This is a genomic window from Aeromonas sp. R10-1, assembly GCF_040908465.1.
GTDB lineage: Bacteria > Pseudomonadota > Gammaproteobacteria > Enterobacterales > Aeromonadaceae > Aeromonas > Aeromonas caviae.
Genome location: NZ_JBFODT010000028.1, coordinates 57,672 through 113,793, shown reverse-complemented (window position 1 = coordinate 113,793; position 56,122 = coordinate 57,672). Strand labels below are relative to the sequence as shown.

The 56,122-nt window shown below is 61.2% G+C and carries 50 protein-coding genes and 3 tRNA genes (1 of these 53 running past the window's edge); 27 read left to right on the top strand and 26 right to left on the bottom strand.

Features of this window, described 5'->3' with window-relative positions; all coding sequences use genetic code 11:
* The 5 genes from phoU to AB5Y93_RS14985 all read left to right on the top strand — a co-directional run.
* Positions 1–651 carry the 3' portion of a phosphate signaling complex protein PhoU gene (gene phoU, locus AB5Y93_RS15005; RefSeq protein ID WP_029314752.1) on the top strand. 60 nt of this gene lie to the left of the window's left edge, so the window shows 651 of its 711 coding nt (coding positions 61–711); its start codon lies beyond the left edge, outside the window; the stop codon is at positions 649–651.
* Positions 652–892: 241 nt separating this feature from the next.
* A complete protein-coding gene (locus AB5Y93_RS15000; RefSeq protein ID WP_041213150.1) occupies positions 893–2,212 on the top strand; it encodes a hemolysin family protein in 1,320 nt (439 codons plus the stop codon).
* 18 nt (positions 2,213–2,230) lie between these two features.
* Positions 2,231–2,773: a hypothetical protein gene (locus AB5Y93_RS14995; RefSeq protein WP_368229729.1), complete on the top strand. Its 543-nt coding sequence runs from the start codon at positions 2,231–2,233 to the stop codon at positions 2,771–2,773.
* Between the two features lie 293 nt (positions 2,774–3,066).
* Positions 3,067–3,969 (top strand): homocysteine S-methyltransferase family protein, encoded by a 903-nt coding sequence (locus tag AB5Y93_RS14990; RefSeq protein WP_128318264.1) that lies wholly within the window; start codon positions 3,067–3,069, stop codon positions 3,967–3,969.
* Between the two features lie 9 nt (positions 3,970–3,978).
* On the top strand, positions 3,979–5,388 hold the full coding sequence (locus tag AB5Y93_RS14985; protein WP_368229728.1) for a basic amino acid/polyamine antiporter: 1,410 nt from the start codon (positions 3,979–3,981) through the stop codon (positions 5,386–5,388).
* A 64-nt stretch (positions 5,389–5,452) separates the two neighbouring features.
* On the opposite strand, the gene AB5Y93_RS14980 is transcribed toward AB5Y93_RS14985, so the two are convergent.
* Complete coding sequence (locus AB5Y93_RS14980) at positions 5,453–6,292, bottom strand: sterol desaturase family protein (protein ID WP_039040283.1); 840 nt, start codon at positions 6,290–6,292, stop codon at positions 5,453–5,455.
* 178 nt (positions 6,293–6,470) lie between these two features.
* On the opposite strand from AB5Y93_RS14980, the gene AB5Y93_RS14975 reads away from it, so the two are divergent.
* Positions 6,471–6,842 (top strand): hypothetical protein, encoded by a 372-nt coding sequence (locus AB5Y93_RS14975; RefSeq protein WP_039040259.1) that lies wholly within the window; start codon positions 6,471–6,473, stop codon positions 6,840–6,842.
* Positions 6,843–6,966: 124 nt separating this feature from the next.
* Here the strand turns inward: AB5Y93_RS14975 and AB5Y93_RS14970 are convergent, their stop codons facing one another.
* From AB5Y93_RS14970 to AB5Y93_RS14955, 4 genes are all read right to left on the bottom strand, one after another.
* Positions 6,967–7,710, bottom strand: a complete 744-nt coding sequence (locus AB5Y93_RS14970; protein ID WP_010675257.1) for an amino acid ABC transporter ATP-binding protein — start codon at positions 7,708–7,710, stop codon at positions 6,967–6,969.
* Positions 7,694–7,816 (bottom strand): hypothetical protein, encoded by a 123-nt coding sequence (locus tag AB5Y93_RS14965; protein ID WP_258555843.1) that lies wholly within the window; start codon positions 7,814–7,816, stop codon positions 7,694–7,696. Before AB5Y93_RS14965 ends, AB5Y93_RS14970 begins: the two co-directional genes overlap by 17 nt.
* Positions 7,800–8,744: an amino acid ABC transporter permease gene (locus tag AB5Y93_RS14960; protein ID WP_041201654.1), complete on the bottom strand. Its 945-nt coding sequence runs from the start codon at positions 8,742–8,744 to the stop codon at positions 7,800–7,802. The genes AB5Y93_RS14965 and AB5Y93_RS14960 overlap by 17 nt, the downstream gene beginning before the upstream one ends.
* Before the next feature lie 99 nt (positions 8,745–8,843).
* Positions 8,844–9,632 (bottom strand): transporter substrate-binding domain-containing protein, encoded by a 789-nt coding sequence (locus tag AB5Y93_RS14955; RefSeq protein ID WP_010675255.1) that lies wholly within the window; start codon positions 9,630–9,632, stop codon positions 8,844–8,846.
* A gap of 461 nt (positions 9,633–10,093) precedes the next feature.
* Between AB5Y93_RS14955 and AB5Y93_RS14950 the strand changes: the two genes are divergently transcribed.
* Positions 10,094–11,221 (top strand): GGDEF domain-containing protein, encoded by a 1,128-nt coding sequence (locus AB5Y93_RS14950; RefSeq protein ID WP_069652540.1) that lies wholly within the window; start codon positions 10,094–10,096, stop codon positions 11,219–11,221.
* Between the two features lie 108 nt (positions 11,222–11,329).
* Here AB5Y93_RS14950 and rnk read toward each other — a convergent pair whose 3' ends face one another.
* The 5 genes from rnk to AB5Y93_RS14925 all read right to left on the bottom strand — a co-directional run bounded on the left by rnk (position 11,330) and on the right by AB5Y93_RS14925 (position 16,292).
* Positions 11,330–11,725, bottom strand: a complete 396-nt coding sequence (gene rnk, locus AB5Y93_RS14945) for a nucleoside diphosphate kinase regulator (RefSeq protein ID WP_010675253.1) — start codon at positions 11,723–11,725, stop codon at positions 11,330–11,332.
* Between the two features lie 233 nt (positions 11,726–11,958).
* Positions 11,959–12,693 carry an ABC transporter substrate-binding protein gene (locus AB5Y93_RS14940; RefSeq protein WP_010675251.1) on the bottom strand — a complete coding sequence of 245 codons (735 nt, stop codon included), beginning with the start codon at positions 12,691–12,693 and terminating at the stop codon, positions 11,959–11,961.
* Positions 12,694–12,774: 81 nt separating this feature from the next.
* Positions 12,775–13,458, bottom strand: coding sequence for a hypothetical protein (locus AB5Y93_RS14935; protein ID WP_368229727.1), 684 nt, complete (start codon positions 13,456–13,458; stop codon positions 12,775–12,777).
* 50 nt (positions 13,459–13,508) lie between these two features.
* On the bottom strand, positions 13,509–14,876 hold the full coding sequence (locus tag AB5Y93_RS14930) for an alkaline phosphatase (RefSeq protein ID WP_368229726.1): 1,368 nt from the start codon (positions 14,874–14,876) through the stop codon (positions 13,509–13,511).
* 24 nt (positions 14,877–14,900) lie between these two features.
* Positions 14,901–16,292, bottom strand: coding sequence for an alkaline phosphatase (locus AB5Y93_RS14925; protein WP_368229725.1), 1,392 nt, complete (start codon positions 16,290–16,292; stop codon positions 14,901–14,903).
* 341 nt (positions 16,293–16,633) lie between these two features.
* Between AB5Y93_RS14925 and ylqF the strand changes: the two genes are divergently transcribed.
* Both ylqF and AB5Y93_RS14915 read left to right on the top strand, forming a co-directional pair.
* Complete coding sequence (ylqF, locus tag AB5Y93_RS14920; protein ID WP_368229724.1) at positions 16,634–17,584, top strand: ribosome biogenesis GTPase YlqF; 951 nt, start codon at positions 16,634–16,636, stop codon at positions 17,582–17,584.
* 301 nt (positions 17,585–17,885) lie between these two features.
* The gene (locus tag AB5Y93_RS14915) at positions 17,886–19,034 is read left to right on the top strand and encodes an MFS transporter (RefSeq protein ID WP_048207961.1); all 1,149 of its coding nucleotides are present in this window, start codon (positions 17,886–17,888) and stop codon (positions 19,032–19,034) included.
* 89 nt (positions 19,035–19,123) lie between these two features.
* Here the strand turns inward: AB5Y93_RS14915 and AB5Y93_RS14910 are convergent, their stop codons facing one another.
* The 3 genes from AB5Y93_RS14910 to dinG all read right to left on the bottom strand — a co-directional run bounded on the left by AB5Y93_RS14910 (position 19,124) and on the right by dinG (position 23,036).
* Positions 19,124–20,020, bottom strand: a complete 897-nt coding sequence (locus AB5Y93_RS14910) for a histone deacetylase (protein WP_368229723.1) — start codon at positions 20,018–20,020, stop codon at positions 19,124–19,126.
* Positions 20,021–20,090: 70 nt separating this feature from the next.
* Entirely contained in the window at positions 20,091–20,750 is a 660-nt protein-coding gene (locus AB5Y93_RS14905; protein WP_039040268.1) for a DUF2057 domain-containing protein, read from the bottom strand.
* A 213-nt stretch (positions 20,751–20,963) separates the two neighbouring features.
* Positions 20,964–23,036 carry an ATP-dependent DNA helicase DinG gene (dinG, locus tag AB5Y93_RS14900; RefSeq protein WP_319855222.1) on the bottom strand — a complete coding sequence of 691 codons (2,073 nt, stop codon included), beginning with the start codon at positions 23,034–23,036 and terminating at the stop codon, positions 20,964–20,966.
* A 382-nt stretch (positions 23,037–23,418) separates the two neighbouring features.
* Here dinG and AB5Y93_RS14895 point away from each other — a divergent pair, with 382 nt between their 5' ends.
* The 3 genes from AB5Y93_RS14895 (at position 23,419) to AB5Y93_RS14885 (ending at position 26,919) form a co-directional block, all read left to right on the top strand.
* The gene (locus tag AB5Y93_RS14895) at positions 23,419–24,456 is read left to right on the top strand and encodes a porin (RefSeq protein ID WP_041214891.1); all 1,038 of its coding nucleotides are present in this window, start codon (positions 23,419–23,421) and stop codon (positions 24,454–24,456) included.
* Between the two features lie 195 nt (positions 24,457–24,651).
* On the top strand, positions 24,652–25,593 hold the full coding sequence (locus tag AB5Y93_RS14890) for a hypothetical protein (protein WP_201925877.1): 942 nt from the start codon (positions 24,652–24,654) through the stop codon (positions 25,591–25,593).
* Between the two features lie 135 nt (positions 25,594–25,728).
* Positions 25,729–26,919: an amino acid aminotransferase gene (locus tag AB5Y93_RS14885; RefSeq protein WP_010675240.1), complete on the top strand. Its 1,191-nt coding sequence runs from the start codon at positions 25,729–25,731 to the stop codon at positions 26,917–26,919.
* A 79-nt stretch (positions 26,920–26,998) separates the two neighbouring features.
* Here AB5Y93_RS14885 and AB5Y93_RS14880 read toward each other — a convergent pair whose 3' ends face one another.
* The 3 genes from AB5Y93_RS14880 to AB5Y93_RS14870 form a co-directional block, all read right to left on the bottom strand.
* Positions 26,999–28,504, bottom strand: coding sequence for a helicase HerA-like domain-containing protein (locus tag AB5Y93_RS14880; protein ID WP_323956427.1), 1,506 nt, complete (start codon positions 28,502–28,504; stop codon positions 26,999–27,001).
* A 115-nt stretch (positions 28,505–28,619) separates the two neighbouring features.
* Positions 28,620–29,114 carry a DUF2062 domain-containing protein gene (locus AB5Y93_RS14875; RefSeq protein ID WP_201969334.1) on the bottom strand — a complete coding sequence of 165 codons (495 nt, stop codon included), beginning with the start codon at positions 29,112–29,114 and terminating at the stop codon, positions 28,620–28,622.
* Complete coding sequence (locus tag AB5Y93_RS14870) at positions 29,108–29,626, bottom strand: DUF2062 domain-containing protein (RefSeq protein WP_010675237.1); 519 nt, start codon at positions 29,624–29,626, stop codon at positions 29,108–29,110. Before AB5Y93_RS14870 ends, AB5Y93_RS14875 begins: the two co-directional genes overlap by 7 nt.
* 115 nt (positions 29,627–29,741) lie before the next feature.
* On the opposite strand from AB5Y93_RS14870, the gene AB5Y93_RS14865 reads away from it, so the two are divergent.
* From AB5Y93_RS14865 to AB5Y93_RS14815, 11 genes are all read left to right on the top strand, one after another.
* On the top strand, positions 29,742–31,883 hold the full coding sequence (locus tag AB5Y93_RS14865) for a DNA internalization-related competence protein ComEC/Rec2 (protein WP_368229722.1): 2,142 nt from the start codon (positions 29,742–29,744) through the stop codon (positions 31,881–31,883).
* Between the two features lie 134 nt (positions 31,884–32,017).
* On the top strand, positions 32,018–33,787 hold the full coding sequence (msbA, locus tag AB5Y93_RS14860) for a lipid A ABC transporter ATP-binding protein/permease MsbA (protein WP_010675235.1): 1,770 nt from the start codon (positions 32,018–32,020) through the stop codon (positions 33,785–33,787).
* The gene (gene lpxK / locus AB5Y93_RS14855; protein ID WP_368229721.1) at positions 33,787–34,785 is read left to right on the top strand and encodes a tetraacyldisaccharide 4'-kinase; all 999 of its coding nucleotides are present in this window, start codon (positions 33,787–33,789) and stop codon (positions 34,783–34,785) included. The genes msbA and lpxK overlap by 1 nt, the downstream gene beginning before the upstream one ends.
* 111 nt (positions 34,786–34,896) lie before the next feature.
* Positions 34,897–35,094, top strand: coding sequence for a Trm112 family protein (locus AB5Y93_RS14850; RefSeq protein ID WP_010675233.1), 198 nt, complete (start codon positions 34,897–34,899; stop codon positions 35,092–35,094).
* Positions 35,091–35,870: a 3-deoxy-manno-octulosonate cytidylyltransferase gene (kdsB, locus tag AB5Y93_RS14845; protein WP_049636856.1), complete on the top strand. Its 780-nt coding sequence runs from the start codon at positions 35,091–35,093 to the stop codon at positions 35,868–35,870. Before AB5Y93_RS14850 ends, kdsB begins: the two co-directional genes overlap by 4 nt.
* A 210-nt stretch (positions 35,871–36,080) precedes the next feature.
* The gene (uvrY, locus tag AB5Y93_RS14840) at positions 36,081–36,725 is read left to right on the top strand and encodes a UvrY/SirA/GacA family response regulator transcription factor (RefSeq protein ID WP_010675231.1); all 645 of its coding nucleotides are present in this window, start codon (positions 36,081–36,083) and stop codon (positions 36,723–36,725) included.
* Positions 36,726–36,835: 110 nt separating this feature from the next.
* The gene (gene uvrC, locus AB5Y93_RS14835; protein ID WP_161653772.1) at positions 36,836–38,689 is read left to right on the top strand and encodes an excinuclease ABC subunit UvrC; all 1,854 of its coding nucleotides are present in this window, start codon (positions 36,836–36,838) and stop codon (positions 38,687–38,689) included.
* A gap of 213 nt (positions 38,690–38,902) precedes the next feature.
* Positions 38,903–39,457, top strand: a complete 555-nt coding sequence (gene pgsA / locus AB5Y93_RS14830; protein ID WP_010675229.1) for a CDP-diacylglycerol--glycerol-3-phosphate 3-phosphatidyltransferase — start codon at positions 38,903–38,905, stop codon at positions 39,455–39,457.
* Positions 39,458–39,636: 179 nt separating this feature from the next.
* Positions 39,637–39,712 (top strand) — tRNA-Gly (locus tag AB5Y93_RS14825).
* Positions 39,713–39,746: 34 nt separating this feature from the next.
* A tRNA-Cys gene (locus AB5Y93_RS14820) sits at positions 39,747–39,820 on the top strand.
* A 40-nt stretch (positions 39,821–39,860) separates the two neighbouring features.
* Positions 39,861–39,947: transfer RNA gene (locus AB5Y93_RS14815), tRNA-Leu, on the top strand.
* A gap of 190 nt (positions 39,948–40,137) precedes the next feature.
* Here AB5Y93_RS14815 and AB5Y93_RS14810 read toward each other — a convergent pair.
* The 7 genes from AB5Y93_RS14810 to AB5Y93_RS14780 form a co-directional block, all read right to left on the bottom strand.
* Positions 40,138–41,427 (bottom strand): methyl-accepting chemotaxis protein, encoded by a 1,290-nt coding sequence (locus AB5Y93_RS14810; protein WP_368229720.1) that lies wholly within the window; start codon positions 41,425–41,427, stop codon positions 40,138–40,140.
* 555 nt (positions 41,428–41,982) lie between these two features.
* A complete protein-coding gene (locus AB5Y93_RS14805; protein WP_368229719.1) occupies positions 41,983–42,966 on the bottom strand; it encodes an MDR family oxidoreductase in 984 nt (327 codons plus the stop codon).
* Between the two features lie 52 nt (positions 42,967–43,018).
* Positions 43,019–43,654, bottom strand: coding sequence for a TetR/AcrR family transcriptional regulator (locus AB5Y93_RS14800; RefSeq protein WP_368229718.1), 636 nt, complete (start codon positions 43,652–43,654; stop codon positions 43,019–43,021).
* Positions 43,655–43,809: 155 nt separating this feature from the next.
* Positions 43,810–44,058: a GlsB/YeaQ/YmgE family stress response membrane protein gene (locus AB5Y93_RS14795; protein ID WP_010675223.1), complete on the bottom strand. Its 249-nt coding sequence runs from the start codon at positions 44,056–44,058 to the stop codon at positions 43,810–43,812.
* Between the two features lie 128 nt (positions 44,059–44,186).
* The gene (gene lpxH, locus AB5Y93_RS14790) at positions 44,187–44,912 is read right to left on the bottom strand and encodes a UDP-2,3-diacylglucosamine diphosphatase (protein ID WP_041213119.1); all 726 of its coding nucleotides are present in this window, start codon (positions 44,910–44,912) and stop codon (positions 44,187–44,189) included.
* A 13-nt stretch (positions 44,913–44,925) separates the two neighbouring features.
* Positions 44,926–45,612, bottom strand: a complete 687-nt coding sequence (locus AB5Y93_RS14785) for a DUF4269 domain-containing protein (protein WP_368229717.1) — start codon at positions 45,610–45,612, stop codon at positions 44,926–44,928.
* Complete coding sequence (locus tag AB5Y93_RS14780) at positions 45,602–46,099, bottom strand: peptidylprolyl isomerase (RefSeq protein WP_010675220.1); 498 nt, start codon at positions 46,097–46,099, stop codon at positions 45,602–45,604. The genes AB5Y93_RS14785 and AB5Y93_RS14780 overlap by 11 nt, the downstream gene beginning before the upstream one ends.
* Positions 46,100–46,290: 191 nt before the next feature.
* On the opposite strand from AB5Y93_RS14780, the gene cysS reads away from it, so the two are divergent.
* A complete protein-coding gene (gene cysS / locus AB5Y93_RS14775; protein WP_041214950.1) occupies positions 46,291–47,667 on the top strand; it encodes a cysteine--tRNA ligase in 1,377 nt (458 codons plus the stop codon).
* 230 nt (positions 47,668–47,897) lie between these two features.
* On the opposite strand, the gene AB5Y93_RS14770 is transcribed toward cysS, so the two are convergent.
* Entirely contained in the window at positions 47,898–48,257 is a 360-nt protein-coding gene (locus tag AB5Y93_RS14770) for a lysozyme inhibitor LprI family protein (RefSeq protein ID WP_010675218.1), read from the bottom strand.
* A 95-nt stretch (positions 48,258–48,352) separates the two neighbouring features.
* Here AB5Y93_RS14770 and AB5Y93_RS14765 point away from each other — a divergent pair, with 95 nt between their 5' ends.
* Positions 48,353–48,967 (top strand): hypothetical protein, encoded by a 615-nt coding sequence (locus tag AB5Y93_RS14765; protein WP_368229716.1) that lies wholly within the window; start codon positions 48,353–48,355, stop codon positions 48,965–48,967.
* Between the two features lie 765 nt (positions 48,968–49,732).
* On the opposite strand, the gene AB5Y93_RS14760 is transcribed toward AB5Y93_RS14765, so the two are convergent.
* Complete coding sequence (locus AB5Y93_RS14760) at positions 49,733–52,399, bottom strand: TrlF family AAA-like ATPase (RefSeq protein WP_368229715.1); 2,667 nt, start codon at positions 52,397–52,399, stop codon at positions 49,733–49,735.
* Positions 52,400–54,106: 1,707 nt separating this feature from the next.
* Here AB5Y93_RS14760 and AB5Y93_RS14755 point away from each other — a divergent pair.
* Positions 54,107–55,165: a GGDEF domain-containing protein gene (locus tag AB5Y93_RS14755; RefSeq protein ID WP_368229714.1), complete on the top strand. Its 1,059-nt coding sequence runs from the start codon at positions 54,107–54,109 to the stop codon at positions 55,163–55,165.
* An 86-nt stretch (positions 55,166–55,251) separates the two neighbouring features.
* The gene (locus tag AB5Y93_RS14750) at positions 55,252–55,539 is read left to right on the top strand and encodes a hypothetical protein (protein ID WP_039041204.1); all 288 of its coding nucleotides are present in this window, start codon (positions 55,252–55,254) and stop codon (positions 55,537–55,539) included.
* Between the two features lie 101 nt (positions 55,540–55,640).
* Here AB5Y93_RS14750 and AB5Y93_RS14745 read toward each other — a convergent pair whose 3' ends face one another.
* Positions 55,641–55,919: a hypothetical protein gene (locus AB5Y93_RS14745; RefSeq protein WP_029314742.1), complete on the bottom strand. Its 279-nt coding sequence runs from the start codon at positions 55,917–55,919 to the stop codon at positions 55,641–55,643.
* Between the last annotated feature and the right edge of the window lie 203 nt (positions 55,920–56,122).

Sequence of the window (56,122 nt, the reverse complement as noted above, 5' to 3'; positions counted from 1 at the left end):
GTGCGCAACCAGGTACTAGTGATGGGGGGGCTGGTGGAGAAGCAACTCACCGACGCCATCGCCGCCATCCATGGCCAGGATCTGGATGCGGCGCGCAAGATCGTGGCCAACGACCACAAGGTCAACGCCATGGAAGTGGCGATCGACGAGGAGTGCACCCGCATCATCGCCAAGCGTCAGCCCACCGCGTCCGACCTGCGGCTGGTGATGGCCATCATCAAGACCATCACGGATCTGGAGCGGATTGGCGACGTGGCGGACAAGATTGCCCGCATGCTGACCGACAACGCCAACAAGCCCCAGCCACCGCTGGTGTCGCTGGAGAACATGGGGCGTCGCACCATCAAGATGCTCCACGACGTGCTGGACGCCTTCGCCCGCATGGATCTGGATGCCGCCCTGGCGGTCTACAAGGAAGATGACAAGGTGGATCGGGAGTACGAGTCCATCATCCGCGAGCTGATGACCTACATGATGGAAGATCCGCGCACTATACCGCAGGTGCTGAACGTCTTGTGGGCGGCACGGGCCATCGAGCGGGTCGGTGATCGCTGCCAGCACATCTGCGAGTACATCGTCTACTACGTCAAGGGCAAGGATGTGCGTCACACCAAGGCCGATGACCTGAGCGATCTGCTGGGCAAGGGCTGATAGGGCGCTTTGGGTGGAGCTCCCGTCGCGGCTGCACGACGGGAATCCAGCCCTGATTGAATAAAAAGGCGCTTTGAGCGCCTTTTTCATTGCATGGCACGGCAGTTCAAGATAACGCCACCCAGCGGGCGCTTTTCTGCTAGAATATGGCCCCTGTGTGAGTCCCGGATGGAGTCACGGTCCGGTTTCCCGGGCCCAGTTTGCCGTCTTGTGCTAAGGCGGCTGTCGCAATAGGTTAATCATGAGTTTTGCCGATAGTTTGTTCTTTCTGATGCTGCTGGTCGCCGGCAGCGTGTTCTTCTCACTCTCCGAGATCTCCCTTGCCGCCTCCCGCAAGATCAAGTTGCAGGTGATGGCCGACGAGGGCAACCGCCACGCCGAGAAGGTGCTGGCATTGCAGGCCCAGCCGGGCAACTTCTTTACCGTGGTGCAGATAGGCCTCAATACCGTCGCCATCCTCGGCGGTATCCTGGGGGAGTCAGCCCTCAATCCCGCCATCAGGGAGCTGATAGCCGGCTTTTACCAGGGGCCCTGGCTCGGCCAGATTAGCTCCGCGGCCTCGTTCGTCTTCGTCACCGGCATGTTCATCCTGATAGCGGACCTGATGCCCAAGCGCCTTGCCATGACCATGCCCGAGCGGATCGCCGTGGTGGTGGTGCGTCCCATGATGCTGTGCGTCACCTTGCTGATGCCGCTGGTGTGGCTGTTCAACGGCATGGCCAACGGCCTGTTCCGGCTGATGCGCATCTCCATGGTGCGCAACGACGAGATCACCTCCGACGATATTTATGCGGTGATGGATGCAGGTGCCGAAGCCGGTGTCATCCAGCGCGAGGAGCACCAGCTCATCGAGAACGTGTTCGAGCTCCAGTCTCTGGGTGTCACTTCCGCCATGACGGCGCGGGAGAGCCTCATCTACTTCACCCTGCAAGAGGGGGAGGAGAGCATCAAGGCGAAGATCGCCGAGCACCCCCACAACAAGTTCCTGGTGTGCGACCACAACCTCGACAGCATCAAGGGGTTCGTGGATGCCAAGGAGCTGCTGATCCGCGTCATCAGCGGCCAGAGCATCGATCTCAACAGCGGCTCCCTGGTGCAGAACGTCATCATCATTCCCGACACCCTCAACCTCTACGAGGCAATGGAGTACTTCAAGAACCATCGCGGGGACTTTGCGGTGGTGATGAACGAATACGCCCTGGTGGTGGGCATCGTCACCATGAACGACCTGATGAGTACCGTCATGGGGGAGTGGGCCACCCACGTGGTGGAAGAGCAGATCGTCCAGCGGGACGAGAACTCCTGGCTGGTGGACGGGGTGACCCCCATCTCCGACGTGATGCGCGCCTTCGACATCGAGGAGTTCCCGGAAAACCAGAACTACGAGACCATCGCCGGTTTCATCATGTACATGCTGCGCAAGATCCCCAAGCGCACCGACTCGGTCAAATATGCCGGTTACAAGTTCGAAGTGGTGGACATCGACAGTTACAAGATTGACCAGTTGCTGGTCACCCGGGTAGAACCTGCGAGCAATGAGAAGCCCGCTCAGGAATCCTAAAGGAGTTCGTTAGCAATCATGAAGATGAAGACTCATTCCCGTGCGCTGGCCTGTGTGGCGCTCGCCCTGGCACTGGGTGCCTGCAGCCAGAGCGCACCGCGCAAGCCGGTGACGCCTGCCAAACCCGTTACCCCCGAGCCTGCCGTGGTGGTCCCGCAGCAGGATCCCGATGCGGTGGTGCAAAGCGCCGTGGCAGAGCCCAGCCCGGTGTTCGACGAGGAGTATCACGGCCCGGATCAAGGGTCGCTTGAATCGGTCACCGCCCTGTTTGCCCGGGGTTACATCGAATCGGCTATGCGCGAGACCATGCTGGCGGCGGTGCACAGCGACTATCCGCTGCTCGGCATGCGGGACGTGCGTCTCACGGACCCTGTTGTCAAGTTCCTCACCTCGGCCCAGGCACGCACCACGGCCCACGACTACCTCTATGCCGGGGTGCAGCGTCGGCTGGGCCGCCCCCTCAGCCCCGCCCAGTGGGAGCAGATCTGGCAGGGCTATCCCCAGCAGGGCCGGGTCTCCGACTGGGTCAAGCAGACCAAGCGGGTGCTGGCCGGGCGCTGAGCCCCTGGTTATCGGCGGCTGTGCCCGCCTTGATCCCCTGTTTCACAAGAGGCCACCCCCCGGGGTGGCCTCTTGTCGTTTCAGTGCCTGGCCAGGTGATGCCTGTGCCGGGGAGACCTCCCTTTGCCGCCATCATCCTGAGCTTGCCCGGATTTGTTCGTAGCCCCCGATTGCCTCTTGTTCTACTTTGGGTCATGATATTTGGGATTTCTAGCCGTCTAGATGTTTTGATGGCTTAATGTGGTTTCACACAATAAACACCCGTCATGGCGGGGAGACGCAGAGAGACAGAGATGGACAAGCAGGATTTGTGGGTACTCGATGGTGGTATGGGTCGTGAACTGGCGCGGCGTGGTGCGCCGTTCCGTCAACCGGAGTGGTCGGCGCTGGCGTTGATGGAAGCGCCCGAGACGGTGCGCGAGGTACACCAGGCTTATGCGACGAGCGGTGCCCGGGTGATCACCACCAACAGCTATGCCCTGGTGCCCTTCCATATCGGCGAGGCGCGCTTTGCCGCCCAAGGGGAGGCACTTGCAGCCCTGGCCGGGCAACTGGCTCGAGACGTGGCCGACGAACAGGGAGGATCCGTCAAGGTGGCCGGTTCCTTGCCGCCGCTCTTTGGCTCCTATCGTGCGGACCTCTATCAGGCCGAACGGGTGAGCGAGCTGGCGACACCGCTTATCCGTGCCCTGTCACCCCATGTGGATCTTTGGTTGGCGGAGACCATGAGCCTCATCGCCGAGCCCCTGGCCCTCAAGGCCCTGCTGCCCGAGGACGGCAAGCCGTTCTGGGTCTCCTTTACTCTGGAAGACGAGGCGCCGGGCAGTGAGCCCACCCTGCGCTCCGGCGAGCGGGTGGCGGATGCCGTGACCGCGTTGGCGTCGGCCGGGGTGGATGCCATCCTGTTCAACTGCTGCCAGCCCGAGGTGATTGAAGGGGCGCTCAAGGTGGCCGTCGCCGCGTTGCAGGTTCAGGGGCGCACCGACGTTCGCCTCGGCGCCTATGCCAACGCCTTCCCGCCCCAGCCCAAGGAGGCGACTGCCAATGACGGTCTGGACGAGATCCGTGGCGATCTGGGGCCGCTGGATTACCTCGGCTGGGCCGAGCGCTGGCGCAGAGCCGGGGCAAACCTCATCGGCGGCTGCTGCGGCATCGGCCCGGAACACATCGAGGCGCTGGCCAGCCGGCTGCGTTAAGGAGCGCCCATGAAAGAGAGCAAGATCGGGCTCTGGTCCCTCACTGCGCTAGTGTTCAGCTCCATGGTGGGGGCCGGCATCTTCAGCCTGCCCCAGAACATGGCCGATGTGGCGGGCGCTCGCGCCGTGCTGATCGGCTGGGCCGTCACCGGGGTCGGCATACTGGCGCTGGCCATGAGCTTCCTCTACCTGTCGCGGCTCAAACCCGAGCTCGACGGCGGCATCTACAGCTATGCCCGGGCCGGCTTTGGCGAGCTGGTGGGGTTCTTCTCCGCCTGGGGATACTGGCTCTGTGCCACCATCGGCGTGGTGGGTTATCTGGTGATCGCCTTCGCGGCGCTGGGCAGCTTCGTCGATACGCCGGAGCGGGTCTGGTTTGGCGAGGGCAACACCCTGGCGGCCTTCATCGGCGAGTCCTGCATCCTCTGGGCGGTGCACCTGCTGGTGGCCCGAGGCGTACAGCAGGCGGCCCTGTTCAATCTGGTGGCGACCCTGGCCAAGAGCCTGCCGCTGCTGCTGTTCATCCTGTTCGCCTGCTACTGGTTCGATCCGGTCACCTTTGCGGCGGATCAGGAGGGCAGCACCCTGGCGGTACCGGTCTCCGAGCAGGTGCGTAACACCATGCTCATCACCCTCTGGGTCTTCACCGGCATCGAAGGGGCAGCGGTGCTCTCGGCCCGGGCGAGAAACAAGCGGGATGTGGGCACCGCCACCGTGCTCGGTGTGGTGCTGGCGCTGCTGCTCTATGTGCTCATCTCGGTGCTGGCGCTCGGAATATTGAGCCGCCCGGAGCTTGCGGCCCTGCCCAACCCCTCCATGGCGGGACTGATGGCCCAGATGACCGGTTCCTGGGGCAAGCTGCTCATCAGCGCCGGCCTCATCGTGTCGGTGCTCGCCTCCTACGTGAGCTGGACCCTCTTCTCGGCCGAGGTGCCGTTCAGCGCGGCGCGTCACGGGGCCTTCCCGGCCATCTTCCGGCGCGAGAACCGCAACTGCACCCCCATCGCCTCGCTCTGGCTCACCAGCCTGACCGTGCAGGGCTGCTTGCTGCTGGTGTGGCTGCTTGGCAAGGGGTACACCAACCTGCTGCTCATCTCCACCTCCATGATCCTGGTGCCCTACCTGCTCATCGGCCTCTTCCTGCTCAAGCTGGTCTTCAGTGGCAAGGGGGGGCAGGGCCGCGGCCTGATGCAGGTGGTGGCGCTGGTGTCGAGCGGTTATGGTTTCTGGCTGCTCTACGCCGCCGGGGTGGAGTACCTGCTGCTGTCGCTTCTGCTCTACGGGCCGGGTCTGCTGCTGTTTCTCTACAGCCGTCGCCAGCTCGGCGCCGAACAGCGGCTCAGCGGTCGCGAACGGCTGCTGGCCGGGGTGACGCTGCTGAGCCTGATCCCCGCCGTCTGGTCCTTCGTTCACGTCTGACCTGGGGTTGTCCCTGTCATGAAAAAGAGCGCCCCTGGGCGCTCTATTTATCCTGGTCGGTGGGTCAACCGCTGGTGGGGCCCGCTGGCTTGCCAAACAGCACGGCGAGCTTTTGCCGCCAGGGGAGGCCCCGGGCCTCTTGCAGCATGTCGCGCCACTCGTGGAAGGTGAGGGTGAGGGGGTTGAAGCTGTGGATTGGCTTGGTGATGCCGAAACGGCACGGCTCGCCCAAGTCTTCTTCCACGAAGGTGCCAAACAGCCGGTCCCAGATGATGAGCACGCCGGCGAAGTTGCGATCGATGTATCTGGCATTGCTGGCGTGGTGCACCCTGTGGTGGGAGGGGGTGTTGAAGATCCATTCAAGTTTGCCCAGCTTGCCCACCACCTGGGTGTGGACGAAGAACTGAAAACCCAGGCTCAAGAGCACGGTGGCCACCACCGCCTCGGGGGGGAAGCCGATGAGGATCATGGGGATCCAGAACAGCCACATGCCGGAGACCGGATACATCAGGCTCTGGCGAAAGGCGGTGGAGAGGTTGAGCCGCTCCGAGCTGTGGTGCACCACGTGGGAGGCCCACAGCCAGCGCACATGGTGGCTCGCGAAGTGGAACAGCCAGTAGCAGAGATCCTGCAACAGAAAGAGCAGCAAGAGGCTCCAGAGGTTCAGCTCGATATCGAATAGTCGCCAACCCCAGAGGGTGTCATAGAGATAGGCGATGGCAATGGCGGCCAGGGCATCGCCCCCCTGATGCATCAGTGCCAGGGTGGCATTGGCGAAGAGATCCTTCCACTGGTAGCCCGCCGTGGGATAGGCGGCGCCGTGTTTTCGCAGGTAGAGCATCTCCCAGCCGATGAAAACCAGAAAGAGGGGCGAGAGGTAGAGCAGGAGCAGTTGCACATCCATGTGAGCCATCCGGTTGGACCAGTTGGATGTCAGCATACCGGATGATGTTAAAAACTCATTAACATTTGATGGTGATCCTCCTGTCTGACGCGGCCCGGCCTTGCCCTCCCTGTTTACACTGAAGAAGGAGCGCGCGCGGCATCTACCGCAAGCGGCAGTACCTTGGGAGGGAGAGAAAATGAACGGGACGCCTGTTTTTCTCATGCTCGGCCTGCTCAGTGCGAGTGCGATGGCCAATGACAGTTTCAACAGCGAGTTGAGCCATGTTGTCGGTGGTGCAGCCATGGGGGCGGGCTTTACGGCCATCGCGGATCACTATGGCTATCGGGAGCACAGGGGCTGGATTGGTTTTGGCATCTCGACCGGCATCGGCATCGCCGCAGAGCTGATCGAGCGGGCCAGTGGTCAGGGGCCCTTCTCCGCCCTGGATGCGGGGGCCAATGCGCTGGGGGCCGCCGCCGGTGCCTACGGGACGGATCGCTGGCTGCTGGCACCCGTGGTGCTGCCCGAGCAGCACTTCGCCGGACTGACGGGCATGTATCGATTCTAGGGGCGAGCCACCTGGAACAAAAAAGGGAGCCTGGGCTCCCTCTTCTTGATTTGCATGACACCGCTGCGCGGTTGATCGAGCCCGGGTTTGCCCCTTTACCGGATTGCCAATATCGGTGCGCTCGTCAGAGTACCTGGCTCAGGAACTGGCGCAGGCGCGGGGAGGGTGGATTGTCGAAGAAGTCGGCGGGTTTCTCGTCCACCAGCAACTCGCCGCTCTCCATGAAGAGCACCCTGTCCGCCACTTCCCGGGCAAAGCCCATCTCGTGGGTCACCACCACCATGGTCATCCCTTCACGGGCCAACCCCTTCATGACGTCCAGCACCTCTCCCACCATTTCGGGGTCGAGGGCGCTGGTGGGCTCGTCAAACAGCATGATGCGCGGCTGCATGGCGAGCGCCCGGGCGATGGCCACCCGCTGCTGCTGGCCGCCGGAGAGCTGGGAGGGGTAGCTCTGGGCCTTGTTGGAGAGACCGACCTTGAGCAGCAGGGCCTTGGCCCGCTCCTCTGCCTCCTGGCGAGAGAGCCCTCTCACCTTCTGGGGGGCCAGGGTGATGTTGTCCAGCACCGTCAGGTGAGGGAAGAGGTTGAAGGACTGGAACACCATGCCCACCTCTTCCCGCAGTTTGTTGACATCCCCGGGTTCGGTGAGGCTGATGCCGTCGACCACGATATTGCCATCGTTGATGGTCTCCAGCTGGTTGAGGGTGCGCAGGAAGGTGGACTTGCCCGAGCCGCTCGGCCCCACGATCACCACCACTTCCCCTTCGGCCACCTGGGTGCTGACGTTTTTCAGGGCGTGCACCTCAGTGCCGTAGAACTTCTCTACACCGGTCGCCTTGATGATGGGATCAGTTGCAGCGCGCATAGTTCACCTCCAGACGACGCACCGGGAAGGGGCAGGGAGTGCCGGTGATGGCAGAACATTTCGACACCGATGGCGCCTTGATAACGGGATCAGTTGCTGCGCGCATATTTCACCTCCAGACGACGCACCAGGAAGGAGAGAGTGCCGGTCAGCACCAGATAGAGCAGGGCCACGGTGAACCACACCTCGAACGGGCTGAAGGTGGAGCTGACCACTTCGCGCCCTGCCTTGGTGAGATCCGTGATGGAGATGACGGAGACCAGAGAGGAGTCCTTGATGAGGTTGATGAACTGGCCCGCGAGCGGTGGCAGCACCCGTTTGAAGGCCTGGGGCAGGATGACGTAGCGCATGGTCTGGGCCGAGGTCATGCCAAGGCTTCTGCCCGCTTCCATCTGCCCCTTGTGAATGGAGCTGATGCCGGCGCGCACGATTTCCGCCACGTAGGCGCCGGTGAAGACCGCGAGCGCCGCCACACCAGCGGTGAATCGGTCGAGGTTCAGCACGGTGCCGATAAAGAAATAGACGATGAAGATCTGCACCAGCAACGGGGTGCCACGGATGAGCTCCACATAGGTCACGGCCAGGTTGCGCAGGGCCGGATTGGGGGAGAGGCGGGCGAGCCCGGCCAGGGTGCCAAGCAGGATGGCGAAGATGCCCGCCACCAGGGAGAGCTTGACCGTGACCCAGACGCCCCAGGCAATGGGGCCGGCGGTCCAGCTCAGTTGCACATCCAGGGTATCGCCGAGGAAGACGGTATCCCCTTCAGCCAGCTGGGAGCCCTTGGGAGCGATGGCCTGACGGCGGCTGGGGTCGAGATCGTCTTGCAGGAAGAGCTGTCCCTTGTCCGCCACCACGGTGCCGTCAAACTCGGCATAGTGTTTCTGTTCTGCCTGATAGGCGATGTACTGGGGAATGCGTTCCCAGCGCCAGGTGTAATCCACTGCCTGCACGGCCTTGTAGATGCCGAAAATGGCGGCCAGCACCAGCAGCAGGAAGATCCCGTGCCAGAGCAGCTGATTGGGCTGTTTTTCCATCTGTCTTGTGAGTTTGGGGTTGATCACTGTCACAACCTCTTTTGTCGTTATCGTGTGGGGAGTCTGCGTGAAGGGGCGGCATGCCGCCCCTTTGAGAGGTTATTTGAGCTGGTTCAGCCAGGCGGTGGATTCAAACCACTTCTTGTAGAGACGGTCGTAGCTGCCGTCACCCTTGATCTGGCGCAGGTAGTTGTTGAACCAGTTGAGGGTGTCCTGATCCCCCTTGCGGATGGCCCAGGCCAGCGGCTCGAAGGTGAACGGCTTGTCGAGGTGCACCACGGCGCCCTGGTTCTGGGACGCGAAGATGGCGTTGTAGGGCAGGTCGTAGACGAAGGCATCCACCTTGCCGTTGATCACTTCCAGCTTGGCGTCATCCTGGGTTTCAAACTGCAGCAGGGTGGCTTTGGGGATCATGCGCTTGACCGCTTGCTCACCCGTGGTGCCGAGTTTGACCGCGATCTTGTATTTGGGATCGTTGAGGTCCTGGAAGGATTTGATTTCGCCCGCCTTGTCCTTGCGAAGCACGATGGTCTGGCCGACGACGATGTAGGGATCGGCAAAGTTCACGCGCAGGTTGCGCTGGGGAGTGACGGTCATGCCGCCCATGATGACGTCGAACTTGTCGGTCAAGAGCGCGGGGATGATGCCGTCCCAGGCGGTGTTGACGAACTCCACCTTCACGCCCATCTCCTTGGCGACCATCTTGGCGAGATCCACGTCAAAGCCAATGTACTGGCCCTGCTTGTTGGTCATCTCGAAGGGTTGATAGCCGGCATCGAAGCCGACCCGCAGCACACCGCGCTCCAGCACGGCATCCAGGGTGGAAGTGGGCGCGGCGTTGGCCAGCCCGCACAGCAGCAGGGTAGAGAGAATGAGTTTTTTGATCATAAATGACGTCTCTGTCGTAAATGTGGTCGGCCTTGAACCTGCTCCCGTGCGACTCCATGGCACAAGAGACTGCTGCATCCGGCAGCAGGCAAGACAGGATTATTGTCTTGGTCGGGGCAAAAGCCCCATATGAGATTCTATGAATGGTTCGTTGGATGAAAAATGTACCAAAACCTGTTTGTGCCAGAAGACTCAATAAGTTATGGAGACTTTTATCCCTCGTGGTGACTCATAAAACCACATGAAAACAACATATCTATCTAATGGCGCCGGTTCAAGTGCAAAATATCCGGCGGCTGTCTCGGTGGAAAATCCGGGCACAGACAGGGCGTTGTCCGGCACGCTTCACGGGGAATGGGGCGTGCGAGTCGGGCAAATATTTTTGCCCGGCCCATAGGCTCCCTCTGTGTCTTGTCATGGGCTTCCCATATACTCAGCCATCCCCATTGGAAGGTTCGGGAATGGACGCCTCAATTCTGCTCAATCTGGACGTATTTACCCTGATGTTGATGGCCCTCGGGGGCTACAGCCTGGGATTCATCACCCTCTCCATCATCTGGTCGACCCATAGGGAAATACCCGGTCTCGGGCTCTGGTGGTGGTCCAGCCTCTGTGCCCTGGCGGCGCAATCGCTCTTCTTCATGCAGGCATTTTCCCCCCATATCGCGGGGATCTGGCTGGCCAACCTGCTCATCACCTTCTGCCTCGCCCTGATGCCACTCGCCATCCAGCGCTTCTTCGGGGAGCCGCCAAACTGGCGGGCATTCACCCTCTTCATGCTGGTCTACCTACTTATCCTCTGCTGGAGCGTCATCTTCAACGACAAGATGGCCCCCCGGGTGCTGCTGGCCTGCCTGAGCTACATGATGGTGGGGGCGGTGATTGTCTGGCTCATCTGGCGCCATGGCTACCCTGACTATCTGCCTGCGGTGCTGGTGTTCACCGTGGTCAACATCCTGCTCTACGGTTTCAATCTGGTGCGCATGGGGGCCCTGCTCGGCGGCGAGGTGCGGGTCCTGATGGATCAGCATGCGGTCAATGTGCTCCCCTTCCTCTCCATGCTGATGGGCAACTATCTGTCGACCTTCGGGGTGCTGCTGCTCTGTACCCAGTACCGGGCCCTGGCCCTGCGTCGACAGGCCAGCCAGGATCCCCTGACCGGCCTCCTGAACCGGCGCGGCTTCATGGATCACTGCGTGACGATGGCAAGGCAGGGGGCGCTGGTGGTGCTGGATCTCGACGACTTCAAGCAGATCAACGATCGCCACGGTCACGAGACCGGGGACAGGGTGCTGGAGGCGGTGGGTCGCTATCTTGCCGGCCAGCGGGATCTGGTGGCCAGCCGCTTCGGCGGGGAAGAGTTTGTGCTGCTGTTGCCCGAGCGGGACCCCCTGGCCCAGCAGGCGCGCTGCGAGCAGATCCGCCAGGGGATAGAAACGCTGGGGCTGAAGGGGGTCCGGGTGACGGCCAGCCTGGGGTGGGCGCCCAGCGCCCGCGAATGGCACTTTGACACCCTGTTCAGCCAGGCAGATCGCGCTCTCTATCAGGCCAAGCGGGAGGGCAAGAACCGGATCTGTCAGGGGGCCTGATCCCCCGTCAGGTCATGCCCGGCCGGTGGCCGTCGGCTCCGACCGGACAACGGCATACCGAGTCAGCCACCTGGTCGCATCAGACCAGAATGGCAGCCTGTCAGCTTGTCAGCGGTGCAGCTCCCCCGCGCGTTCCGGCTGATAGACCACTTCCAGGATCTCCACCTGGATGGTGCGACCGGCCGGCCCCGGCCAGGCGATGCTGTCACCCACCTTGAGCCCCAGCAGGGCGCTGCCCACTGGCGCCAGCACGGAGATCTTCGATTCGTCCCCCTGCACATCCTTCGGATAGACCAGCGTCAGGCAGAAGTCGTTGCCGCTGTTTTGCATCTTGAAGCGCACCGTGCTGTTCATGGTCACCACGTCCGGCGGCATGTCGGCGGGTTCGCGGATCTCGGCGCGATCCAGCTCCTCTTGCAGGGCAAGGTGCTGGGGGTGGTTGCCAAGCAGCTGTTCGATGCGATCCAGATCCAGGCTGGAGATGACGAGATGAGGCTGTTTCATAGGGTATTTCCTTATCAATGACTGAAGGGACCAGGATGACGGGCAGACTGGTCGACAAAAAACGGTGCAAGGGTAAAAAGCAGACAGCAAAAGCGATGCCCCCGAGCGACTCGCGCAGCGGGGCGAGGGCGGGGGCTCAGCGGGGTGTGAGCGTACTGGAAAAAATCATGATTGCTTTCATGGAGATACCATAACCATTCTGGGGTGGTTTGGCAATTGGACTGACTGTCTCATCAGGGAGCCTGGTAATCGTACTGGTGCAGGATGCGCGCGAGACTGCCATCCTCCCTCATTTCCTGAATGACCCGGCGCCAGCGCAGCGCCTCGCTACGGGAGAAGCGGGGACTGGCGGCCAGGTAGAGGGTGCTCTGCTGCAAGGTCTCGCCCCGCACCAGATCCGGGAGCGGCAGACCCGCCCGCTGCTGGTTGTAACGGGCGGTGTTCCAGGCCACCGCCCAGGCCTGGATGCGGCCGCGCGCCAGCTTGCTGGCGTTGCTGACCTCCTCGGTGACCAGCTCCCGGGTAACCCCTGTCAGCGGCTGGATCAGGCTCTGGCTATGGGAGCCACGCATCACGCCAACGGTGAGGCCTGGCAGTGTCTTCATGGAGAGCGGCGCTGGATGGTGACGGCGATGGCTGACCAGCACGAAGGCCTCCTCCAGCAGGGGGGCAATCCAGAGAAACAGTGGTTCGCGCTGGGGATTTCGGGCCGGGGGCAACAACAGGACATCCGGGCGGTGGCTGGCCTGGCTGAGGGCGCGAGCCAGCGGCATCAACTCGATCTCGAGCGGTTCCCCGAGGCGGCGGGCAGCCTCCTCCAGCACCTCGATGGCCATGCCGCTCGGCGCACCCTGCTGGGCGCGGATCACATAGGGGGGAATGTCCGCGGCCACGACGACCACGGCACGGGCCGAAAAGGCGCAGACGATCAGAGGGGAGAGCAGCAGAAGCAGAGTAACAAGGCGCATGGATGTTCGGATCCGGGATGAGTACAGAGAGTGTAACATCCCGTTACGCCATGTCAGCCAGGCGATTGCCGCCTGGGGGGATCAGTCGAAGAAATCCCGCAGATCCAAGGTCTGGTACCGTGCCAGTTGCTGCCAGGGGAGGGTCTTTGGCAGCGGCTTGAGCGTCACCTCCATCCGGTAGCTGCGATAACCGTCGAGGCTTGCCGACTCCACCACCAGGGGCAACTGCCAGCGGCTCGACCAGAGGATGCGGGTACGCTGGCGACCTTCGCGGGTCTCATACCAGTTCGCCTGGTCGGGGGCGGCCTCATCCAGCGGTGTCATTCCCTCTAACAGGGCAGGGTTGATGAGGTGGCGGATCCGCGCCCACTCCGGCTTGAAGGCCACCTGGCCGTACTCCTCCAGCGGCACCTCCACCAGCTGGTTGTGCCAGGCATCGGCGTAGCGCAACTGGAGTGTGTCTCCCTCGCTGCGGGTGACCCAGCGCGCCGCCATCTGGTGGGTGAAGTGCTTGTGGCCGGGGCGGGCATCGTGGGTGGCGTGATAGGCACGGGCCAGGGGAACGGGAATGAGCCGCTGGCTCCACACCTGGTCACCGACCCGCAGCCACTTCTCCTGCCACTGGCTCTCCCGGGTGATGCCGTCGCTGCCGGTAGCCCTGTCCACGTAGCGGATGCGGGCGGCCAGATCGGGCACCTCGTCGGCCAGGAGGGGGAAGGAGAGGGCGCTGCCCAGCAGCCATAAAGAAAGCAGATATTTCATCATCGTCTCTCGCTCGACGGAAAACGGGCCCGGCGCGGTGCCGGGCCCCTTTATCACAGGCCGAGGGCCTCCCTGAGCTTGCCGAACACCCGGGTGTTGTCGAGGGTGCCCTTGAACTGGCTGCTGCCGGCGCCGCCCGCGAACAGCATCACATCGCCGCCGCCGTGAGTCTCGGAGCCGAGCTTGACGCCGGTTTCCTGCAGGTAGTCATCCGCCATCACCTCATCGCTGGTAAGGGTGGGGCGCTGGTCCTGGCGGTTGGGGCCGTTGCCGAACACCAGAGTAGTGAACGGTTTGCCATCCGCGTCGTTCTGGGTCGAGCCATCGGCGTTCTTGACCAGATCCAGCACTTTGTTGCCCTTGGCGGAATAGCCGTTGATGGTCATGGTGTGGTCGTGGTCGGCGGTAACCACGATCAGGGTATCGCTCAAATCCACTTTGCCGAGGGCCGTCTTGACCGCCTCGTCCAGCGCCACCGCATCGGTCAGGGATCGCTTGGCGTTGGTGGCATGCAGGGCGTGGTCGATACGCCCCCCCTCCACCATCAGGAAGTAGCCCTGGCTGTTCTGGCTGAGCAGATCGATCGCCTTGGCGGTCATCTCGGAGAGGGACGGCTGGGTACTGGCCGCCCCCTTGGCGACGCGGTCCAGTTCGTAGTCGAGGTGGGACTTGGTGCTGAACAGCCCCAGCACCTTGCCCGAGTTGACGGCAGAGAGCTCATCCTTGGTGGTGACATAGCGGTAGCCCCGGGCGGTCAGCTCGGCGGTGAGATCCCGGCCGTCGGCCCGGCCGCCCTTGTTGCTGGCGCTGTAGGGCGTCCAGTGGTTGGCGCCGCCCCCCATCAGCACATCGACCCCATCCCCCAGTGCCTGATTGAAGCCGGCTCCGCCTGGTACCGCCTGCTCGGCGATGGCGTAGGCCGCATCCCGGTGGCAGATATGGGAATAGGTCGCCGCCGGGGTGGCATGGGTGAGCTCAGTGGTCGTGACGGCCCCCACCGACTTGCCCGCCGCCTTGGCCAGCTCGAGAATGGTGGGCACCGGGCTCCCGTTGTCGCTGGTGCAGTTGTTGATGCCCTTGTTGCCGTTGGCATCCTTGGACGGTGCCACGGCCCTGGTGTCGCTGCTCATGGCGATCACCTCGTTGTTCATCTTGACGCCGGTGGTGTAGGCCGCCATGGAGGGGGCGGAGTCCGTGGTCTGGGCATCGTGGGAGAAGGTCTTGATGCGCGCGCTCTGGGGCAGTTTCATCATCTCGAGATCCCCCTCTTCCCCCACCTTGAACAGGCGGGTGGCGGTGAGCAAGGTGGGGCCCATGCCGTCACCGATAAAGAGGATGACGTTCTTGGCATCGGCGGCGTGCGCCTGGGAGAGGCCGCCAAGCATGCCGAGCAGGGCGGTGCAGACCAGCGTCTTTTTCATGGTGATGTTCATCCTGATAATCCCTTACAGCTTGGCCGCAGCCTTGATCTTGCCGAACACGGCGGTGTTGTCGAGAGAGCCGTGGAAGCGCTCCGCTCCCTGGCCGATGGCGCCGAGGAAGACATCGGTACCGCCGTGGGTCTCGTTGCCTATCTCGCCCACCTTGACCACCACCTCCTGGTGATAGTCGTCGGCGGAGGCGGTGGCGTCGTCGAGGGCCGCCACGCTGCTGCGCGGGCCGTCCACCCGGTTGTAGCCGTTGCCAAAGCCGATGATGGTGTAGGGCATGCCATCGCTATCCTTGCTCGGCTCGCCGGTCTCGTAGTTCTTCACCAGCCCGAGCACGCCCGCATTGCCTGCCGTGGTCTTGCCGGTGCGCTTGGCGTACCCGTTGAGCACAAGCGTGTGGTCATGGTCGGCGGTGACCACGATCAGGGTGTTTTTCAGCTCGGGATCGGTTTTCTTCACTTCATTGATGGCGGCCTGGATGGCGTTGTCGAAGGCGAGGGTATCCTGCAGGGCGCGCTTGGCGTTGGTGTCGTGCAGGGCGTGGTCGATGCGCCCCCCTTCCACCATCAGGAAGTAGCCCTTCTCTTTGCCCTTGAGCTGCTTGATGGCAGCCAGGGTCATCTGGGCCAGTGACGGCTCGCTGGCGGGCCGGTCCAGGTCATATTTCATGTGGCTTGAGCCAAACAGGCCCAGCAGCGGCTTGCTCGCATCGGCCTGGTTCAGCTCGTCCAGGGTGGCGGCAAACTGATAGCCCTTCGCCTTCATCTCGTCGATGAGGTTGCGACCATCGGTCCGCTTGCCCTTGTCGGCGCTGGGCAGGAAGAAGCTGCTGCCGCCCCCGAGCACCACGTCCAGCCCCTCCTTCAGGGCGCTGTTGTAACCGCTGCCCCCCGGCACCATCTGGACGGCGATATCAGCCTCCAGGTCCCGGTTGCAGATATGGGCATAGGTGGCGGCCGGGGTGGCGTGGGTGACCCGGGTGGTGGTGACCACGCCGGTGCCACGACCATCGGCCTTGGCCAGCTCCAGCAGGGTGGTCACCGCTTTGCCGCCGCTCTGGCTGCAATCGCTCTCCTGGGTGGCGTCGCTGTCCATGCTGATGACGCCGTTGTTGCTCTTGACCCCGGTCATGTAGGCCGCCATGGAGGGGGCCGAGTCGGTCACCTGAGCATCGTGGGAGAAGGTCTTGATGAAGGCCGTTTCCGGCAGGGTGTCGATGGTGAGGCTGCCCTCTTCGCCGACGCCATAGATCCGGGAGGCGGTGAGGGTGTTGAGACCCATGCCGTCGCCGAGGAAGAAGATCACGTTCTTGGCGCTGGGTTCCGGGGTGTTGCTGTCGTTGTTGGAGTTGCAGCCGGCGGCCAGGGCGGCGCCTATCATCACTGCAAGTCCTGCCATCTTTCTCATTGGGGTTCGCTCCTTGTGAAACCTGAGCGCAGCCTAGAGGGGGCAGATGACACTTTTAGTGAAGAGAGATGACAATGCGGTGAAAGCGCCTTGTAAATGTTATCTTATATCAATGGGTTATGTTGATTGGGTTCTGCCACTCACCTCCCGGTGGCGTGGCGGGCATCCGGCCACCTGGGTGACAACACCCGGCCAGAATAGCCTGTCAAATCGGGGCCGCAGCAGGTAAAATGCGCCCCCTTGCGATGAGTGCCAGCGGTCTGGCGCATCACCACGCACCCGCAACCCCGAGCGCCCGCAGCCCCGAGAGGGGACCGCATGCCAATGAGAGAGTAACGGATATGTCCATCAACTGGTTCCCCGGCCACATGCACAAGGCCCGCAAAGAGATTGCAGAGGTCATGCCCCAGGTCGATGTCATCATCGAGATGCTCGACGCCCGCATCCCCTTCTCCAGCGAGAACCCCCTGGTGCCGGAGCTGCGCGGGGAGACGCCGGTGATCAAGGTGCTCAACAAGGCAGACCTTGCCGACCCCGAGATCACCGCGCTGTGGGTGGCCCACATGGAGCAGGAGAAGGGGATCAAGGCACTGCCCCTGACCCAGCAGGAGCCTGCGATGATCAAGCAACTGCTGACCCTGTGCCACGAGATGCTGCCGGAGCGCAACTTCGAGCTGCGCGGGGTGCGCGCCATGATCATGGGCATCCCCAACGTGGGCAAGTCCACCCTGATCAACACCCTGGCGGGGCGCATCATCGCCAAGACCGGCAACGAGGCGGGGGTGACCAAGTCCCAGCAGCGGATCAAGCTCGACAACCACGTCATCCTGACGGACACCCCTGGCTTCCTGTGGCCCAAGCTCAACCCGCCCTCCTGCGGTTATCGACTGGCGATCACGGCGGCCATCAAGGATACCGTCTTCGATTACGCCGACATCGCCATGTTTGCCGCCGACTACTTCATCAAGGCCTATCCGGAGCGCATCAAGGCACGCTACCAGCTGAGCGAGCTGCCGGAGACCGAGATCGAGCTGCTGGATCTCATTGCCCGTCAGCGCGGCTTCATGCGCAAGGGGGGGCTTGCGGATCTGCACAAGGCCTCGGAAATCCTGGTCAATGAATTCCGGTCCGGCATGCTGGGGCGGATCTCCCTGGAGACGCCAGAGATGGTGAGCGTCGAGATAGTGGAAGCCCAGGCCGAGGCTGAGCAGAAAGCCAGGGAGAAGGCGGAGCGGGAAGAGGAGCGCCAGGCCCGGGCTCGTCGCAAGTACGCCAAGAAGCGCCAGCGCTGACCGACGTTGTGCACGATAGGTTGTGCTTGATAGAAAGAAGAGGCGGCCCTGGGTCGCCTCTTCTGGTCATGGCGCTCTGGCGTGAGGGAGGCACAGGGTCGATATTCAACCGCCCGGTTCCCCTTATCATGACCAAGGTGCCGGCCAATCAAGGGGATGAGGCTCCCGTCAGGGGAGGGCCGTGCCGCGTTGCCATCACGGTGGGCAGAAAAACCTTGTGACCCGGCCTCAGTGCCGATTGACAAAGGCACAGGCGGTGGCATGATGCGCTCGCATTTTGCCTCTCCCCACGGTTCTATCCATGACCACATACTCCCGCCCGGTGCTGCTCCTGCTCTGTGGCCTGCTGTTGCTGACCCTGGCCATCGCGGTATTGAATACCCTGGTGCCGCTCTGGCTCGCCCATGAGCATCTGCCCACCTGGCAGGTCGGCATGGTCGGCTCCTCCTATTTCACCGGCAACCTGCTGGGAACCCTGCTGGCGGGCAGACTCATCGCCCGCTGCGGCTTCAATCGCAGTTACTACCTGGCCAGTGCGCTCTTTGCCGCAGGCTGCGTCGGGCTCGGCATTACCCTGGCGTTCTGGAGCTGGCTCGCCTGGCGATTCATCGCCGGAGTCGGCTGCGCCATGATCTGGGTGGTGGTGGAGAGCGCGCTGATGTGCAGCGGCAACGCCCGCAATCGGGGTCGCCTGCTGGCCGCCTACATGATGGTCTATTACGTGGGCACTGTGCTTGGGCAACTGCTGGTGAGCAAGGTGCCGACGTCGCTGATGGCGGTGCTGCCCTGGGTGACCGCCCTGGTGTTGACGGCCATGCTGCCGCTCTTGTTCACCCGCATCGCCAGTCCGTCAGGCAACCACCAGGCCAGGACTCCGGTCTGGCCGATGCTGCGCCTGCGTCAGGCGCGTCTGGGGGTGAACGGCTGCATCCTCTCCGGCATCGTGCTGGGGGTGCTTTATGGTCTGATGCCGCTCTATCTGAACCACCAGGGGGTGAGCGACGGGGCCATCGGCTACTGGATGGCGGTGATGGTGAGCGCCGGCATCCTGGGGCAATGGCCGGTGGGGCGTCTGGCGGATCGTTTCGGGCGCCTGCCGGTGCTGCGGGTACAGGTGCTGGTGGTGATCCTGGGGGCCATGGCGATGCTCGGCAACGCGGCCATGGGACCGACGCTGTTCATTCTGGGGGCCGCGGGCTTCACGCTCTATCCGGTGGCCATGGCCTGGGCCTGCGAGAAGGTGGAGCAGCATCAACTGGTGGCCATGAACCAGGCGCTGCTGCTGAGTTACACCATCGGCAGCCTGCTCGGGCCGACCCTGACGGCGCTCCTGATGCAGCACTACTCGGATCATCTGCTGTTCATGGTGATTGCCGGGGTCTCCCTTGTCTATCTGCTGATGCTGCTGCGCAAGATGGGCGAGCACCCGACGCCGATGGCCCATGCCTGAGGGCAGACGGCGTCATCATCCCTGCGCACTGGATATAGAAGAGGCGACCCAAGGGTCGCCTTTTTTCATCATGGGCCGGGTGGTGCCGCTCAACCAAACCGGTGCCTTGCTACTTCAAAGAGCGAGAGGTGCAGCGGGATCAACTGCTGCCAGTCTCGCCGATAACCCCCTCCCGGTACGGCGGTGATGGGCAGCCCGTGGCGAAGCGCAGAGTCAAAGACCATGGCATCGCGCTGGCGCACGCCGGAGTCGCTCAGGGAGAGGTAGCCTAGCTCGTCGTCCCGGTGCACATCCACCCCGGCCTGATAGAGGATGAAGTCGGGGGCATAGAGGCGATGAGCCAGGGCGAGGGCCTGGTCCAGGGTCTCGAGATAGGCGTCGTCCTCCATGCCGCTTGGCAGGGGAAAGTCCAGATGGGAGGCCGGCTTGTGGCGGGGGAAGTTGTGTTCCCCGTGCAGGGAGAGGGTGATGATGTCACGGCTGTCCGTGCACAGGGCGGCGCTGCCATCTCCCTGATGGACATCGAGATCCACAATCAATACTCGCTCGCAGAGTCCCTCGTCCAGGCAGGTTCGCGCCGCGATCACCAGATCGTTGAAGAGGCAGAAGCCGCTGCCAAACCCCCGGTGGGCGTGGTGGTAGCCGCCGGAGATCTGCAGTCCGCAGCCTTGTGCAAGGGCGTGGCGGCTGGCGGCCAGGGTGGCGCCGACCGAGTGCAGGGTACGTTCAATCAGCAGGGGAGACCAGGGAAAGCCGAGCCGGCGAATGGCCCCTTCATCGAGGGTGCCGGCGAGGGCGGCCTGTACATAGGCCGCATCGTGCACCTTCTCTATCTGCTCACGGCTGGCAGGGGCGGCCTGTGCCAGCGGATAGTCGAGGGCGATGAGGCGTTCAAACAGCGCCTGGTACTTGGCCAGGGGGAAGCGGTGACGCTCGGGCAGCGTCAGGGCGGAGTAGTGGGGGTGATAGAAGATGCGCAGTGACATGAAGCATCGGCCATGAACGGGTATGAAAAAGGGGAGCCAGGCTCCCCTCGATGCAGGCGTGCGATGCGCCTTACTGCTGCTGGATCACCCAGATCTGGAAGGCTTTGCGGGTCTCCGCATCGGCCTTGTTGTACCAGCTCTGCAGCTGGGTCAGGGCTTCCGGGTTGCTCATGGCCTTGCTCGGGGCCACTTCCACCGGTGCGCTGGCGGCAGCCATCACGGCGGCGGTGGAGACGGAAACGGTCTTGGGCTGGTTGAAGGCCTTGCCCATCTTCAGCAGCTCCTGCTGATAGTCACGGGTCAGCTGGAAGCCACCCACGGTCGGCATGACGAACTGCTCGGATTTCAGAACCTGGCCGGTGGATTTGTCTTTCAGAACGACGTTCTGTTCCTTGACGAAACGCTTGGCTTCTTCTTCCTTGCGGGGCTTCTTGAAGTCGAGGAAGAGTTGCTGGTTGTCGGCGGCGGTGAAGTTGATCACCAGGGGCTCTGCGGTGACCAGCTTGGTTTCACTGCGGCTGGAGTAGTTGCCCTCGAAGGCGACCACGACCTGGTGCCTGCCGGGCTCCAGGGAGAAGACGGTGGCTTTATCGAGCAGCTGGGGGTTGACGGGTTCGCCATCGAGCAGCTGGATGACATAGGGATTCGTAATTTCCAGTTGGCTAGCGGCCAGGGCGCTACCTGCCCACAACAGACCAGCCAGGGCCGGTACCAGAACAGTCAGTTTCATTTCATCTCCTTGAACAGTCAGGCAATTGCCCACTGAAAAATAGGGGGTCATTTTTACAGGTTTGCCCCACAGCGGCAATAGCCGTTTATGGCGCCTTCCGGTGTGCAGGGTGTGGATCCCGCTGCCCCGAGTCCTGCGGGCAGCGTGCTCTTCTATCTTCCTGCCCCCTCCTGACATGAGGGTCAGGGGAGCGCATGGCGGGCGTCAGCCGTGTCACTCGATGCGTCGGGTGAAGGGGGGGAGGGCGTCCAGCAGGCCCTTGCCGTAGCGCTTGGTCAGCAGGCGCCGGTCCAGGATGGTGACCCGCCCCCGATCCGCCTCTTTTCGGATGAGGCGGCCACAGGCCTGGATGAGCTTGCGCGACGCCTCCGGCACCGTCAGTTGCAGGAAGGGGTTGCCGCCGCGCTGCTCTATCCACTCGGCGGTCGCCTCTTCCACGGGGGAGTTGGGCACCGCGAAGGGGAGCTTGGTGATCACCAGGTTGGTGAGGTAGTGGCCAGGCAGATCCAGCCCTTCCGAGAAGCTGCCGGTGCCAAAGAGGATGCTGGCCTGGCCGCCGTCGCACTTCTGTTTGTGCAAGAGGAGCAGGGCGCTGCGGGACGCTTCCCCCTGTACCAGGAGCGACATCCCTTTGGTCCGCAGCCCCACCGCCACCTCGTTCATCTGGCGATAGGAGGAGAAGAGCACCAGGCTGGCCTCCTTGCCTGCCAGCAGGCGGGGCAGGGTATCGATCAACTCCTGGGTGAAGGCGGGGGCACTGGGCTCATGGGCCATCTTGGGCAGATAGAGTTCGGCCTTGTGGTAGTCGAAGGGGGAGCGCAGCCGCAGATAGCGGGTGCCGTCATGCTCCTTGAGCCCTACCTGGTGGCGAAAATAACTGAAGGAGGAGAGGGCGGTGAGGGTCGCCGACACCAGCACGGCCCCGAGACAGCGGGACCAGAGCCACTCCTCCAGCAGATACCCCACCTCGATGGGGGAGGCGTGCAGCCAGATGTCCCCGTCCTCGCTTCTGGCCATCCAGCGGGCGAGGGGTGTCTTGCCGGTGGGAACATGGCGGCTCAGCATCTCCCAGAGGGCGCAGAAGCTCTCGAGCCGTTGCAAGTGAAAACCACTCTCCGCCAGCAGAGGCTCGGCCTCCTTGCGACGAATTTCGCCATCCTTGAGCGCCTCGCCGATGGCCCCCTGCATTCTGTCCAGCGCCCTCAGTGCCTTCTTGCTCGCCTCCTTGAGGTTTTCCGCCAGCATGGGCAGGGGATCCGGCAGCACCCCATCGGCGAATCTGTGGTGGGGCTCGCCGCCAAAGAGGTGATCATTGCTGGTGAGCCACTGTTCGAGGGCCTTGAGATCCGGCTGGAGAGAGGCCAGGGCATCCTGCAGTTTGAGCTGGGGGTCGAGGAGGCTCTCCTTGTTCAGCGTCCTGGCCAGCTTGCCAGCGCTTTGCACCAGCTTTTCCAGCCAGCGGCGGGATCCCTTGATGCTGGCGCTGGCGGCGCCGTGATCCCGGGCGATGGTGGGCAGGTGATGGGCTTCGTCCAGCACATAGATGCACTCGTCCGGTGGCGGCAATATGATGCCGCCCCCCATGGTGAGGTCGGAGAGCAGCAGGGCGTGGTTGACCACCAGCACGTCTGCTGCGTCCATGTCGTTGCGGGCCCGATGGAAGGGGCAGTGCTGATGGTGGCTCAGGGCCTTGTTGCAGGTGTGGCGGTCGGCGGCGATGCGATCCCAGCAAGGGTCCGGAATGGGTTTGGGCCAGTTGTCCCGATCCCCGTCCCACTTGCCTTCGGTGTAGGCCTGCCACAGCCCCTGGTAGCACGCTTTGTCAGCATCCGATGGCTTGTGTTTGCTCAATGCGCCGAAGTCGAGCTCGAAATTGGCCATCTCGCTGCCGTTTGCTGCCTGCTCCAGCAGGTGCTCGCAGCAGTAGCGCTGGCGCCCCTTGACCAGCATGAAACGAAACGGCAGCTCGCTGTGACGGTGATAAAAGGGGAGATCCTTGTGGATGAGCTGCTCCTGCAGGGCCACGGTGGCGGTGGAGATCACCAGCTTCTTCTGGGTCAGCCGTGCCACTGGTATGGCCCCTTGGGCATAGGAGAGGGACTTGCCGATGCCGGTGCCTGCCTCGGCCACCAGGATGCGGCGACTCCTGTCATATTCTCCCGTCAGGGTCTTGGCGATTTCGGCAACCAGGAAATTCTGCTCCTTGCGCGGCACAAAACCGGGTAAACCATCGGCAATCTGGCGATAGGTATTGCGGATGGTGGCTTTGAGGCGAGTCGATAGCATAAAGAAGGTGTGGCCGTGTCGGTGTGGATGGCAACAGGATACCCGCAACAGGCGGCCCGGGTCGAGGCAGGGGAGAAGCAGTCGGGTCAGCCCCGGCTTTGCACATATGTTATGAGGGAACAGGGGGTTGCAATAAACCACCAAAAAAGAGGGATTCAGGCAGAGAGTATCGCTGTAAACGTTTTCCCTGATGGGGCAAACATTGTGAGATTCAGCTCACAAATTTTTCCCTGTGACTATGGTTTTCATAAAAAGTTCCAAGTTTTTTCATTGCGGATTCGAAAACCCGGTGATAGTCTCGGCGCCATAGTGATGCAAAGAACATCGCTAACACAGGGAATAACAAGGACTTAGTGTTTAATTACAGTAGGCATTGGAAACTATGAAAAAGACAATTCTGGCTATTGCTATCCCGGCTCTGTTCGCATCCGCAGCCAACGCTGCTGTCGTTTACGACAAAGACGGCACCTCCTTTGACATCTACGGCCGTGTACAAGCCAACATGTACGCAGACCACGACGATACCGACGCTGAACTGGTTGGTTCCTCCCGTCTGGGCTGGTCCGGCAAAGTCGGCCTGAACAACACCTGGTCCGGTATCGCCAAGACCGAGTGGCAAGTATCCGCCGAAAACTCTGACAACAAGTTCAACTCCCGTCACATCTATGTCGGCCTGGACGGTACCCAGTACGGCAAGATCATCTTCGGCCAGACCGACACCGCGTTCTACGACGTGCTGGAGCCGACCGATATCTTCAACGAATGGGGTGACGTAGGTAACTTCTACGACGGTCGTCAAGAAGGCCAGATCATCTACTCCAACACCTTCGGTGGCTTCAAGGGCAAAGTGTCCTACCAGACCAACGATGACGTAGCTGTCAAGGTTACTGACATCGGTCAAGGCATCAAGGAAACCGACGTCTACGGTCCGAACGTCAAGCGCAACTACGGCTACGCCGCTGCTGCTGGCTACGACTTCGACTTCGGTCTGGGCCTGAACGCCGGTTACGCTTACTCCGACCTGGAAAGCACCGTCAGCACCGCTTCTGGCGACAAGAAAGAGTGGGCCCTGGGCGCACACTACGCCATCAACGGTTTCTACTTCGCCGGTATGTACACCCAGGGTGACCTGAGCTACGACAACACCACCCAAGGCAACAACAAGGACAAGGGCCGTGGCTACGAGCTGGCTGCTTCCTACAACGTTGACGCCTGGACCTTCCTGGCCGGTTACAACTTCGCCGAAGGCAAGGTACTGTCCAACTCCGCCGGTTCTTCTTACGAAGACATCGTCGACGAAACCTTGCTGGGCGTGCAGTACAACTTCACTTCCAAGTTCAAGGCGTACACCGAGTACAAAATCCAGGGTATCAACGACAAGGACGACGAGTTCACTGTTGCCCTGCAATACAACTTCTAATCTAGCCTCTGCGCTGATTTAGTTGATGAACGGCCAAGCTTGCTTGGCCGTTCTGTTTTTTGCCTCCTTCATCACTTTTCGCCCTCTGGCCCTGCGCCATATCACGTTGTCTTCCTTGCCCCCTTGGTTCTCCTCTGGTAAATCGCTAGATTATTCAATTTGTTGAAGCAGATTGGCCGACAGGGAAGAATGCCTTTGATCGATTTCACCCACCCCGAGTGGCGCGCGCTGGCACAGCAGTTGCTGAGCGGCGGCTCCCAGGCTGTTCGCGGTCGTCAATGGCAGCCGCTCATCGGCATGCTTCGGGACAACCAGTTGCTGCTGGCCCTTGGCAATCATCACTATGAGCTCACCCCTGCCGGACACCGCTATCTGACCCGGGAGCTGATGCTGGCGAAGATGGCCAGTGCCCCGCCGGAACCCGAGGAGTGGCTGCAATCCCACGGTTGGCAACTGGGGGAGAGGGTCAACGAGCGGGTGCTGGCGGCCCTGTATCGCAAGGGGGAGGGTCATTTCAGCCCCATCGAGCAGATCGACTTCGAAGACAAGGGGATCCGGCTTTGCAGTGATCTGCCCCTTCGTCTGCGGGCCGCACGGCCGTTCAGCCTGTTTCTCAGCGGCGGCACCCTGCTGGATGCCGCCCCCTGGCTCCAGACCCTGGGGGAGGTGGCGCTGCCAGCCCGCACCCTGGCGCAGCTTGGCAAGATCCTCTGGGGAGAGGGGGAGATACAGCGGGTGATCACGACCGATGCCGTCGGCGCCTTCGCCGAGTTGCCACTGCCCGCCGACGCCCTGCTGGTCTGGTATCCCGCCGAGGATCCCGGCACGCTGGAGCCCCTGATCGCCGCCTTGCCGCCCCAGACCCTCTGGAGCCACCTCACTGCCCTGGATCCGGCCGGGGTCGACAGAGTACTGGCATTGGCCCAGCGGTTGGGGAGACCGGCGAGCTGGTGGTTGCCCCGGGATCTGGTGCCCATCAAGGCGGCTTACGGGGCTCCCCTGGGGGATGGTCGGCCCTGGGAGCCGAGCCGTATCCCCCGTGCGCTGCTGGCACAGTGCAATGATCTGGTGGAGTCGAATCGGGGTCTGTCGGTCGAGGTGTGTGCCCTGGCACCGGATTGGCACGGGATTGGTTGAGGTGGCGCCGAGAAAGCGGTTTTCCCCTATGGAAGGCAGTGGTATAAAGAGCTGACGAAGCGCTCCCTGGACGGGCGCTTTTGTTTGCCAACCTACTTTGCCAGCCAACGAACTCAACGGACTACAGGGAATACCATGTTTGAAAAGGTTGTTGCCGCCCCAGCGGATCCGATCCTGGGCCTGACCGAAGCCTTCCGTGCCGACACTCGCAGCCACAAGATCAATCTGGGGGTCGGTATCTACAAGGATGAGACCGGTGCCACTCCTATCCTTCACTGCGTCAAGCAAGCCGAGCAGAAGCTCTTGACCGACGAGAAGACCAAGAACTACCTCGGTATCGAAGGCAATATCGAATACGGCCGCATCGTGCAGCAACTGCTGTTCGGCCGTGATGCCGCCCTGGTGACCAGCGGCCGCGCCAAGACGGCGCAGGCGCCGGGCGGTACCGGTGCCCTGCGCATCGCCGCCGAGTTCGTGGTACGCAACAATCTCGCCAAGACCATCTGGATCTCCGATCCCACCTGGGCGAACCACGTCAGCGTGTTCCAGGCGGCCGGTTTGACCGTCAAGTGGTACAAGTACTACGACGCCGCCACCAAGGGACTCGACTTCGCCGCCATGCAGGCCTCCCTGTCTGACGCGCAGGCGGGGGATCTGGTGCTGCTGCACGGCTGCTGCCACAACCCGACCGGTATCGACCCCACCACCGAGCAGTGGCGCGCCCTGGCCAGGCAGAGTGCCGCCGCCGGCTGGCTGCCGCTCTTTGACTTTGCCTATCAGGGCTTCGCCCGGGGTATCGAAGAGGATGCCGAAGGCCTTCGCATCTTCGCCGAGTGCCACGACGAGCTGCTGGTGGCGAGCTCCTTCTCCAAGAACTTCGGCCTCTACAACGAGCGGGTCGGCGCCTTCACCCTGGTCTGCGCGACCAAGGCGGTGGCCGACGTCGCCTTCACCCAGGTGAAGACCGTCATTCGTGCCAACTACTCCAACCCGCCGTCACACGGCGCCGCCGTTGTCACCACCGTGGTGAGCGACCCGGCCCTCTATGCGGAGTGGGTGGAAGAAGTGGCCGCCATGCGGGTGCGCATTCGCGAGATGCGCGAGCTGCTGGTGGAGAAGCTGGCCGAGCGGGGGGTGAACCAGGATTTCAGTTTCATCCGCGAACAGAACGGCATGTTCTCCTTCTCCGGTCTCTCCAAGGATCAGGTGGAGCGCCTCAAGAGCGAATTCGCCATCTACATTGTCGGCTCCGGCCGGATCAGCGTGGCAGGCATCACCCGCGCCAACATTGATCCCCTCTGCGACGCCATCGCCAAGGTGTTGTAAGAGAGAAGCATCTGCGCTAAGCGCCTTGCTTCAGCCATAAAAGGCCCGCCGACACGGCGGGCTTTTTCATTTTCCGGCATCAGCGGCGCCGCTTGCTGCTCCCCAGCAGGGAGCCGAGCACCCCGCGCATCAGCTGGCGTCCCACCTCGTTGCCGAGGGTGCGGGCCACGCTCTTGGCGGCGGTCTGCACCACCCCGTCATGCTGGCCACCACGGGGGCCGGTGCGACCGAACAGGATGCCATTCAAGGCATCCAGCAGACCGCCACCCTGGTCGGTCTGTGGGGAAGCGGTCTCGTCACCGGCGGCGGGCGATGTCTCTTGAAGTCGCTCGAACGCGGACTCCCTGTCCTCCTGGGTGTCGTATCTGCCGTAGAGCAATGAGCCCTGAATAAGCGCATGGCGCTCGGCCGCGCTCAGGGGGCCGATGCGGCTGGCCGGGGGCGCGATGAAGGCGCGCTCCACCACGCTGGGCCGCCCCTTCTCGTCGAGCAGGGAGATGAGCGCCTCCCCGACCCCCAGTTCAGTGATGGCTCCGGCGGCGTCGAAGGCAGGGTTGGCCCGCAGGGTGTTGGCGGCGATGCGCACCGCCTTCTGATCGCTCGGGGTGAAGGCGCGCAGGGCGTGCTGCACCCGGTTGCCAAGCTGCCCCAGCACGCTGTCGGGGATGTCGGCCGGGCTCTGGGTCACGAAATAGACGCCCACCCCCTTGGAGCGGATGAGGCGCACCACCAGCTCAATTTTCTCCAGCAGCGCCCTGGGCGCATCCTTGAACAGCAGGTGGGCCTCGTCGAAGAAGAACACCAGCACGGGCTTTTCCGGATCCCCTATCTCGGGCAACTGTTCGAACAGCTCGGAGAGCAGCCAGAGCAGGAAGCAGGCATAGAGGCGGCTGGACTGGGTGAGCTTGCCGGCGGCCAGCACATTGATATGGCCGTGGCCCGCCTCGTCGGTCTGCATCAGATCCTGGATGTCCAGCATGGGCTCGCCGAAGAAGTGATCGCCGCCCGCGCTCTCCAGGGTGAGGAGGTTGCGCAGGATGGCGCCGATGGAGGCGGTTGACACATTGCCGTAGCGGGTGGTGAGGGTCTTGGCGTGCTCCCCCGCAAACTGCACCATGGCCCGCAGGTCTTTGAGATCGAGCAGCAGCAACCCCTCGTCGTCCGCCACCTTGAACACCAGCTCCAGCACCCCGCTCTGGGTGTCGTTGAGGCCAAGCAGGCGTGCAAGCAGCAGAGGCCCCATGTCGGAGACGGTGGCCCGCACCGGGTGGCCCTCTTCGGCAAAGAGATCCCAGAACAGGGTGGGGCTGGCGGCAAAGTCGGGTGCCTGAAGGCCGAGCTGGGCCAGACGGGCATCCAGCTTGGCAGAGGGGGTGCCGGCGGCGCCCAGGCCGCTCAGATCCCCCTTCACGTCGGCCAGAAAGACCGGCACGCCGAGGCGGGAAAACCCCTCCGCCAGCACCTGCAGGGTGACTGTCTTGCCGGTGCCGGTGGCCCCGGTGATGAGGCCGTGGCGATTGGCCATGGCGGGTAGCAGGGAGAGGGGGTGGCCATTGGCATGGGCCAGCGTGAGCGGTTCGGCCATGGTGGGCTCCTTGTTTCGAATGGGGGTCGAAAAACAACGGGTTACAAGGAGTGTGGTGGCAGAGGCAGACGATGGCAAGGCACGCCGCCCGAGACAAGGACGGCGTGCTGGCAACCTAGCGGGGGCGGGTCAGCTTGCCCAGTTGCAACAGCAGCAGGGTGAGCAAGGCGCCAGCGGCAGCGCTCAGCACCGCCAGCAGCAGGCTGCCGAGCAGGAAGGGGGGCACCAGGATAGCCGCTTCCTGCTCCAGCCAGTGCAGGGACCAGGTGAGACGGAAGGGGGCTGGCGTCTCGTTCAGCACTAGGCAACCGGTACGATAGGCGTAGAGGTACATGAAGGGGAGTGTCAGCGGGTTGTTGAACCAGACCGCCAAGAGGGCCAGCGGCAGGTTGAAGCTGAAGGCCAGCACCAGGGCGACGGCCACCAGGGAGTGCATGGGCATGGGGACCCAGCTGGCGAACAGCCCGGCCGCCACGGCGCCACAGAGGGCCCGCGTTCCCCCTTGCCAGAGGGCGGGTGTCAGCAGTCGCTCGCCAAAGAGGGCGAACCACTTCTGTTGGCGCAGGGTATCGGGGTCAATCTTGAAGCGGGCCAACCAGCGATTCAGCATGGGCGCGCCACCTTGCGTTTTTGCCACTGGCGCACCGTGCTCAGGCGCCAGCCCGCGCGAACCAGGACATAGCCGACGAGGGCGCTCAGCAGGGCAAGCACCAGGGAGCCCAGCAAGAGCGGTGGGGCCACCGTCTCGAACACCGACACCAGCCAGGCCCAGGTGAAGGTGATCTCGATGTGCTGGGAGGGTTGCCCCAGCAACTGGCAGCCCACCAGATAGGCGCCATAAAACAGCGGTGGCATGGTCAGGGGGTTGGAGAGCCAGACCAGGGCTACCGAGAGGGGCAGGTTGACCCGGCAGGCGATGGCGCCGCCAGCGGCCAGCAGCATCTGGCAGGGGAGGGGCACCCAGGCCATGAAGAGGCCGACCGCACAGGCACCGGCGGCGGAGCGCCGGTTGAGATGCCAGAGGTTGGCATCCAGCAGTAGCTTGCCAAAGAGTCGCAAGTGCTTGTGTTCCTTGAGGGTCGCCGGGTCGGGTAGCCAGCGCTGTATGATTCGTTTGGGCATGTTCTGAACCTTGCTAAATACTTGCTCCATGGATCTGCGTCTGTTGTCGTTTGCCCTGGGGGCAAGCTCCTCACTGCTTTGGCCATGGCTGCCTTCATGGGAATGGGGTGGCCTGATGCTGCTGCTCGCGCTCCCCCTCGCCGGTGGTCGTTGCTGGCGGCTGCTGTTTCTGCTGCTCGGCATCCTCTGGATGCAGGTGAATTTGCACTACCGGCTTGCCTGGCTGGATCAGCTTGGCAAAAAAACGAGCCACATCATAACCGCACACGTGCAAAGTACGGAGTCTTCGGGAGAGAAAGAGGGGGATAAATTTGCGCGCCTGCTGCTGCGCCTCGACACCCTGGACGATCGCCCCCTCATCGTGCCACCTCTGGTGCGGGTCAATGCCTATCAGGTGTTGCCGCCGTTGCCTGCCGGCAGCCGCGTCACCCTGGTGACCTCTCTCAAGCCGGCCCATGGCCTGGCCAACGAAGCGGGGATGGATGGGCGGCGCCTGCTCCTTGGCAAGGGGATCACCGCCACCGGCAACCTGCGCCGGGTCATCGCCTTGGATGCCGTGCCCCCGGGTGTGCGCGATCGCTGGCTGGCGGCGGCGAGTCGCGCCTGGGAGGGGATGGCACAGGCCCCCCTGCTGGCGGCCCTCACCTTCGGGGAGCAGGGGGGGATCACGGATGCCCAGTGGGAACTCTTTCGCGGCAGCGGCCTGACCCACATCATCGCCATCTCGGGCCAGCATATCGCTCTGGTGGCGGTGCTCGGCTGGTGGCTCGGGCGGCTGTTCGGGCTGCGCGGGGCTATCTGCGTGTCACTCCTGTTCGCGGCCACCTACAGCTGGCTGGCGGGGTTTGCGGTGGCCACCGAGCGTGCCCTCATCATGGTGCTGGTGTGGAGCCTGTTGCGCTGGCTAAAGCGGGACTGGCCGAGCCACCGTATCTGGCTGTGGGCCTTCGTGGTGCTGACATTGTGGGACCCTTTCGCCCTCTATTCGGCGGGGTTCTGGCTCTCTTTTCTGGCGGTGGCCCTGCTGTTGCTGGCGAGCCTGCTGCACGATCGCCCCGGCCTGGTGCGGCTGCAACTTCTGCTGCTACTCGGATTGCTGCCCCTGCAACTGCTGCTGTTCGAGGGGATGGCGCCCCTGGCGTTTCTGCTCAATCTGCTGGCACTGCCGCTGTTCTGCCTTGTCATCATTCCCCTGGCGCTCATCGGCGTGCTGGTGGCGCCCCTCTCCACGTTGCTGGCCCACGGCCTGCTCTGGGTCTCCGCCTTCGGCCTGGAGTGGGTGCTGTGGGGGCTCACGCAGCTGGCGGATCGCCTGCAGCTCTGGTGGCCGGTGCCCGGCTGGCTGATGCCCGCCAGCGCCCTGCTGATCCTGCTGTGGACGGGATGGCACCTGCCGGGAGGGCGCACCCTGGGGGGGCCGGTGGCGGCGGCCCTGCTACTTGCCCTCTGGCCTGCTCCCGCTTCCTGGCAGGTGCGGGTGCTGGACGTGGGGCAGGGGCTCTCGGTGCTCGTCACCCGGGGGGATCGGGCCATCCTGTTTGATACCGGGGATCGCTACCCAGGGGGCTACAACATGGCGGATGCGGCCATCCTGCCCCTGCTCAACCGGCTCGGCATCCGGGTGATCGACACCCTGATCATCAGCCACAGAGACAGGGATCACGCGGGCAACCGGCAGGCTCTGCTGCAGAGCATGGCGGTGCGCCAGGAGCTCTCCTCCTTCCCCTTTGCACCGGCTACCCAGGCCTGCCGCCGAGGTCAGCAGTGGCACTGGCAGGGACTGGATGTGCGGGTGCTCTGGCCCCTGGCAGCCGGGGCGGGGCGCAACAACGACAGTTGTGTGGTACAGCTGGACGACGGGCGTCATCGGCTGCTGCTGAGCGGCGACATCGAGCAGCAGGCGGAGCGCCGCCTGTTGGCACTGGCGCTGGAGGAGGTGGAGGGCGCGGGGCTGGCCAGCACCCTGCTGGTGAGCCCGCATCATGGCAGTCGCACCTCCTCCACGGCCCCCTTCGTGGCGGCGGTGAAACCTGCCTTCGTGGTGCACAGCGCAGGCTTCATGAACCAGTGGGGCTTTCCCCGCCCCGAGGTGGTAGCGCGATACCAAGGGGCGCGGCAGTGGGTCACGGGGGAGGCGGGCGCCATCCTGATCGAGCCGGGGGACGCGGGGCTCAGGATCCGGGCCGAGCGGGAGCAGGGGCCCTGGTACAGGCGTGGCGGCCCCTGGTGGCAGCCGCAGGTATGGGGAAGGGAGTGAGGATCCGGTGAGCCTGCCCGGCAAGGGGCGGCCTTCATTTGTGACCCGGGTTGTAGCCATCGCGCCAGCGGCGCTTGGTGTAGCTCCAAGGTTTGGCTAGAATAGCCCGTCATTTCCCTTATTAACGGCTATTCATGCAACAAGAAACCTCACAAGAGAGCTGGACCGTCTTCAAGCGCCTGCTCGGTTATGTCCGGGATCGCAAGCTGGGTCTGGTGGGCGGCATCATTGGCATGCTGGGTTACGCGGCCGTGGATACCACCTTCGTCTACTCCATCAAACCGCTTATCGATCAGGGGCTCAACGGCAACGACAGCAGCGTGCTCAAGTGGATGCCCTTCTTCGTCCTCGGCATCGTGGCTCTGCGTGGCTGCGCCGCCTTCCTCTCCAACTACTGCATGGCCTGGGTCGGCAACCACGTGGTGATGCGCCTGCAGCAGCAGGTGTTCAGCCACCTGATGGCCATGCCCATGAGCTTCTTCGACCGCCAGAACACCGGCAACCTGCTCTCCAAGGTGACCTATGACGCCGGTCAGGTGTCGTCCGCCGCGAGCTCGACCCTGGTCTCTCTGGTGCGGGAAGGGGCCACCGTCATCGGCCTGCTGGGCCTGATGTTCTGGCACTCCTGGCAGTTGTCGGTGATCTTCCTGGTGGTGGGGCCCCTGGTCGGGATCCTCATCAGCATCATCAGCCGACGTTTTCGCAAGATAAGCCGCCACATCCAGCAGGCGGTGGGTGACATCACCACCTCCACCGAGCAGATGCTCAAGGGGCACAAAGAGGTGCTGATGTTCGGGGGTCAGGAAGTGGAGGACAAGCGCTTCTACCAGGTGAGCAACCGGATGCGCCAGCAGACCATGAAGATGGTCGCCGCCGACGCCATTGGCAGCCCCATCGTCCAGATGGTGGCCTCCGTGGCCCTTGCGGTCTTCCTCTATGTCGCCACCATCGACAGCGTCAAGGCGACCCTGACTGCGGGCACCTTCACCGTCATGGTCACCTCCATGATGATGCTGCTCAAGCCGCTGAAAAGCCTGACCGACGTGAACAACCAGTTCCAGCGCGGCATCACCGCCTGCCAGAGCCTGTTCGGTCTGCTGGACTCCACCCCGGAGCAGGACACCGGCACCCGGACCCTGGAACGTGCCCGAGGTGAAATCGAGTTTCGCAACGTCACCTTCACCTACCCGACCAAGGAGACACCGGCGCTGCGCAACATCAGCTTCAAGGTGGAGGCGGGCAAATCGGTGGCCCTGGTGGGTCGTTCCGGCTCCGGCAAGAGCACCATCGCGAGCCTCCTGACCCGCTTCTATGACATCGAAGAGGGGGAAATTCTGCTGGATGGCGTCAACATCCGCGAATACCGCCTGAGCGAGCTGCGCAAGCAGTACGCCCTGGTCTCCCAGCACGTGCACCTCTTCAACGACTCCGTGGCCAACAACATCGCCTACGCGGCGGAAGAGAAGTACAGCCGCGACGAGATCAAGCAGGCGGCCCGCATTGCCCATGCGGACGACTTCGTCAGCAAGATGCCGGAAGGCTATGACACCGTCATCGGCGAGAACGGCGCCTCCCTCTCCGGCGGCCAGCGCCAGCGCATCGCCATCGCCCGCGCCCTGCTGCGGGACTCCCCGGTGCTGCTGCTGGACGAGGCCACCTCGGCCCTGGACACCGAGTCCGAGCGTCACATCCAGGCGGCCATCGACGAGCTGTGCAAGGCGCGCACTTCCCTCGTGATCGCCCACCGCCTCTCCACCATCGAGAAGGCGGACGAGATCCTGGTGATCGACGAGGGGCACATCGTCGAGCGCGGCAACCACCAAACCCTGATGGACATGCATGGTACTTATGCCCAGCTGCGGGCCATTCAGTTTGGTAATACAGCCACGGGTAACAAGGGCTGATGCTGGCCAGACTCTGGTACGGGAACAGCCTCTGGCGCTGGGGGCTGGCCCCCTTCGCCCTGCTGTTTGCCCTGATCAGCGGCGTCCGCCGTCTGGGGTATCGCCGGGGCTGGTTCAGCGCCTATCGGGCCACCCTGCCGGTGGTGGTGGTGGGCAATCTCTCGGTGGGGGGCAACGGCAAGACCCCGGTGGTGGTCTGGCTGGTGGAACAACTCCAGGCCCGGGGCTGGCGCCCCGGCGTGGTCAGCCGCGGCTATGGCGGCAAGGCGCCCCATTACCCCTATCGACTGGATGAGAGCAGCACCCCGGCCGAGGCCGGGGATGAGTCCGTGCTCATCGCCAGACGCTGCGGTTGTCCCGTGGCGGTGGCCCCCAGACGGGCCGATGCAGTGCGGTTGCTGGAGCAAAGCGGTGAGGTGGACATCATCGTCACCGACGACGGCCTGCAGCACTATGCCCTGGCCCGTGACATCGAACTGGTGGTGGTGGACGGTGCGCGCCGCTTTGGCAATGGCTGTCTGCTGCCGATGGGGCCGCTGCGCGAGCCCACGACCCGCCTCAAGCGGGTGGACGCCATCATCTGCAACGGCGGCGAACCCGCCCGTGGCGAGTACGCCATGCGCCTGGTGCCGGATACCCTGCGCCGGGTGTGCGACGATGCGCCTCTCACGGCCCCCCTCTCGGGGCCGGTGGATGCCCTGGCGGGCATCGGCCATCCCCCCCGTTTCTTCGCCACCCTGACCGCCCTGGGTTACGAGCTGGTGCAGAGCGTCGGCTACGGGGATCACCAGGCGTTCGACGCCGCCGAGCTGCTGGCCCGCTTCGGCCAGCGCCCCTTGCTGATGACCGAGAAGGATGCGGTCAAGTGCCGCCCCTTCGCCCCGGACAACTGGTGGTATCTGCCGGTCAGCGCCGAGCTGCCCGATGCCCTGGGGGAGGCGCTGCTGCGCACCCTGGGCCCGCAGCCCGGAAGAGGGAACGGGCACCAGGCGCCCTGACGGGCGCCACCGGATTGGAACAGACGGCCAGCGCCCGGACTCGGGGGCTGGCCCTGCACATTGACATGCCAGGCAAGATCGCCTGTGGGAAATCGTTAAAGGAGTTTCGTTGTGGCACTGGATATTAAACTGCTCGACATCATCGCCTGCCCGGTCTGCAAGGGGAAACTGCACTATCAAGCGCACGCCGAGGGCCCTCAGGAGCTCATCTGCCGCTTCGACAGACTGGCCTATCCCCTGGAGGAGGGGATCCCGGTGCTGCTGGAGAACCGGGCCCGTCATCTGGCGCTGGAAGAGCTGAAGCCATGAGTTTCGTCGTCGTCATTCCTGCCCGTTACGCCTCCACCCGGCTGCCGGGCAAGCCGCTGGCCGACATTCACGGCAAGCCCATGGTGCAGCACGTGGTGGAGAAGGCCCTGCAATCGGGCGCCGATCGGGTGATCGTCGCCACCGATGACGAGCGGGTGCAGCAGGCTCTGGCCCCCTTTGCCGCCGCTGCCGGGTTCGAGGTGTGCATGACCTCACCGGATCACCAGTCCGGCACCGAGCGTCTGGCCGAGGTGTGCCGTCACTACGGCTTTGCCGCCGATACCATCATCGTCAACGTGCAGGGGGACGAGCCCCTCATTCCCCCCGTCATCATCCGCCAGGTGGCGGACAACCTGGCCGCGGCCAGCGCGCCCATGGCGACGCTGTCGGTGCCGATCAGGGATGCCGAAGAGGCGTTCAATCCCAATGCCGTCAAGGTGGTGACCGACCGGGAGGGGTATGCCCTCTATTTCAGTCGCGCCAGCATCCCCTGGGATCGGGACCGCTTTGCGGCCAGCGATCGCGTTGCGGGGAGCCGCGAGCAGATTGGCGATCACTACCAACGCCACATCGGCATCTACGCCTATCGCGCCGGCTTCATCCAGCGTTACGTGGACTGGGCACCGAGCGTGCTCGAGCAGGTCGAAGCCCTGGAGCAGCTGCGGGTGCTCTGGTACGGGGAGAAGATCCACGTGGCCCAGGCGCTGCAAGCCCCGCCGGTGGGGGTGGACACCCAGGCCGATCTCGACAAGGTGCGAGCGCTGCTGGCCGGTTGAGGCTGGCGGAACGGCTTTGATGCAATACGGCGCCCCAGGGCGCCGTTTTTTAATTGATTCTTTGTATAATAATTTGATTTAAAACGAATTTTACGAGCAATTTCAAACTTTTCCCGCCCATGGTTTGCCAAATCATCGAGTTTGGTTATGATGCAAGACGCCGTGTTAACCCTAACTGGCATATAACGAGATAAAAAACGGGGTGTTTGGGTGATTAATGTATTCCTGGTCGATGATCATGAGTTGGTGCGTACAGGGATAAGACGCATTTTGGAAGACGTCCGCGGGATCAAGGTGGTGGGCGAGGCGCAGAGCGGGGAAACCGCGGTGGCCTTCTGTCGGCAACATCACCCCGATGTGATCCTGATGGACATGAACATGCCGGGCATCGGCGGTCTGGAAGCGACCCGCAAGATCCTGCGGATCCGCCCTGATGTACGCATCATAGTGCTGACCATTCATTCAGAAAATCCGTTCCCCACCAAGGTGATGCAGGCGGGCGCCGCCGGGTACCTCACCAAGGGGGCCGCGCCGGACGAGATGATCCACGCCATTCGACTGGTTCACTCCGGTCAGCGCTACATCTCCCCGGAGATCGCCCAGCAGATGGCCCTGAGCCAGTTCGCCTCCGCCGACGAGAACCCCTTCAAGTCCCTCTCCGAGCGGGAGCTGCAGATCATGATGATGATCACCAAGGGGCAGAAGGTGACCGACATCTCCGAGCAGCTCAACCTGAGCCCGAAGACGGTCAACAGCTACCGCTACCGCCTGTTCAGCAAGCTGGGGATCAACGGTGACGTGGAGCTGACCCATCTGGCCATTCGTTATGGCATGCTGGATGCCGACACCCTGTAACGGGTACGTGTGGACACCAAAGGCGGCACCGGCCGCCTTTTGCTTTTTGCAGGCTGTGGGCAGTATGCTCTCCCCGTCTTTTTGCATTCATCCGTTGAGTCGAGTTGCCGATGACCCTCTCTCCCGAGCCCCATTTTGACAGCAAGGCATTCCTGAGCGCCGTCACCCACCAGAGCGGTGTCTACCGCATGTACGACAGCGGCGGCACCGTCATCTACGTGGGCAAGGCCAAGGATCTGAAAAAACGGCTCGCCTCCTACTTTCGAGCCAATGTCGACAGCATCAAGACCCGCACCCTGGTGCGCCAGATTGCCGATGTGCAGGTAACGGTCACTCACACCGAGACCGAGGCGCTGATCCTCGAGCACAACCTCATCAAGCAGTACCAGCCCCGCTACAACGTGTTGCTGCGGGATGACAAGTCCTACCCCTGGATCATCATCACCGACCATCGGCACCCGCGCATCGGCGTCCATCGCGGCGCCCGCAAGGTGAAGGGGGAGTATTTCGGCCCTTACCCCTCCGGTGGCGCGGTACGCGAGAGCCTGCACCTGATGCAGAAGATCTTCCCGGTGCGCCAGTGCGAGGATGCCGTCTATGCCAACCGTACCCGCCCCTGCCTGCTCTACCAGCTCAAGCGCTGCGCCGGCCCCTGTGTGGCGGGGCTGGTGAGCGAGGCCGAGTATGCCCAGCAGGTGGCGCTGGCCAAGCTGTTCCTCGCGGGCAAGAACCAGCAGGTGATCGGCGAACTGGTGGGCAAGATGGAGTCCGCCAGCGGCGATCTGCGCTTCGAGGAGGCGGCCCGCTACCGGGATCAGATCCAGGCCCTGCGCCGGGTCACCGAGCAGCAGTCGGTGAGCGGCAACGTGCTGGACGAGCTCGACGTGGTGGGGGTGGCCTTCGAGCAGGGGACCGCCTGCATCCACGTGCTCTTCATCCGCCAGGGCAAGGTGCTGGGATCGCGCAGTTACTTCCCGAAAGTGCCGGCCGATACCCCGCTTGACGAGGTGGTGCAATCCTTCCTGCTGCAGTTCTATCTGTCGGGGCAGGGGGGACGGCAGATCCCGAGCGAGGTGCTGCTGGACGTGGCGCTGGAGGATGAGAGCGTCATCGCCGACACCCTGAGCCAGACCGCCGGCTACAAGGTGCGGGTGGTGAGCCGGACGCGCAGCGAACGGGCCCGCTTCATCAAGCTCGCCTCCATCAATGCCCAGACCGCGCTGCGCTCGCGCCTCGCCCACAAGAGCACCATCACCGCCCGTTACGATCAGCTGGAGGAGCTGCTGGAGCTCGAGAGCCCCATCGCCCGCATGGAGTGCTTCGATATCTCCCACACCATGGGGGAGCGCACCGTGGCCTCCTGCGTGGTGTTCAACCGGGAGGGGCCGCTCTCCTCGGAATACCGCCGCTTCAACATCGACGGCATCACCGGTGGCGATGACTACGCCGCCATGGAGCAGGCGCTGGAGCGCCGCTTTGGCAAGCAGCAGGAGCCGGACAAGGTGCCGGATGTGCTGTTCATCGATGGCGGTCTCGGCCAGTTGCGCCGCGCGGAGGAGATCCTGGCGCGCCAGCTGGAGTTTCTCGGCGGCAAATACCCGCTGCTGGTGGGCATCGCCAAGGGGGTGACCCGCAAGGCGGGGTTGGAAACCCTGATCCTGGGGGACAGCCACGAAGAGCTGCACCTGCCGGCAGATATGCCCGCCTTGCACCTCATCCAGCACATTCGCGATGAATCCCATCGCTTTGCCATCACGGGCCACCGGGCCAGGCGGGCAAAGGCCCGCACCACCAGTACCCTGGAAGACATTCCCGGGGTGGGGCCGAAACGGCGACAGGCGCTGCTCAAATACCTGGGGGGTTTGCAGGAGGTGAAAAAAGCCGGGGTGGACGAGCTCGCCAAGGTGCCCGGCATCAGCCAGGAGCTGGCCCAGTCCATCCACGACGCATTGCACTCGCTCTAGCGCTGCCTTTGGTGTGAAGGAGGTCACGCCAGGGGGCATCAGGGCGTGCCGCCTGCGCACAAGAGCCGTGACGCAGGGGGCTACCAAATGCCATAATGACCGGCATCCTGAGGTTATTGATGGATTAATGGACCAAGGCGGGCGCCAGTTCGGTTGCATCCGCGATCGGCTTGGGGCTACCATGTAGCGGCATACAAGAAGTGGCTGAAAATAATGACAAATATTCCTAACCTGCTGACGTTCTTTCGGATTTTGCTCATCCCCGTCTTCGTCATCCTATTCTACCTTCCCTATCAGTGGTCCTACATGGCGGCGGCCATCGTCTTCATCCTGGCGGCCGCAACTGACTGGTTTGACGGCTATCTTGCCCGCAAGCTTAACCAGTCCACCGCCTTTGGCGCCTTCCTCGATCCTGTGGCTGACAAGATCATGGTGGCGGCGGCCCTGGTGGTCATCGTCGAGCACTACAACACCGTCTGGGTCACCATCCCCGCCATGACCATGATTGGCCGGGAGATCATCATCTCCGCCCTGCGTGAATGGATGGCCGAGCTTGGCAAGCGCTCCTCGGTGGCGGTCAGCTGGATTGGCAAATGGAAGACCATGATCCAGATGGTGTCGCTCACCGGCCTCATCTGGCAATACGACATCTGGATGGTGTGGCTCGCCTATGTGCTGCTCTACGTGGCCACCGTGCTCACCTTCTGGTCCATGTTCCAGTACATGAAGGCTGCCTGGGGCGATCTCAGCTACCACTCCCGGTTCTAGTCCAAACGGGAAGATGGCCGTTTCTCTGCCACTGGCGCCGAGAAACGGCCATGAGCGCCAAAAGTGTGGGACAAGGGTAAAAAACACCCGAACGATCAGCGTATTAAATGTTTTTGGTTGACTGGGCGGGGAACATCGCTAGAATGCGTTCTCACAGTCAGGCAGTCAGCCAGACCGATGCGGGAATAGCTCAGTTGGTAGAGCACGACCTTGCCAAGGTCGGGGTCGCGAGTTCGAGTCTCGTTTCCCGCTCCAAATTCAGACAATAGAGAGTTCCTCTCTTTTGCATGGCGCGTTAGCAAAGCGGTTATGCAGCGGATTGCAAATCCGTTTAGTCCGGTTCGACTCCGGAACGTGCCTCCATATTGACAAGCCCGCCCGCGGACTTGATACCGATTGCGGTGCCTGAGTGGTGAAATCGGTAGACACAAGGGATTTAAAATCCCTCGACGTTCGCGTCGTGCCGGTTCGATTCCGGCCTCAGGCACCATTAAAATCAAAGACTTACTAAGGCCACTAGCAATAGTGGCCTTTTTGTTTCTAGTCAATTGACTGCCAGAATGGCTGCGACCTGAAGAGTCGGTTCATCTCTTGAATCTGCACGTGCCAAGCTACGACCCCTGGTGTGAACATCAAAGAGCCTGCTCGATGGCAGGCTCCTGAGTGCTTCCCAGAATTCTCTAGAGTTCCGAGATGATGGTCGACACCTCTTCTGCTCCGTGTCTTATCTCCTCCATCACTTTTGCAACGTCATCGATCTGCTTTTGCCCGTGGATGGCGCCGTCTGCCGCGGACTGGATCTGCTCGCTGACCTGCCTGGTGAGCTGCTGATTCTGGCTGACGACATTGGCTATTTCGTTGGTCGATAGGGAGGTTCTTGCCGCCAGTTGACGAACTTCATCGGCCACGACGGCAAAGCCTCTGCCTTGTTCGCCGGCTCTCGCCGCTTCGATGGCGGCATTGAGCGCGAGCAGGTTGGTCTGGTCTGCAATGCTGCTGATGGTGGATACGATGGCGGTGATATTCTGGGATTGAGCGTGGAGCTTGCTCATCAAGGTGCTGGCATGTTCCATCTGCCTGACAATATTGTCCGAAGTGGAGACGACGGTGGTCAACATCTCCTCTCCTTTGATGGCGGAGGATTTGGTTGTGACAGATGTTTCATTTGCCACCTTGGCCACATGTTGTACGGCCTGATCTTTGCTGATCTGCGGGGTGATATTGGAGGCAAACTTGATGACCTTGATCACCTTGCCATGGCTGCCCCGCACAGCGTTGTAGGTTGCCTCCAGCCAGACTGCATGGCCTTTTTTATCAAATCGCTGAAAGCGCCCCGATTTGAACGTCCCCTGAGCCAGCTCCTGCCAGAAATCGGGATGTTCCCGATAAAACAGCTCATCACAAAACATGCGATGTTGATGGCCTTTAATTTCATCGAGTCGATAGCCCATGGTATCCAGGAAATTACGGTTGGCGGAAATAACAACACCAGTCGGTTCAAACTCGATGACGGCAAGGGAGCGATCCAGCGCCTCAAATATTGCTTTTTGAGTCATGAGCAGATCATGTTGCACTGTCACATCTGACGCTATTTTGATGATCTTGATTATTTTTCCGCCCTGGCTGACGGGGAAATAGGTGGCTTCCAGCCATATTTCCTTGCCTTGTTTGCCAACCCGGTGGAAGGTGCCATGCTGGCTGTGCCCATTTGCCAGATCTCGCCAGAATTCCCGATAGGAGGGAGAGTCGGTATCTTCTTTCATGCAGAACATGGCGTGATGCTGCTGCACGATCTCATTGAGGGAGTAGCCGACGGAATGAAGAAAAAGCGGGCTGGCATCGAGAATATAACCATCGGTGGTGAATTCAATCATGGGAAGATGATCGTGCATGGCATGATCCAGAGCCTCGCTTTTCAAGGCCCTCTCTCGTTCTGCTGCCAGCTCTTTTTTAAGTTTCGAGTCGAACATAAGCACACTCCAGCCAAGAAAATAGAATCATCCGACATCTCTTCGTTGACGAACTCTTCACACTTTCTGGGTATGAAGCGTCGTTTTTGAGTGTAATGCACCCCTGTCATTTGATTCGGGCTTTTCCATACAAAAAACAGGTTTAATACAAGATGATGCGCCCTTTTTATATGCGGTGATAAATAAAACGTATTCCTATTCTGAATTATTTGTTCGATGCATCGATTGTTTAACGGGGGTCTGTCAGTGGGCAAGACAATGGTTCGCAGTCGTGGGCGAACAGAGCCTCATTTCGGCGAATACGGGTATCCAGGGCAGGGGCTTGTCGATGAGGAGTGACGGTTGTCTGCATCGATGGGGGAGGGGGGCAGCGGGAAGGTGCTGCCTATAGAGATGTCTCGGTCCCTCTGTCCGGGAAACCTGCACGTGAGTGTTTGAACGCATCTGTTGTCCATTGTCATGGACGATGGGAAGGGGGGGACGCTCCGTGTGGCTGCGAAATGTCCTGGAGAGGCTCGCCTGACNCAGGCGAGCCGGCTCATATCGCGTCAGTCATCACCCCTGGACATTGACCAGGATCCGGCCGCGCACCTGGCCTGCCAGGAAGGCATCCCCCAGGGTCACGACCTGGGAGAGGGGCACTTCCCGGGTGAGGAGATGGAGGCGGGTCAGGTCGAGATCCTCGGCCAGTCGGGCCCAGGCCTGCTGGCGCAGCGGGCGCGGTGCCATCACGCTGTCGATGCCATAGAGGGTGACGCCGCGCAGGATGAAGGGCATGACGGTGGAGGGGAAGTCCATCCCTCCCGCGAGACCGCAGGCAGCCACGGCGCCGCCGTAGCGGGTAGTGGCGCAGGCATTGGCCAGGGTGTGGCTGCCGACGGTGTCGATGACGCCGGCCCAGCGTTCCTTGCCCAGCGGGCGTCCCGGCGTGGCCAGTTCGGCGCGATCGATCACCTCGGCGGCGCCGATGGACGTCAGATAGTCGGCCTCGTGCAGCCGCCCGGTGGCGGCCACGACCCGATAGCCCAGCTTGGCCAGGAGGGTGATCGCCACGCTGCCCACGCCGCCGTTGGCACCCGTCACCAGAATGTCACCGTCACCGGGGGTGATGCCGTGCTTCTCCAACGCCATCACGCAGAGCATGGCGGTGTACCCTGCGGTGCCGATGGCCATGGCGTCCCGGGGCTGGAAGCGCTCAGGCAGGGCGACCAGCCAGTCGCCCCGGACCCGTGCCCGCTCTGCCAGCCCGCCACTGTGGGTCTCGCCCACGCCCCATCCGTTGAGCACCACCTTGTCGCCGGGGTGCCAGTCGGGATGCTGGCTCTCCAGCACGGTACCGGCAAAGTCGATGCCGGGGATCAGAGGGAAGCGGCGTACCACGGGGGCGGCGCCGGTGAGGGCCAGGCCATCCTTGTAGTTGAGGGAAGACCACTGTACCGCCACGGTCACATCCCCGGCAGGCAATATCTCCTCGGAGAGGCTCTGGTAGCTGGCGCGATAACCCGCCTCGTCTTTCTCGATCAGAATACCGTTGAACATCTTGTCTACTCCCATTAATTGGACTGACTGACTATTAATCTTCGTAAAAAAACTATTTGGCCAAGGTCATGAAAAAGCGGAGAAAAGAGAGCATGGGCTCGGTATCGCCCACCAGGCGTGCGCGCAGTACGGCGCCTTCCCAGCCGATCCAGAACTGATGGGCGAGGGCAGGGCAGTCACAATCAGGGGGCAGCTCCCCCGCCGTCACGGCATCCCTCAGGCAGCGGGCGAGCAGCGCCTCCCAGTCGAGGAGGATCTGCTCGAGGCGCAGGCGCAGCTCGGGGGACAGTTGCACCACCTCCTGACCCAGGTTGCCCACGAGGCAGCCCCGCTGGAACGCATAACGGGTCATGCCCCAGCAGGCGCTGTCGACGAAGGCGACAAGGCGGGCCAGGGGGGGCAGGCTCTCATCCTCCAGATAGCGCGTCAGCTTGCGGCAGAAGTAATGGTGATAGGCATCCATGACCGCCAGGGTGAAGTCGTGCTTGGTGGCGAAGTAGTGATAGAAGGAGCCCTTGGGGATCCCGGTCGACTGCAACACCCGCTCGATGGAGGTGGCGGCGATGCCCTGTTCGGTCAGCAGCTCCATGCCCCGGCGGATCAACAGATCCCGGGTGTCGGCATAGGTGTGCCCGTGCTGGGCAGGGCGGCCGCGAGGGCGGCGGGGCAGAGCGTCGCTGGTTGGCATGGGGGTTATTAGACGCCTCTACTAGAAATGATGCAAGCCCGGCGCCGGGCTAAGGCTCGGGGGATGAGATCGGGTGGTCGCGGCAAGATGGAGCCAGCGGGGCAGAAAACAGCGAGGGCGCCATTGGCGCCCTCGCATCGATGGGTGGCTGGGTCTCAACTGCGCAGCTTGTTGTAGACAAACAGCACGATCAGGGCGCCAACGGTGGCGATGATGATGCTCGGCAGGTTGAAGCCGGTGACCGTTCCCATCCCAAGCAGGGTGCTAACATAGCCCCCCACCATGGCGCCGACCACCCCCAGGATCACCGTCATGAAGAAACCGCCGCCATCCTTGCCCGGCATGATCCATTTGGCCAGGATGCCGACGATCAGCCCCAGTACCACCCAAGTAAGAAATCCCATGGTCATCTCCTCGTTGTGTGCAGAGAACCAGAGTATATGCAGGGATCCTGCTTGTATCCCGCCACAGCACGGCGTGAGTCAGAAACGGTCATATGAGACTCGCTCCTGACCATGGCAGGCAGAGGGCCTCAGCCGAGCGCGCGGGTGTCGAGGCGCTGCCCGGCGGGGGAGCACACCAGCACCGACCCCTGCTCGAACCAGTCACCCAGCACGATGCGTCGCGCCGCACGCCCATCCAGGGTGAAGTCGTGGATGGCGGGCCTGTGGGTGTGGCCGTGGATCATCAGGCGGCAGCCGTGCTGGCGCAGCATCTCGTCCACCGCCTCCGGAGTCACGTCCATGATGATCTGGCTCTTGTGGGCATTCTCCATCTGGCTCTGGCCGCGCATCTTGTGGGCGATGGCCTGGCGGCGCGAGAGCGGCAGGCGCAGGAAGAGCCAGCGCAGCCATTTGAGTTGTGTGATGCGGCGAAACTTCTGGTAGCCCTCATCCCGGGTGCAGAGCAGATCCCCGTGGCTCAGCAGCACCCGCTCGCCGTACAGCTCGATGACGCAGGGGTCGCCAAGCAGGGTCATGCCGGCCCGTTTGGCAAACTGGCGCCCCAAGAGGAAGTCGCGGTTGCCGTGAATGAAGTAGAGGGGCACCCCTTGCTGGCTCAGGGCGAGAAAGGCATCGGCCACCTCGCGGTGGAGCGGGTTGGGGTCGTCGTCCCCAATCCAGAATTCGAACAGATCCCCCAGCACATAGAGGGCGTCGGCACCGGGCGCGTCTTCGGCCAGAAAGCGCACCAGGGCCGCCGTCATGTCGGGCCTGCCTTGGCTGAGGTGAATGTCACTGATAAAGAGGGTGCTCATGAGTTCCTGGGCATCATGGTAAGAGAGTCCCGCCTGGGTGCGGACAAGGCCTGTGACCTTGCACGTCGAGCGGGTGGGGGAGGGAAGGGCAGCAGAGCCCCGCAAGGTTGACGCCCTCAAGGGTCAGCAACGCCTCGTAAGGGTCGCCGGACAGACCCAGCAGGCGGCACATGGCCGCTTCCCCCTTGAGCCCTTCATCAACGCGCAGGCGCAGCACCTCCCGGTGGAAGGGGGCGCCAAAGCGCTCAAGCAGGGCGGCCATCAGGCTGAGGTGGCGCCAGCCATGACATGTCTCGAGGGGATCAGAGGTGAGGTAGAGCTCGACTGGCCAGCACTGGCCATCTGGCCCGTGGCGTTGCTGCTCGGCGATCCAGACCTGTTCGCCCTTGCTTCGCACCTGCCAGCCTTGTGCGGCCAGTGTCGCGGCAAGGAAGGCCGGGTCCGGATGCTGGCAGAGGATGTCGAGATCGCTGCCGGGTCTATCCAGCCCGATGGCGATCGTGCTCACCAGGGCCAGATCGTTGCACAGGGGGCCAAGCTCATCCCACAGGCCGCCGCTCAGCAGGGCGTGGGCCGAGCGCTGACGTTCGTTGCCCTGGGCCAGATAGTCGAGGCGGCGCCAGTTGGGGGCGGCAGATGGAAAAACTGCGGCCGGGGCCGCAGTGGTATCAGAGCCTGGCCGGCAGGGATTACTCGGCAAGGGTCACCTTGGTGATCACGACGTCTTCGGTCGGGACGTCCTGGTGCATGCGGCCGTAGTTGCCGGTCTTCACGCCCTTGATCTTGTTGACCACGTCCATCCCGGCGGTCACTTCACCGAACACGCAGTAGCCGAAGCCCTGGGTGGTGGCGGACTTGAAGTCCAGGAAGTCGTTGTTGTTCACGTTGATGAAGAACTGGGCGCTGGCGGAGTGCGGCTCCATGGTGCGGGCCATGGCGATGGTGCCGACCTTGTTGGACAGACCGTTGGCCGCCTCGTTCTTGATGGGAGCGCGGGTCTCTTTCTCTTCAAAGCCCGGGGCATAGCCGCCGCCCTGGATCATGAAGCCGTCGATGACGCGGTGGAAGATGGTGTTGTCGTAGTGACCGTCACGGCAGTATTGCAGGAAGTTGGCCACGGTCTCCGGGGCTTTTTCCGCGTTCAGGGTCAGGGTGATGTCGCCGTGGTTGGTGTGCAGAGTAACCATGAGTTGTCCTTTCATTTTGACGCGGGCAGCAAGGTGCCCGCAGGTGTATGGCATAAAGTGGTGGCAATTCTAGCCCATCAAGGCCCTGCGGCATAGATGGCAGGGGGGAGAGGGGGCTTTTTCTGCCTCGTTTTCTATACCGGATGCGGTTAGAATGGCAGGCCATTTTACTCACAGGCAGTGGTCATAAGATGCTGAAGATATACAACACACTCACTCGTCAAAAAGAAGAATTCAAACCTATCCACCCGGGCAAGGTGGGCATGTATGTGTGTGGCGTCACTATCTATGATCACTGTCATATCGGCCACGGCCGTACCTTCGTCGCCTTCGACGTCGTCGCTCGCTACCTGCGTTATGCAGGGTACGACCTCACCTATGTGCGCAACGTCACCGACGTGGATGACAAGATCATCAAGCGCGCCGCCGAAACGCACGTGACCTGTGACGATCTCACCGAGCGCCTCATCGGCGACATGCACCAGGATTTCGACGCCCTCGGCATGGTGCGTCCGGACATCGAACCCCGCGCCACCCAGCACATCGGCGAGATCATCGCCCTGGTTGAAACCCTGCTGGAAAAAGGGCACGCCTACGTGGCGGACAACGGCGATGTGATGTTCATCGTCGAGTCCTACGCCGACTACGGCAAGCTCTCCGGCCAGGATCTGGAGCAGTTGCAGGCCGGCGCCCGGGTTGACGTGGTGGATGCCAAGCGCAACCCGCTCGACTTCGTGCTGTGGAAGATGTCCAAGCCCGGTGAGCCGACCTGGGACAGCCCCTGGGGCCCGGGTCGCCCTGGCTGGCACATCGAGTGCTCCGCCATGAACTCCAAGCATCTTGGCAACCATTTCGACATCCACGGCGGCGGCTCTGATCTGCAGTTCCCGCACCACGAGAACGAGATTGCCCAGTCCTGCTGCGCCCACGGCGGCGACTACGTCAACACCTGGATGCACAGCGGCATGGTGATGGTGGATAAAGAGAAGATGTCCAAATCCCTTGGCAACTTCTTCACCATCCGCGATGTGCTGGCCCACTACGACGCCGAAACCGTCCGTTACTTCCTGATGTCCGGTCACTACCGCAGCCAGCTCAACTACTCGGAAGATAACTTGAAGCAAGCCCGCGCCGCCCTGGAGCGCATGTACACCGCCCTGCGCGATCTGCCGGCGGCGGCCGCCGCCGGTGGCGACGAGCAGGTGGCTCGCTTTGTTGATGCCATGGACGACGACTTCAACACCCCGGAAGCCTACTCTGCCCTGTTCGACCTGGTGCGCGAGATCAACCGCCAGAAGGCCGAAGACATCGCTGTCGCCGCCGGCCTCGGTGCCCGTCTGCGGGAGCTGGGCGCCGTGCTCGGCATCCTGCAACAAGACCCCGAGGCTTTCCTCAAGGGTGACGAAGCGGACGAAGAGGTCGCCGAAATCGAGCGCCTGATCGCCGAGCGCAATCAGGCCCGCGCCGACAAGAACTGGGCCGCGGCGGATGCCGCCCGTAACCGCCTCACCGAGATGGGCATCGTGCTGGAAGACAGCGCCGGCAAGACCAGCTGGCGCCGTGCCTAATGCCGGCGGCGCTGCTCGCGCCAACAGGTTGAGCCAATAAAAAAACCGCAGCCTTCAAAAGGCTGCGTTTTTTTTGTGGTCTGCCGAAGCCTCGGCATTTTTCGGACTGATCCCCTCGCCCCTTGGGGGAGAGGGTCAGGGTGAGGGGACTAGCGTCATTACTCACCGGAGTGCCTGCAAGCCGTCTGTTTCTTGCCCCAGTTCCTACCTGACCTGGTTGGCGCCTCTGATCATGGCTGGTCTGGCAGTGTGTTCAGGTCTTTGGTGCGCGCCTCGGTCAACTGGGTGAGACAACTGCTGTGGACCATGGGCGCCATTGATCCCCCTTCATAGACGCCGGCCTCGTAACGGCACTGGGCATCGCGAAAGGCGATCCAGGCCCGTTGCGCGGTTCTCAGCCTCTCCAGCTGTGCCTTCTCCAGGGAGGCAACCCGCTTTTTATAGGCGGCATTGAGCTTGGCATCGGCTCGCTGGTAATCCTGAAACGCACAGATGTTCATGTCGGTTTGTGTCACCGGCGCAGTACAATCCTGTTCGGCCTGAACGGCAGTGGTTGCCAGCAAGAGCAACAGGGCGGGATAGGGTCTCAAGAAGCAGTTCCTTTGTGGTAGGGAGAGGGCCAATATACGGCATAAACCGGCCCGATGGCGGCTCTGTTTTTCAAGAATAACAAGGAGATGACGTCATGAAGTTGAACTGGAGGCCGTTTCTGGCCCTGCCTCTGCTGGCGTCCGGGCAGTCTGTGGCCGCCACAGCCCCCGATATGCAGGTCCAAGCCCGCGCCAAGGTGGCCGAGTTTCTCGACTGGGAGCGCCAAGTCAAACCGAGCGGCCTCTATCAGGCAGACCTGGGCGGTGCGTTGCCCAACATCGTCTCCCCCGAGCTGCTCTGCCTGCTCAATGCTGCCTCCAAGGCGCGGGAGATAGCCACTCGCGAAGCCCCGGACGAGAAGCCCCCCTTCGTCGAGGGCAACCCCTTCCTGCCCAATGCCTGGGATCATCTGCTGGGCTCTGAGATACTCTCGTCTCGCGCCATCGACGGTAGCCGGGATCGCAGCGAGGTCAAGGTGAGTTTCACCTTTGGCGAGCCGGGTACCCCGCTCGACACCCCCAGCGGCACCTACCGTTTTGTCAGCACCTATCTGGTGAAGGAGGGGCCGCAAGGCACCCGCATCACCGATATCGACGCTGGCGGCAACTGCGATTTCTGCCAATCCGGCAGCCTGCGCGCCGTCCTCTATGAGACGCTCACCGCCTATCCCGCCGCAGGGGGAGAGCAGTGCAAGGGGTTGGGGAAATAGGGTTTTGGTTTGAGTGAAAAAGTGTTTGGGGAATAGAAATAAAAACCGCAGCTCAAGGCTGCGGTTTTTTGTTTGTGGTTTGTCGAAGCCTCGGCATCCTTCGCTCAGATCCCCTCTCCCCTTGCGGGAGAGGGCCAGGGTGAGGGGGAGCTAACATCATTCCTCGGCGAAATGCCAGCCAACGCTTGGATGGCATGGCTTTGCCATGCAGGACACGAGGGCGCTGCCCTCGACAGGGTTTCGCCCGCCCTTCGGGCTGGGGCGAGTGACTTTGGAAAGACCCGCTCTCTTTGGCAAATAACACCAAAAGTCTTCCCCCCGGCAAACCACCCGCTTCGCGGGTTCCCTCGTCTCGTCCAACGGGTTGGACGGAGCGCCGCAGACGGCACTTTGGCCTACGCCATCCATGGCTTCGGCCAAAGCCCGCTTCGAACATCCTTGTTCTCGCGCCAAATCGGGGTCGAGCAGTGCTCGCCCTGATCCGATTTGGCCCATATGCCGACTGCGGCTACGCCATCATCCCTGATGGCGCTCCTGACCCGTTGAACTCGACTCGGTGGTTTGCAGGGGGAACCAATACCGTGCCCGCCCGTGGCTTTAGCGTTCATGTCGGGCGCCTATCCCGCCGAAGGGGAGAGCTGTGCAAGGGGTTGGGGATCTACGTGTATGGGGAATAGAAATAAAAACCGCAGCTCAAGGCTGCGGTTTGAGGATTTTTTTCGATGAAACCTAGTTCATAGCCGTGTTTTTTGTGGATAAATTTGGTTATGCCAAATCTTGGATACCATATTTTCGCTCTCTTTTTTCAAAAGCATAACTACCGCCTTCGAGAATATTGCAGATATCTGCTCGTATGCCGGAATTCTCTCGCACGTTACCATCTTCAACGGCACCTGACTTATATTTAATGTGTTCGCCTTGGTTGTCGGCTATTATTATTTGTTCAGAGTCCGTATTGACAACTAAATTTGCGTTATGGGTGACGATTATGACTTGACGATATTTTTTGATTTTCCTAAACAGTGGGACTAGTTGAGACATAATAAACTCATTATCTAGATCATCTTCAGGCTGATCAAATACAAAAGGGCTTCCGAAGGGATCTGTTGCTAATTTTAAACAAACATAGAAAGTACCTCGCTGGCCAACAGATAGCTTATTCACGGACTTCCCTTTATATTGGAAGTCTGCGTTGGTATAGAGATATTTCTTAATGCTTGAAGACGAGTGAAGATAATTCAATAGTTCAAATCTCCCTCCCTTGTTAAAAAACTCTTGCATCCAAAGAAAGGCTTCCAAGTTTATTTTATCACCATCGCAGTTTATTATATTTTCACCGGAAACGAGTCTAAAATAATCGTCGCTTGAGTTTACACAGAAAGTCTCCATCAATCTGTCAAAAGTGCTTTTTTCATTTGTACTTCTAAATTTACCCCTGTTTAAACATTCTTCAATGCCACTGTAGAATTGCTCTTTATTAAATACTATAGCGCCATTAATATGAATGTCTGAGAGTATGTCTTGAACTAAAGTGTTTTGCTCCTCATTCCAGTGGGGTTGCTTACGCTGAAGTTTTAGAAAAGCATTATCTATATTATTTTTTTGTTCCTCTATATAGTCTTTATACTTTAATAATAACTCTCCGCGAGACTGTACTAATTTATGATACTCTTGAGTTCTCTGATTTATTTCTTCTAGTTTTGAGGATGCATGGTCAATTGATTTTTGATATTCAGTCACTTTTGTAAGTAGTGAGGAAATGTCTTGATTAATACCTTGCAATTTAAATTGTTCAGCAATTAAATTATTTGCAAGTGATAGCTCTTCTATTTTGGTTTTAGATGTTTCAATGTTTTGATTTATAGGGTTCTGAAGTGCATCTTCATTTAATAATGGAGACTTTATTACCGAGCAAGTGTGAGAGTTAAGGAGCTGTATTCTTTGATTTATTTCTGATATGTATCTATTAAAAAGAGCAATGGAGTTTCTTGCTTCATTGATAAAGTTATTGTGTTCATTGATATTCTTTGAATTTTGTTGGTATCTCTCTATAAGTAATTTGTTTTGTGGGTTTGTAAGTGTGCTAATTAATTGAGTGTTATTATCGATAATACTTTGTTGGTATGTCGGATTGTTTATTCTCTGGTTTTGAGAATCAACATCTTCCCAGTATTCAACGAACGCTCTATATCTACTTAAGTTATTCGAAATTTCAGAGTTAGTTACGGGGTCAAACTCAGTACCATAAATTCTTAGCATTCTCTTTATTTCGTCACTAAGATCATCTGGTTTTTGACTAAAATGCTGGACATCTCCCTGAGAAACATGAAGATAAGAGTATGTGTTTTCTGGAGAGTCGAACCTTAATACTGTTCCATCACCTTGATCTAATTCAACACATAAGTTTTCACTGCTTACCATCCGAGCATTGGAGTGCTCAGATAAGTGGTTGAAGCGAGAATGCATGGCATCTAAAAATAGACTTTTACCTGTACCTCTTCCACCAATTATTGTTACAAGATTTGGGTTTAATGGTATTTTTTGGCTATAAAAAGAGATTTCCTCACCAGAAAATATATTTCCACCCAACTCAACAGATTTAAACCAAGGTTTTAAATATTGTTTCTCAATGAAGTTATCAGTTTGTTGTACGCGAAGGTCTGGTTCAATAATAGCCTGCCTTAAACCTTCAAATGTAGGCTTTGCCTTAACCCAAGAATACATAGTTCCTATTGATGCTATTTTATGTGCATCAGATGCATAGAATACAGGTTTTTGCTTAGCGCCCTCGTATCGTTCTTTATTTAGAAAGAAGCTTCTATCTTGAGGTCTACCTAAAATAATCTGACATCTTTTCTCAATTTCTATAGCAACAGCTAAAGACCTTCCTTCTTTTGTATCTGGCCTAAACCCACCATAACCATTTGGACAGGCTGCAATCAAAAAATCAATGCCAAACTTTAAATTGTGATTTAAATGCTCAATTAATAAATCAAACTTAACTGTTGCTTCTGATGTTTTAACCTTGGAGTCAGTGAAGGATTCTTGTGAACAGTATATTTTTTTACCGTCAGATGTAGTGTTTGAGATTGGAAGAGTTGATAAGATAGAGTTAATTTTTTGGCTTGTGATATTTTCTGATAATATGCAGTGAACGTTAATCCATTCACCATCTTTGTTCTGTTGGTCTATACGAAACTCAAGATTACCTAATACAGTATGCTCAACACCTTTCTCTTTAATTTTATCTCTGATAAGCTCTAGTTCATTTTCCTTAAAAAAGAAATAATTTGTAATGCCAGTCAGTTTTAGATTTGACGCTACGATGGTATCAATAAATTCATCTATAGATGTATTTCCAAACTCATTGGCTTGATGTGTAAATGGGGAGTGCACATGTAAGTCCCATTTATTCCATATTGAACCGATCATTTATTATCCTTACCTGTGTATGTTGGGGGGGGGTAATTTAATAACTATACCCATAGGTTCGATTAGAGAAGCGTAATCGGACGTTAGAGAAATAAGGTTTTATTACGGTGAAATATTCACTATTGGACCGTCTATATACAGCCGTTTCCCGATAGGGATATCTGCTGCTTGCAGTTGTATTCACCATGATTTTTTCACCTATGCAACCATATTGATGAAATCTGTTGCATAGGTGCGACAATCTGGTCTCGCCATGGGGTGGGTGAGGGGTTGGCTCTGAGAGAACAGCCCTCCCGACCCTGACCCCGCAAACACAAGGTCATGGTCAATTAACTGGCCTCGGTGCTGCGGGTTGGGTGTTGCCCCCCTGTTGTTCGCCGAGGTGAGGGCACAAGGTCAGGAGCGCCGTCATGGACGACGGCGCAGACGCAGGCGGTACAGGGATGTACCGTCTGCGTCGTTCCGCCAGACCTTTTGCCTGAACCGAGGGAACCCGACGCAGGAGGGCGAACAAGTGGGGGTGGCCTTTCTTTTGGTGACTTTTCTTTGGCCACGCAAAGAAAAGTCACTCGCCAAGCCGCGTAGCGGCGGCGAAACCCCATCGAGGACGGAGTCCTCGTGTCCTGCATGGCGAAGCCATGCCAATTAGACGGCGATATTTCGCCAAGCAATGACGTTACCGACCCCTCACCCTAGCCCTCTCCCCCAAGGGGAGAGGGGATCAAACCGAAGTCTCCGAGGTTGGCGGGCGAAACCCCGTCGAGGACGGAGTCCTCGCGTCCTGAATGGCGAAGCCATGCCATTCACACGTGGGACGACATTCGCCAGGCAATGCCGTTACCGACCCCTCACCCTAGCCCTCTCCCGCAAGGGGAGAGGGGAGCAAACCGAAGTCGCTGAGGCTGGCGGGCGAAATTCCGTCGAGGGCAGCGCCCTCGCGTCCTGCGCGGCGAAGCCATGCCATTCACACGTGGGACGACATTCGCCAGGCAATGCCGTTACCGACCCCTCACCCTGACCCTCTCCCCCAAGGGAAGAGGGGATCAAACCGAAGTCGCCGAGGCTGGCGGGCGAAACCCCATCGAGGGCAGCGCCCTCGTGTCCTGCACGGCGAAGCCATGCCATTGAGGCGTGGGGCGGCATTCACCAGGCAATGCCGTTACCGACCCCTCACCCTAGCCCTCTCCCGCAAGGGAAGAGGGGATCAAACCGAAGTCGCCGAGGTTGGCGGGTGGAACCCTGTCGAGGACGGAGTCCTCGCGTCCTGCGCGGCGAAGCCGTGCCATTGAGGCGTGGGGCAGCATTCGCCAGGCAATGCCGTTACCCATCCCTCACCCTAACCCTCTCCCCCAAGGGGAGAGGGGATGGTTACCGCGGACGATTACGCTTCGCTAATCGACCCTACCGACCCTACGGCGTAGCCATGCCAAATGACGGTGAATGACCCCACACCTTGACTCTCTCCCTCAAGGGGCGAGGGGATGATTACCGTGGACGAATACGTGGCGGGAATCGACCCGGCACCCAGGGGCGAGGGCAGGGTTGTGCCCCTGTGTTTCGCATGGCGACGCCGCTTGGGGTCCGGTTATGCCAAAATGTGAACAAATCGATCTTTCCCCCGGTCAATCGCGGTCTGCCGCTTGTCGGGCCCGCCCCGAGTTGGCTAAGGTAGTCGCCCATCAGATGCACGCAGTAGTGGAGGTAGGCATGGATAAAATTTTGCTGGCGCTCTCGGAGCAGATGATAAACGCACGGGATCTGGAGAGCCTGACCCGCCCCTTGCTGGAAATGCTGGCGTCGGTGACCGGGCTGGAGTCGACCTATCTTACCGAGATTGACCTCGGGCAAAGCAGCCAGCATGTTCTGTTTGCCCGCAATGCGGCCGGGCTGCAGATCCCCGAGGGGATGACGGTGGAGTGGAGCGATACCCTGTGTCGCCGTGCCATCGACGAAGAGATTGGTTACACCGATGACGTCGCCGCTCTGTGGGGGGACTCCCAGGCGGCCAGCGAGCTCGGCATTCGCTCCTATCTGAGCAGCCCGGTGCGCACCTCGACCGGCTCCCTCTATGGCACCCTGTGCGGCGCCAGTACCGAACAAAAACCCGCGGTGGCGGGTGCGCAGCAGCTCATCGCCTTCTTCGCGCACCTGATTGCCGAACAGGTGGAGCGGGAGCAACTGCTGCGGCAATTGCAGCAGGCCAACGACGAGCTCTCGCGCCTGGCCCTCTCCGACCCCCTCACCGGGCTCCCCAACCGCCGCGCCCTGATGCTCGAACTCACCCGCCTCTTCTCGTTGTCGGAGCGGGCGGGGCATCCGGTGCTCATCGCCTTTGTGGATCTCGATGGCTTCAAGGCCATCAACGACGAGTATGGCCACGAGGCGGGGGACAGGCTGCTCACCGCCATGGCGCGGCAACTGGGGGAGACCCTGCGCGGCGGCGATCTGCTGGCCCGCTTTGGGGGGGACGAGTTCGTGGCCGTGGGCATGGGGCCTTTCCCGGGCGCCGACACGCTGGACGGGGCGGTGGCGGCGTTTCGCCAGCGCCTGTTCGAGCACAGCGTGCTGTCACTGCCGGTGGGGGACAAGGTGATCCATTATCCCGGTGCCAGCGTGGGGGCGGTGGCCGTGATGCCGGCCGAGGTCAGCGTCGAGGAGGCGCTGAACCGGGCCGATGCGAGCATGTATGCGGTCAAGCGCCAGCGCCGGGCCGCAGGGGAGGGCGGGAACCCGCCTCCTTCCAGTCAGGTGTCTGCCCCGCGATAGGAGCGGGGCGGGTTGAGAGGGCACAGGGTGGCGCGTCCACCCGGGTGCCAGTCTGTTTTCCCTTTTATCAGTTCGGAGCCCATACCATGGTTCATCTTCTTGCCCGCCGTGTGCGCGCCCTGGCCGGGCGGGCGGCCACCCTGGTGGCCGGACTCTGCGAGTTTCAGCAGCGCATCTGGGTGGTCAGCATCGTCAAGGAGTCCTACACAGATACCTTCGTGGTCAACGAAGGGGGCTTCGAGGAGCCCTTGCAATGGATGCGCCGCAAGGGCTACAGCGCCGAGATGCTGGCCAGGGTGGAGGCCATGGCCCGATCCCAGGTGCTCCAGCTCGAGTGCGCCGGGCAGCATCACCGTCTGATGCGGGTGAAATAGGGGCGAAGCCGCCCCCGGATGGCCTGGCGGCACCGCCGCCCGGGTGTTGACCACATATCCTGCCGCCCTCTTCGTGTCAGACGGGGCAAATGGGTCGCCAGTCATGATTTTTCCGTGGTTCTCTCCGGTTTCAGACCGCCGGAGTAGACGCAAATCGCGGAGTTGTAGCTGTTGAAGGTGACCGCGTAGTTGAAATCGCAGAAATAGGCCGGGTGCTTGGTGGCGACAATGTCCCCCGCCTTGCATTTGTCCTGCATCCCCTCCACCAGGGTGTCGTTGTTTGACCCGAGGCAGGCCTTGCCGGTGGTCTTGTCACCGCCGCAGGCCATCAGAAGGGCGCAGACCGAGAGACTCATCAACCATTTCGCTGTGTTGTGCATGTGTATTCCCAAGAGATCGGAGAGATGGCGGGGAAGGGCGTGAGCGCGGCGCTGCCCGATGAAGGCGGCCAGCGGGCACGCTGCCGCCCCTGACTGTCGCTGCCACCGTGCGCCCTGCCCCTTGCCGTGAAAAAGGGGCCAACAGGCTCCTGCGCCCTATATTACGGACCCGAGGCGGTCTGCGTCACCCCTTGTCGTTGTAA

Excerpts from the sequence above, each read along its gene's own strand:
- AB5Y93_RS15000 (WP_041213150.1), top strand. The coding sequence starts at position 893 with ATGAGTTTTGCCGATAGTTTGTTCTTTCTGATGCTGCTGGTCGCCGGC.
- AB5Y93_RS14995 (WP_368229729.1), top strand. The coding sequence starts at position 2,231 with ATGAAGATGAAGACTCATTCCCGTGCGCTGGCCTGTGTGGCGCTCGCC.
- AB5Y93_RS14990 (WP_128318264.1), top strand. The coding sequence starts at position 3,067 with ATGGACAAGCAGGATTTGTGGGTACTCGATGGTGGTATGGGTCGTGAA.
- AB5Y93_RS14985 (WP_368229728.1), top strand. The coding sequence starts at position 3,979 with ATGAAAGAGAGCAAGATCGGGCTCTGGTCCCTCACTGCGCTAGTGTTC.
- AB5Y93_RS14980 (WP_039040283.1), bottom strand. The coding sequence starts at position 6,292 with ATGGATGTGCAACTGCTCCTGCTCTACCTCTCGCCCCTCTTTCTGGTT.
- AB5Y93_RS14975 (WP_039040259.1), top strand. The coding sequence starts at position 6,471 with ATGAACGGGACGCCTGTTTTTCTCATGCTCGGCCTGCTCAGTGCGAGT.
- AB5Y93_RS14970 (WP_010675257.1), bottom strand. The coding sequence starts at position 7,710 with ATGCGCGCTGCAACTGATCCCATCATCAAGGCGACCGGTGTAGAGAAG.
- AB5Y93_RS14965 (WP_258555843.1), bottom strand. The coding sequence starts at position 7,816 with ATGCGCGCAGCAACTGATCCCGTTATCAAGGCGCCATCGGTGTCGAAA.
- AB5Y93_RS14960 (WP_041201654.1), bottom strand. The coding sequence starts at position 8,744 with ATGGAAAAACAGCCCAATCAGCTGCTCTGGCACGGGATCTTCCTGCTG.
- AB5Y93_RS14955 (WP_010675255.1), bottom strand. The coding sequence starts at position 9,632 with ATGATCAAAAAACTCATTCTCTCTACCCTGCTGCTGTGCGGGCTGGCC.
- AB5Y93_RS14950 (WP_069652540.1), top strand. The coding sequence starts at position 10,094 with ATGGACGCCTCAATTCTGCTCAATCTGGACGTATTTACCCTGATGTTG.
- rnk (WP_010675253.1), bottom strand. The coding sequence starts at position 11,725 with ATGAAACAGCCTCATCTCGTCATCTCCAGCCTGGATCTGGATCGCATC.
- AB5Y93_RS14940 (WP_010675251.1), bottom strand. The coding sequence starts at position 12,693 with ATGCGCCTTGTTACTCTGCTTCTGCTGCTCTCCCCTCTGATCGTCTGC.
- AB5Y93_RS14935 (WP_368229727.1), bottom strand. The coding sequence starts at position 13,458 with ATGATGAAATATCTGCTTTCTTTATGGCTGCTGGGCAGCGCCCTCTCC.
- AB5Y93_RS14930 (WP_368229726.1), bottom strand. The coding sequence starts at position 14,876 with ATGAAAAAGACGCTGGTCTGCACCGCCCTGCTCGGCATGCTTGGCGGC.
- AB5Y93_RS14925 (WP_368229725.1), bottom strand. The coding sequence starts at position 16,292 with ATGAGAAAGATGGCAGGACTTGCAGTGATGATAGGCGCCGCCCTGGCC.
- ylqF (WP_368229724.1), top strand. The coding sequence starts at position 16,634 with ATGTCCATCAACTGGTTCCCCGGCCACATGCACAAGGCCCGCAAAGAG.
- AB5Y93_RS14915 (WP_048207961.1), top strand. The coding sequence starts at position 17,886 with ATGACCACATACTCCCGCCCGGTGCTGCTCCTGCTCTGTGGCCTGCTG.
- AB5Y93_RS14910 (WP_368229723.1), bottom strand. The coding sequence starts at position 20,020 with ATGTCACTGCGCATCTTCTATCACCCCCACTACTCCGCCCTGACGCTG.
- AB5Y93_RS14905 (WP_039040268.1), bottom strand. The coding sequence starts at position 20,750 with ATGAAACTGACTGTTCTGGTACCGGCCCTGGCTGGTCTGTTGTGGGCA.
- dinG (WP_319855222.1), bottom strand. The coding sequence starts at position 23,036 with ATGCTATCGACTCGCCTCAAAGCCACCATCCGCAATACCTATCGCCAG.
- AB5Y93_RS14895 (WP_041214891.1), top strand. The coding sequence starts at position 23,419 with ATGAAAAAGACAATTCTGGCTATTGCTATCCCGGCTCTGTTCGCATCC.
- AB5Y93_RS14885 (WP_010675240.1), top strand. The coding sequence starts at position 25,729 with ATGTTTGAAAAGGTTGTTGCCGCCCCAGCGGATCCGATCCTGGGCCTG.
- AB5Y93_RS14880 (WP_323956427.1), bottom strand. The coding sequence starts at position 28,504 with ATGGCCGAACCGCTCACGCTGGCCCATGCCAATGGCCACCCCCTCTCC.
- AB5Y93_RS14875 (WP_201969334.1), bottom strand. The coding sequence starts at position 29,114 with ATGCTGAATCGCTGGTTGGCCCGCTTCAAGATTGACCCCGATACCCTG.
- AB5Y93_RS14870 (WP_010675237.1), bottom strand. The coding sequence starts at position 29,626 with ATGCCCAAACGAATCATACAGCGCTGGCTACCCGACCCGGCGACCCTC.
- AB5Y93_RS14865 (WP_368229722.1), top strand. The coding sequence starts at position 29,742 with ATGCTGCTGCTCGCGCTCCCCCTCGCCGGTGGTCGTTGCTGGCGGCTG.
- msbA (WP_010675235.1), top strand. The coding sequence starts at position 32,018 with ATGCAACAAGAAACCTCACAAGAGAGCTGGACCGTCTTCAAGCGCCTG.
- lpxK (WP_368229721.1), top strand. The coding sequence starts at position 33,787 with ATGCTGGCCAGACTCTGGTACGGGAACAGCCTCTGGCGCTGGGGGCTG.
- kdsB (WP_049636856.1), top strand. The coding sequence starts at position 35,091 with ATGAGTTTCGTCGTCGTCATTCCTGCCCGTTACGCCTCCACCCGGCTG.
- uvrC (WP_161653772.1), top strand. The coding sequence starts at position 36,836 with ATGACCCTCTCTCCCGAGCCCCATTTTGACAGCAAGGCATTCCTGAGC.
- pgsA (WP_010675229.1), top strand. The coding sequence starts at position 38,903 with ATGACAAATATTCCTAACCTGCTGACGTTCTTTCGGATTTTGCTCATC.
- AB5Y93_RS14810 (WP_368229720.1), bottom strand. The coding sequence starts at position 41,427 with ATGTTCGACTCGAAACTTAAAAAAGAGCTGGCAGCAGAACGAGAGAGG.
- AB5Y93_RS14805 (WP_368229719.1), bottom strand. The coding sequence starts at position 42,966 with ATGTTCAACGGTATTCTGATCGAGAAAGACGAGGCGGGTTATCGCGCC.
- AB5Y93_RS14800 (WP_368229718.1), bottom strand. The coding sequence starts at position 43,654 with ATGCCAACCAGCGACGCTCTGCCCCGCCGCCCTCGCGGCCGCCCTGCC.
- AB5Y93_RS14795 (WP_010675223.1), bottom strand. The coding sequence starts at position 44,058 with ATGGGATTTCTTACTTGGGTGGTACTGGGGCTGATCGTCGGCATCCTG.
- lpxH (WP_041213119.1), bottom strand. The coding sequence starts at position 44,912 with ATGAGCACCCTCTTTATCAGTGACATTCACCTCAGCCAAGGCAGGCCC.
- AB5Y93_RS14780 (WP_010675220.1), bottom strand. The coding sequence starts at position 46,099 with ATGGTTACTCTGCACACCAACCACGGCGACATCACCCTGACCCTGAAC.
- cysS (WP_041214950.1), top strand. The coding sequence starts at position 46,291 with ATGCTGAAGATATACAACACACTCACTCGTCAAAAAGAAGAATTCAAA.
- AB5Y93_RS14765 (WP_368229716.1), top strand. The coding sequence starts at position 48,353 with ATGAAGTTGAACTGGAGGCCGTTTCTGGCCCTGCCTCTGCTGGCGTCC.
- AB5Y93_RS14760 (WP_368229715.1), bottom strand. The coding sequence starts at position 52,399 with ATGATCGGTTCAATATGGAATAAATGGGACTTACATGTGCACTCCCCA.
- AB5Y93_RS14755 (WP_368229714.1), top strand. The coding sequence starts at position 54,107 with ATGGATAAAATTTTGCTGGCGCTCTCGGAGCAGATGATAAACGCACGG.
- AB5Y93_RS14750 (WP_039041204.1), top strand. The coding sequence starts at position 55,252 with ATGGTTCATCTTCTTGCCCGCCGTGTGCGCGCCCTGGCCGGGCGGGCG.
- AB5Y93_RS14745 (WP_029314742.1), bottom strand. The coding sequence starts at position 55,919 with ATGCACAACACAGCGAAATGGTTGATGAGTCTCTCGGTCTGCGCCCTT.